Raw genomic sequence first — 55,587 nt, 5'->3', positions numbered from 1 at the left:
CGAAACCAAAGCCTCATAAGGCTGAGCCTAAAAAAATAGAGCCTCAAAATAGTTTAGAACAAGCGACATCGCCCTCTGTCTCAAAACCTATATCGCAACAGGCGACGTCACAAAGTGTGAAAAATTCAGGCGCTAGATCGCAAGCTAGTCAAAAAGCCACAACAGGCGTGGGCAATGCCGCTTCTTCGGGAGGACATAAAGGTGCGATAACCTCCTATTACAGCAAATTAGCCGCCGTATTGGCACAGCATAAGCGCTATCCACGAGCGGCGCGGCGTCGTCATGAAGAAGGTGTGGTAACGGTTTCTTTTGTTGTTCATGCTGATGGTCAGGTGACGAATACGAATATCATTAAGAGCTCAGGTTATCGTCGTTTAGACGATGCCGTGTTAGACATGCTAAAACGGGCAAGCCCTCTGCCTAAGTTTCCAACAGACATGCATAAGTCATCATTAACGATCACGCTGCCAGTATCTTATAAGTTGAGCGATTATTGATGTCTCTCTCTAACTAAGAGAGGAGTTGATGGCTCCCGCTCTTTATCTTTAAAAGAGAAGCCGATGGCTCTAATCAAAAGGCTAGCAGGCATAAAAGCGGGCAGACAAGCCATCTATCAAAGATGGTCTTGTCTCATTTTGACGTTTTATTCTCCGAAAACATCTCGTTGTTTGAGCCATTGTGCCAGATACTCAGGAAGATCGGTTTGAATGGCGCCCACGCCTGCATTAATGAGCGTTCCCCATACTTTTTCAGGATTAATGAGCGCGTTTGAATCCATCATATCGAGAGGATGGACGGGGTCTAAGGTATTGATCCAAATACGACAGTCCATGCTTTCCAATAAGGGCTTAGCCTGTTGTAACTCATGCAAATCATCAAAAGACAATTCAATCATAATAGGGCGTTTTGGGGCGAGTGTTTGTAAATCATCGAGGAAATGTCCCCGTCGGGCATGCATCATGGGCATGTGTTTGACGGTATCCGTCAGTGTTGTCCATTCGGTCTCCTCGGGATTATACGTTGATTTAACGACGGCGATGTCTTGCATATTAAGACGTTCAACTTCGGTAATAATATCCGGTAAGTCTTCTGGGTGCTTGGCATCAATGTTGACCAGAATTTTGCCTTTTGCGTAGGCCAGTAAGTCAGACAATAGTGGCAGGGGCTGAGTCGTTACTTCACTGCCTTCACCGCCAGCGCCTTGGCGAAGGTGCAGTGTTTGTAACTGCTCAAGTGTGGTTTCAGACACGAGCCCTTTACCATTTGTGGTCCTGTCCAAGGTGTCATCATGAATGACCACAAATTCACCTGTTAAACACTTTTGCGTGTCAATCTCGACCATATCAGCGCCTGCCATGATGGCGTGTTCTACGGCTAGTAACGAGTTTTCAGGGGCGTTTTTCCAAGCGCCCCGATGGGCGATGGTCATGATTTTGGGGTTGGTACGTGAAATAGCAAACAGCTCAGAATGGGTTGTCATAATGGTTCCTATTAAGAGTAATAAATGTTGCTCATGGACGATCATGAGCAACATAAAAATAAATTAATGAGACTTTTGCACGGCTACTGCGCTTGCCAATACTTTGTTAAAAACAGACTCAAAATGCTCATTTATCGCTATAAACTCCGCTTTCTCGTCTGTTTTTGCCGCGTCTTGGCGTCGCTCGTGACATCGTTCAAAGGTCTCTAATGGAAAATAACCTGGTTGATAAACGCTTTATTTATAGCATCCGATAATGGCTTATCAGGCCAGAGGCTGCTGTTTTTACGTTCTGCCTTATTGACTAAGGCATAGTGGCTGTTGGACTCGGTGTTTTGTGGTACAGAGCCGAAGTCTTTATTGAAGGTTACTTGTGTTTTCGCGCTGGTTAACCAGTGAATAAATAGCAAGGCGGCCGCTGGGTGTGGCGCATTCTTTGGAATCATCACAACATTACCGCCTCCTGGCATGGTCATTTTAGGGATGTAGAATTTTATGGCTTTTGAAATATCCCCCTCTTTTTGTAAAGAGGCGGTGAGGTCTTCCCAGCTTGCTACCATGGCGAACTCGCCGCCATTTAAACGTGTCATACTGTCTGAGTTAGAGGCGGTGATAATGTATTGACCTCTGCGCTGGTTAAACCATTTCCAAGCAGGTGTCAGTTTTGCCATGGTATTGGCTGTGGGTTGTGCCGTTTGATAATCAATATCAGGCACCACATTGCGGACAATAGATTGGAAAAAAGCGGGGCCTGAACCGCCTTTTTCATAGTTGAAGCCAAACATGCCAGGATGTTTGGCAAAATAAGCAGAAAAGTCAGACAGGGTTTGAGGCAGGTCTTTTTGGCTTATTAGGCTTGGGTTATAGGCGATGCCGGTTTGGTTTCCCCAATAGGCGACAGCATAACCTTTTGAGTCAACACCTTCCATTTTATATTTTAGTGTATTGTTTTGTGGCAGTAGGTTAGATAAGGGGCCAATGAGCATTTTCTCTGGCTTGAACTTGGCAAGATCACTGCCTCCTAGAGAGAGCACGTCTATGTCGCCTGTTGGACGGGATGATTGGGCGAGAAACTTGTTCATATTGGCATCGTGACTGCCGTCAGGAATGATAACCTTGATGCCGTAGTGGTTTTCAAAGCTTTTTACTTCTCCTCGAAAACGGTCTTGATAAAACCAGTTATACCAAACGACGGTTCCTTCTTTTTTGGCTTGGGCAACAACCTGTGGCCACGTCATGTTAGATAAATCATCGCTGGCCTGTGCTGTGGTAGCAAAGGTTAATGTCGCGACAGTCAAAGACAAAAGTAACGATTTCATAATAAAGCCCTCTTGAGTGAGTGAATAAAGTAACGGATACAACATCATCCCTTGCCAGTGATGACCGCTGTGTTTCTTGCTTTTAGGAAACGCTCCATTAACAACATCAAAAAGATATTGGGTACCACGAGGATTAGTGAGACGACCGCAGCGTTTGAGCGAATAAAGTTATAACCCAGGTAGGAATACAAAATGGTCGGTACGGTGACAAAATCGGGTGATCCCACCACAAACGCAATGGCAAACTCTTCAATGCTGAGAATAAAAATCATGATGATGCTGGCTAATAAACCGGGTTTGAGAACAGGTAAATAGGCGGTTTTGAAAACCGTGATAGGGCCACCCCCTAGATCTCTGGTGGCATCAATAATCTCCTGACGAATCAATGAAAACGACACGCTGAGGATACGAATCGCATAGGGAATAAATAAGACGGTTTGACCTATTAATATGCCCAGAAAGCGAGAGTAAATACCTAAGACGTTTAACAGAGAAGAGAAGAATAGTGCCACAACAAAACTGGGCACAATCAGTGGTAACAGGGAGATTAATTGAGCGGCCTGTTTGCCGGGAAATTCTAAACGTCCAAAAGCATAAGCGGTGGGAAGCGCCAGTAATACCGAGCATAAAGCGACACAAGGCGCTAGTAGGTAACTGTGTAGCAAGGCTTGAGGCAATGACGTTGTGGTCCAAATGTCTACCCAACGCTGCAAGGATAGAATAGGCGGTAAGATATGTGGATAAGACCAAGGATGACCTGGGTCTACCAAGGACCAGAGCATGGCTAGAGAAAAAGGAAGCACGAGGCTGATGCAACAAAAGCCTATCACTAAGAGGATGATAAGGCGGTTCGTACAAGGCTTATTCATCGTTTCGCTCCCCACTTGATGACTTGTTGGGTGATGAGTGCCAGTAAGGCTGAGCCAATTAATGCCGTTAGCATAAGGAGAATGGCGACCGTGGCAGAGAGGTTCCAGCCGTTTGCATCGTTAGCTTGTATTCTCAGCATGAGCTGGGCAAGTGAACTGACGCTGATAGGGCCTGCGACAACCTGAAAGGAGTAATCGCCTGCTGCCCCGATAAAAATGATAATGAGGGCCGCCTGTAACGCTTTCAGAGTGAGCGGTAAAATGATTTTGACAAAACGAGTCCAAGCGCCAGCCCCTAGATCTTTTGCCGCATCGGTTATGTCATGGCCGATGGATTGCACGGCCCCGGTTAACAGTAATAGAGCGAAGGGCATTTGTTTCCAGACTTGTAGAATAATAACCCCTATACCATAGGAATCGTTTTGCATCCGTATGGGGCGGGAGACCAAGCCTAGGTGTACGAATATTTGATTTAAGAAACCATTGAAAGAAATGAAGTTCACGTACAGAAAGGCTGCTACAAGCCCATGTACCAGTAACGGGGCTTTGAGTAAGCTGCTGACGAATTGCGCCCCCTGAAAAGGATCGCGAAGCCATAGGGCCAATGGATAAGCAAGACTGACGGATAGGATGGCGCTGATGGTGGCGATTTTTAAGGAATAGAAAAAAGCCCGTGAGAGCTGATGATCTGCCAGTATTTGTTGCCAGAACTGCCAGGTAAAGGTACTGCTACCAGAAAAATTAAAATAACCAACAGATTGTGCCAGAGCCATCGAAATAATGACAAAGATAAAAACGATGATGAGCCCAAGCCCTGGCAGTAGCAGACAATAAGCCAGTAAGGTTTGCTTATTCATGTTTAAAATGCCTCCGCCAGAAATCGAATGTTCGACGAAGGAACTCTGATAAGAACTTGCGCACCTTCCTCGGCACGTTGAAAACCCAGGTTTTGAATTCTAATACTGGGTTTTTTATCACAGGTTAGGGCGGTGTTGGCATCATCGTGAGAGTGGGGAAGCGGGTCAAGGAGGCACTCGGTAATATTGCCGAGAAACGTTTTGGCAATAATGCGTGACTCAAAGATATTGTCTTGCCCATTAGGACTGGCGTTTGCACTGTCAAAGCACATATCCTCTGGTCGCCAGAAGATATACGTTTGTTTGGCAATAGGGGCTTGATCTGATTGAACCTGTAACTGGCCAAGTGCTGTTTGTACCTGGTAAAGGTTGCCATGTTGTTCTAGTACTTGGGCTGGGAGAATGTTCGCGGCACCTACAAAGTCGGCCACAAAGCGATTAATCGGACGATGATAAATGTCGTTTGGTGAGCCTATTTGCTCAATGGCACCCTTGTTCATGACGACAACAATGTCCGACATGGCCAACGCTTCGGCTTGGTCATGGGTGACATAGATCGCAGTAAAACCTTGTTGTTTTTGTAATTGGCGGATCTCAAAACGCACCGAATCTCGTAACTTTGCATCAAGGTTTGATAACGGTTCGTCGAATAGCATGATGCCAGGCTGAATGGCGAGCGCCCGCCCTAAGGCAACCCGCTGCTGCTGGCCTCCAGATAATTCCGGAGGGAACTTATCCAGTTGAGAGGTGAGCGAGACCTGTGAGGCGATGTCTTGTAGTCGGGTGGCTTGCTCTTGTTTTGAGAGTTTTTTCTGTTTGGGTCCAAAGAGTAGGTTATTGGCGACAGAGAGGTGGGGGAAGAGGGCGTAAGATTGAAAACACATGGCTGTGTCTCTTTTCTCCGGTGGCAGGTTATGGGTTTCTTTGCCTCCGATGAGCATTTTTCCTGAAGACAACGGGGTAAAGCCTGCAATGGTTTTGAGCAAGGTGGTTTTGCCACAGCCTGATGGGCCAAGCAAGGTGACAAATGTACCGCTATCGATACTTAAAGAAATGTTGTGAAGGGCTTCAAAGTCACCAAACCTGACGTTCACTGAGTCAATTAGTACGCTAGTCATGACATTCTCGTATTGTTTCTTGTTGGTTTAGCTCAGGTTGATTTTCAACCAAGCCTTATTAATACACTTATAGAGTACTAATATAACAATATTATTACAAACTAAGTTTAATATTTGTTTTCTCGATACTAAGTCGGTAAATTATGAAAAGGACAATGACTAAGGGAAAAACGCTATTAGATGAATGAAATAGAAAAAGAGCAGACAGTATCAGCCAACGAACGCATGATTTTAGACATAGTGCGTCGCTCGAAAGGCCTTGCACGCTCAGCCATAGCAGGACAAACCAACCTCACGCAACAGTCGGTTCACCGCATCATTGATCATTTAGTTAAGCTTGAATTTTTACAGCTTGGTGAGCCTATTATTCAGGGACGGGGCCAGCCAAGCCCACATGTGAGCCTTAACCCTGAGGCATTTTTTAGTATCGGTGTGTCGCTCAACACCGATGATATGTCGGTGAGTTTGGTGAATTTCTGTGGAGAAACTTTGCTGGAGGAAAACATTCCTTTTGCTCCAGTTAAGCGTCTTGAGACACAAGCATGGTTAAAAGCCTTGCTTGAGCGGTGGTGTCAACAGAACCCTTCTATTGAGAGTCGTATTGTTGGGGTTGGTTTTGCCATGACGGGGTATTTTATCAAAGAAAAAGGGCACATTCGTCCACCTGATCCACTATTTGATTGGTCTGGGGTCGACCTTCAAACGGAGCTGGAAGCACTATTGGGGTGGCCCGTTATTTTGATCAATAATGCGACGACTGGTGCGATTGGAGAGGCATTTCACGGTGCGGGGTTGACCTATCAGACCTTTGGCTATTTATCGTTTAACTTTGGTTTTGGTGGCGGTATTGTGATTGATGGAGAGCCGTTCTTTGGTGCCTATGGTAATGCTGGGGAGATTGGCCGTATTTTTACGACGGAAGAGGCCCCGCAGCGCCCAGCATTGTCTATGTTGATAAAAGCGCTGGCTCGGCAAGGTATTGATGTGCCGTCAGTGGCGAAATTGAAGACGCTGTTTGACCCCACATGGCCTGGCGTTGCTGAGTGGGTCGAGCAAACCACGCCGTATTTTTTACGTGCTATCAATGCGTTACGTGGTGTGATTGACCCTGATGCAATTGTATTGGGTGGAGAAATTCCCAAGTCGCTTGCCTATATGTTATTGGACTCTTTGGAGCGGTGTGGGATGACCTCATCACAAGATATTTCTGTTTGGCCGCAGATGATCGTCAGTGAATTAAAAGGCGATTCCGCAACATTAGGGGCTGCCCTTCAACCGTTGAGGCAAACCTTTTTTCGCAAATAAGGGGGAGGAATAAGGGGCCTATGATATAGCCCCTTTTGCGCACTATTTTTTCACTACTGGCGTAGCTTGATGGGATGTATTGTTGTGCGGCGTATTGCTGTTGGTGGTGACCTGGCTTGTCACTGGCGTGTTTGTCGCGGGTATATCAGGTGGGGCGATAGGCGATTCTGTCGCTGCTTTTTCGATTATTTCTTTTTCTCTTGGCAGTAACAGCCATATTTTGCCAAAGTGCTTGAGCTGTCCCGCGTGCACTTGGGCTTCTTTGCCGATGCCTTGATACCAGTCGATATGACCTGGGCCCTTGATGGCTCCACCTTTGTCTTGCGCTAACAGTAAATGATACTCGTGGCCGATAAGGTTGCCCTTCTGATCCAATTTAGGCAGCTCTCCCAATAGAATCGAGCCCAGTGGAATCACAGCAGGGTCAACGGCAACAGAATAAAGTGGTGTTAACGGAACATTGGCGGCACCAATTGGATCAGGTTGTCCTTCAGAAAAAAACAAGTAGCTTTCATTGGTAGAGAGCAGTTCGCGGACCTGATCTGGGTGAGCTTTTAGCCACTGGCGAATGCTTTGTGCGGAGATTTTGGCTTTATCAATTTCTCCACGCTCGATTAACTCCTTGCCAAGGCTTCGATAGGCGCGTCCATTGACGCCACCCCAAGAGAGCAGTTCTCGTTTGCCATTTTTAAATTCCACTACACCAGATCCTTGAACTTGCAGGAAAAAGTTATCCACTAAACTTTTGCTGTAGGCAATTTCTAGACCTTGACCTTTTAAAGCCCCTTCAAAATCAATTTGCTCGCGAGTGGGTAATTGGCCATTGGCATCAGTCTTGGGAGGTTTACGATATAAGGGATAACGGTACTGGCTGTCTGGATGACGGCGTACCTCAATAATGGGCACATAATAGCCTGTTATCTGAACATTGCCTCGCTGATCCTGCCCTGCCAGTTGTAAGGCTTCTAATTTGGGAAAGTATTTCGGGTTAGTGAGCCAATGTTGGATTTCTTGGGTGACGGTCTTTAGCTGATCCACACTCACCGTGGTGTTATCTAAGTGATAGGTGGTCTTCTCTGGCAGCCTAGCTAAGTAGGTTTCTTGTTGTTTGAGCCCCGTTTCAAAAATAGCGTCGGGATAAGGTAAGCCAGGTGGTAAGCTTTCTTTTAAATAGAGCGTATCGCGTTTTAAACCATTTTTATCGCGGCCATTATTATCAAAGGCATTGGATTGATCGATTTCAAATTGACTACAACCCACCAGAGTGATGACGGAAAATACGCCGAGTGTTTTGCAGGCCGTTCTTAAAACGTGTGAGTAAAACGAAAAATAGGATGGAAAAATTGACAGCATAACCAATATCTTATGATTTTTGAGTAAAACGTAGCTTCCTTATGATCGCTACCAGTAAGGGTTCATCTTGATGCTTGTTAGTCATCTAAACAATAGGGTTTACACTTTTCTCGCACACACTTTGAATGCTAGAGAGGATTGACGCTACTTTGTCAGTACATAAGACACTCATAGGCCTGCCTTAACGAAATAAACTGTTCCGTATCACCGCCTCGGTCAGGGTGGGCTTGATGGGCGAGCTTGCGATATTGTTTTTTAATTTCTTCTTTTGTTGGGTTTTTAGAGTCAATATGCAGTATTTCTAACGCCGCCGTTTTGTTGTCTAAATTATTGATGCCTTTATAAAAACTATCCAATAGTCGTATAACATCGTCTTCACTGGTTTTTTCGTACTCACTCCAATCAAGGTAATAAGCAGCAAGCTTGGCATCGACACTATCACTCACGTCTTGGCTTGAGGAAGTGACCATATCCTGATTCGGTATAAGACGAATGTGCATGGCGTTGATCGAGAGCGTCAGGGACTCTTCTTGCCATAGGTTGCTTTGTAACTGATACAAAGCGTTCATGATCAAAAAATGTTGACGAAACAATTGTAGATTGGGGTCGTCAGCTAAGTGATGTAATTCCGGCACCTGCTCTCTAAGGTTCTTCAGAATATAAAACTCGCCAACCCCTTGAGGATGATCTCGCAATATACTGAGTATTGGGCCTATTAAGGGATTTCTCATGCTAAATCACTTTCATGCAAATACTAGCAGTGTAGGTGATGACTAAGCGGTGGGTCAAAGCCGACCATGCAACAATATGTGTCGCTTGGTTAATAATCGTAGCAAAGGCTTTTCAAGTCGACATTTTAGCGTTACAAAACGAAATGAAGCATCAGCAGCGAACGAATAATCGGTTTTTGAAATACCTTAAATTCAGACAATAAGTCCAGTGAGCAAATTGCTCAGTTATCGACGGAGCTGACTGATTTGGTAATGCGTTTTAAACTGAAGCCTTGATGGCTGGGCGTTGCTCTGGTTGACTGTTTAATGGATCCCACATTTCTATAGAAACTTTCTGTATAGAAAATCGATCTCCCTTTTTCCTTGAATGAATACAAAGAAAAAGGGAGATGAATACCATTAGATGTAAATCCAACTAGATGGTAAATCGAGCGATTTGCTCTTCTAATCTGTTCGCTAATTTTGCTAACGATTCAGCGCCTTTCGCGCTTTCTTGTGACTCAACGGCCAAATTATTAGCTATTTCTTTAATCGAGTGGCTGTTGTTCGAGATATCCGTTGTCACGATGTTCTGCTCTTCCGCAGCACTGGCAATTTGCAACGACATGTCACTAATGCGTTGCACGGACTCTTGGATCGCTACCAAACTTTCGGCGGCAGATACCGCTTCTTGCACAGAATCATTAGCAATCGATTGACCAGACTGCATAATGTCAACGGCTTTGCGCGTTGTGCTATTCAATCCATCAATCATTTCTTTGATTTCTTCTGTCGAGTTGTGGGTTCTTTGGGACAAAACGCGAACTTCATCCGCTACCACGGCAAATCCCCGACCTTGATCACCTGCACGTGCCGCCTCAATGGCTGCGTTTAGAGCAAGTAAGTTGGTTTGCTCCGCAATATTTTGAATGGTTACCAAAATACCACTAATACTCTGCACTTGATCGTCTAAATTACCAATAATGCCAGACGCCTCATTGACCTGCTCAGCAAGGCGACTGATCGACTGCTTGCTTTTAAGAACCTGATCGTTACCCGCTTGGCTATTTTGGAAAGCTTCTTTCGATACATTTGCTGTATTTTCTGCGTTGCTGGCAATATCGTTTGTTGCTGTCGACATTTGGCTAACGGCGGTGGCAACTGATGTGACTTCATCCAATTGAACCTTCAAATCACGGGAGGATTGGGTCGCTAGACGATGTGAGTCCTGAGCCAATGAATTTAAGTTGGTCGAAAGAGATTTAATCTCGGAAATAATGCCCGCTAGGGTTTGCATAAATCCGTTGAAGTGGCGTGCCAAATCGCCAATTTCGTCATTGCTGGTTTCAGGAATACGGGTTCTAAGGTCTCCCTGACCATTATTCATTTCCGCTAGAACCGCATTAACCTGACTAACGCCTTTAAGCAGTTTGCGGCTCAATAAGTTCATGAGAAAGCTCACCAATAGCGCGGCAATCACCATGGCAATGACAAGCGCTATCAATAGGTGTGTTAAAGGTGCCATTGCTGTCGTTTTATCCAATTGAAAGCAGATTACCCAGTTGGTATTTGGAATAGCAACGCCTGTTACTAACACATCTCCTTGGGTAGATTGTGTCTCCATTAAGGTTCCTTGAGACTGCAAATCGACATTCACACCATAGCCCAAAACGTCTTTCATTTGTTTGTTAACAAACTGGGGATTTGGGTGGGCGATAATCAAACCTTTATTAGTGGCTAAAAAGACTCGGCTATTGGCCATCATTTTAATGTCTAGAATACCCTTGGCAATGCTCTTCAAATTAATGTCTGCCCCGACAACCCCCTTCACACTTGTGCCATCGGTTACTTTTTGTGCGGCACTAATGATCATTTTTTGAGTCGATGCGTCCACATAAGGGTCTGTGTATTCTACTTGATCAGAGCTCAATGCGTCTTTATACCAAGGGCGTTGACGAGGATCATAACCGGCAGGCAAGGGAGCATCCCAACTTTGAATCATTTTCCCATCACTGGTTCACATATAAGCCAAATCGAAATCACCCGACTTCTGAGCTTGCAACAGTGCGTCGGTGGTTACGTCATGTGTTCTAAGATAATTCGTTAATGCTTCGACTGAGGACGATTTCGCGTGAACCCATTCTGCAATCGTCCGGGATTCTCCTTGTGCGATAGACGAAACTTGTGTGTTTAGTCCTTCGGTAAGGGTCTTTTTAAGTTGAAAATAGCCGAAACCGCCAACAATTAAGGCAACGATAATGGCCGACGCAAAGACTACTAGCGAAAACTTGCGCTGCAATGTCATGAAGACGATCTCCAAAATATATTAAAGGAAATGTGTACAAAGTATTGATTATGTCTTTTTAGTATAAAGAACACGCAGTATTTTCACTATTAATAATTTGTGATCAGTTCATGATGGCAAGTAACGACCTAGCAACGGTTACATTAGAATTGATTAATCCGCTATGCAGTCCATCATCTGTAGCGTATTTTGTGTTGATAACACCTGATAAGTCGTTCTAGTGCTTCTTCTTTGTGTTGAGATGGCTCGTTTTATAGGGTGTTGATGCTAGTGAGAACCTAGACGTTATAAAGAGAGCAAATGGGAACTAAGGGAAGAGGCTTCCCTTAGTTAATGTTGAAGTAGGATGGGTGATATCCAAGTAGACTTAGCGCTGTTTGCTTTCAAACTCTGGATGAATCCAAACGGGCGCATCCAAACTGGGTAAGGCCTCTTTGCCCAGAATCATATCCGCGGCTTTTTCCGCGACCATAATCGTTGGAGCGTTTAGGTTGCCGTTGGTGATGGTTGGGAAAATAGAGGAATCCACCACACGCAGGTTCTCTAAGCCACGCACTCGACAAGCTTCGTCCAGTACGGCCATAGGGTCATCTGCGGTGCCCATTTTACAGGTACAAGAAGGATGGTAGGCGCTTTCCACGTTCTCCTTCACCCATTGATCGATGTCTGCATCGCTCTGAATATGCATGCCTGGCTGAATTTCATCGCCACGGTATTCATCCAAGGCAGATTGTTGCAGAATTTCACGGGTTAGACGGATTGTATCGCGCCAATCTTGTTTGTCCTGCTCGGTAGTGATGTAGTTGAATAAAATACGTGGCTTGGCCGTTGGGTCAGCGGACTCTATCCACAATTTTCCACGGCTTTCCGGTTTATTAGGACCAACATGAACCTGGAAGCCATGACCTTCTACTGCTGCTTGGCCGTCGTAACGCATGGCCGCCGGTAGAAAATGGTATTGGATGTTGGGCCATTTCAAGCCTTCGCGAGAGCGAATAAAGCCACAGGATTCAAAGTGGTTGGTTGCACCAAGGCCTGTTTTAAACAGCATCCAGCGTGTACCAATTAAACCTTTGCTGATCAAGCCCAGCTTACTGTTTAGCGTGACCGGTTTTTTGCAGTAGTACTGGAAGTAAACCTCTAGGTGATCTTGCAGGTTTTCACCGACGCCGGGCAGCTCATGAACCAATGGTACGCCCGCTTTTTCAAGCACGTCTTTTGGGCCCACCCCAGACAGCTGCAACAATTGCGGAGAACCAACGGAACCCGCTGACAAGATGACTTCTTTATTGGCGTGAACCTGTTGGGTGTTGCCGTTTTGACTGAACTCGATGCCAACCGCTCGTTTGCCTTCAAAGATCACTTTATGGCTCAACACGCCCGTTTTTAGCGTGAGGTTAGGGCGTTGCAGAGCGCGACGCAGATACACATTTGAGGTGGAGGCACGTACACCGTTTTTGACGGTCATGTGCATGGGGCCGAACCCTTCCTGACGATAACCATTATAGTCACCGGTTTTGCCATAACCTGCTTCTACACCAGCGTCAATAAAGGCCTGATAAAGCGGGTTGTAGGTCATGTTGTTACCATTGTTGGTCGCTAATGGGCCGTTTCCACCTCGGTACAAATCTTCCCCACCTGACCAGGACTCGGCTTTTTTAAAATAGGGCAGACAGGCTTGGTAATTCCAACCGGTTGCACCATTTTCTTCCCATTGATCAAAGTCACAGGCGTGGCCTCGTACGTAGACCATGCCGTTGATGGATGATGAGCCGCCTAAGACTTTACCGCGAGGACAATGCATCTCACGGTTGTCCAAGCCAGGCTCTTTGTCAGTATGAAATTGCCAAGCGTATTTTTCGGTATTCATCGGGTACGATAAGGCGGTTGGCATTTGGATGAAAACGCTCTTATCAGAGCCGCCCATTTCCAATAGCAACACCTTGTTACCGCCACTTTCGGTTAAACGATCCGCCAGTACACAGCCTGCGGAGCCTGCGCCGACGATGATGTAGTCATACATTTCGTTTGCCATTTTTCCTCCAGGTTAGTATGGGTTGGGAATGTCGTTCAAATCCACAAAGACACTCTTGGTTTGGGTGTAGTGGTATAGGGTTTGAATACCATTTTCACGTCCTACCCCTGAGCTTTTGTAGCCGCCAACCGGCATTTCAGCAGGAGAGGCACCCCATGAGTTAATCCAGCAGATACCGGCTTGTATTTGTGCAATAACACGATGGGCACGAGCAATGTCTTTGGTGAAAACGCCTGCTGCTAAGCCATATTCGGTGTCATTGGCACGGGCGATGACCTCATCTTCATCGGTGAAGCTCAGCACGGACATCACAGGGCCAAAAATTTCGTCACGCACTTGTGGCATGTCGTCGGTACAATGAATGAAGACCGTTGGTGCAACAAATGCCCCGTTTTCTAAGCCATTTTCGGTAACTTGGTAGCCGCCGCACAGTAAGGTGGCTCCGGCTTCTTTTGCCGCATCAATATAGCCAAGGACTTTCTTCATGTGATCTTTAGAGATCAACGCGCCCACTTGGGTTTCCATGTCCATTGGGTTGCCAATGACCATGGCTTCAGTACGGGCTTTCAGCTCCTGGGTGAACGCGTCTAATATGTCGGCATGGACAAACACTCGAGTGCCGTTAGTGCAGACTTCGCCTTGTGTATAAAAATTCGCTAACATGGCAGCTGAAACGGCTTGGTCGATCGGCATGTCTGGGAAGATGATCATCGGCGATTTGCCGCCCAATTCCATGGTAACGTCTTTTAGAGATTGGGCTGACGCTGCCATGACTTTTTTACCCGTGCCGACTTCCCCTGTAAAAGACACTTTGTCGATCTCAGGATGATTGGTGATCAGCTGACCGGTACGAGCATCCCCTTGGATAACATTGAATACGCCATCGGGCAAACCCGCTTTCGTATAGATTTCGGCCAGTTTTAGGGCGGTTAATGGGGTTTCTTCTGATGGTTTGAAAATCATCGCATTACCCGCTGCCAAGGCAGGGCCAGATTTCCAACAGGCAATTTGAATAGGGTAGTTCCATGCGCCAATCCCTGCACAGATGCCTAATGGTTCTTTACGTGTGTAGTAGAAGCTACCGTTTCCTAGATCTTGATATTCACCTTGGATTTTATCGGTTAGTCCGGCGTAATATTCGATGACATCCGCTCCGGTTTCGATATCAACACAAATAGCTTCTTGCAGTGGTTTACCCGTGTCTAGCACTTCTAAACGAGCCAGTTCTTCATTGTGCTCACGTAGTAGCTCTGCCGCTCTTTTCAAAATACGGCCGCGTTCAACTGGGCTCATTGCAGCCCATACTTTCTGGCCTTCTTTTGCTGATGCAATGGCAGCATCAAGCTCTGCTTGACCTGCATGCTCTATGGTGGCGATCACTTCACCCGTTGCAGGGTTCAGGGTGTCAAAGTGTTCTCCACTGGTGGATGCATAGTAGCGGCCGTGAATGTATTGCTGCTGATGTGCCATGGTAAACCTCTCTTTTCGTTTGGTTTATCGGAGAGACGAATGTCTACGGATGTGTTGGCTACGCCGAGAAAGGTCTTAAAAATTAAGCGTATTTTCTCGTATTTGTGGCTGAACACGTCGCTCTCTTTTCATATTAAGTTCTTTGTTTTTTACGCAAATAACCGCACGTCATGTTTTTATTAAACGCGCGTTTAATAAAAACAATTGTACACATTTTAGCTATAAATTGCAGCCCGTCTTTGTGAGAGACCGTCAATTAAGAGAGGGGGATAAGAAGGTAAAAGGCACAAAAATAGCCACAAAAGATGAAGAAACATCTTTTTAAACAGTAGGATAGTATTTTACGCCTTTCTTATTTTCGGAAATAGGAAAGGCATAAAAAATATTTATTTTGTCGGCCTACAGGCTGAGCACGCAATTGCTCTCTAGACTGACAGGGCTAGGCACATAATCGTCAGCCATGTCATCGTTAAGCCATTTCTCATCGTCGATGACATAGCGAAACTGATAGGCATTATTGACTTGTAAGTTCAGGGTAGAGGCAAATAGGCCTGATTTTTGTTTGCGCATCGGGTTCGCTTTGCTATCCCAATTATTGAAGTCACCGACTACTGAGACGGACTTCGCCTCACCTACTTTGTCTGCGGGAAGCGCAAATTTTACTTTACATTCTGGTTTTGTTTTTAAATAGGTTTTCTCAATCATTTCCAGCTCCTGTGTCCATTTTTGAAGTGACAGCTAAGGTATCGAACAGAATCTAGCAAGACCTGCGCCAGATAGTGTTTACTGCCAAGTTAAGAAATCAAGAAGTGAGAGTCATGCCTTGAGCCTCACCATTATGCGTCACATCCCTAAGAGACCCTTGCTCAGCTGCTATGCGTGCGATCTCCTGCAAAGGTTCCCTATAGTTTATAAACAAATAACGCTTTTGCCATGACTTAGTGCATGGTAGTTTAAAAAATAAACAATTTAGGGCATTTTTTCGACTACACTTACTATTGAAAAGTAAAAAACAAAAAGTATAAGAGGAGTCATATCATGAGCCCTGAAGCCGTTGTCCTCATTGTATTGGTCTTAATGTTGTTGGTCAAAATCACCTATAAGCTTGTGGTCAAACGTCATCATGAAGATGATAAACACGGTCATGGTCGACACCACCACCCTCATGGTCATCATCATTGATGTCTAGGGGTTAAGCAATTGTGTCTTAATCGCCTAAGTAGCGGTTACGCTTGGTTTCTTTGACTAGAGTAAGATCGACTAACACCAAACCATCAATGCAATAACCGAAGTCGGCATCTACGCCAAAGTCTAAGAAGCGAACGCCACCGGGTTCACACAGTTCCGAATATTGCTTGAACAAAGTTGGAACGCTGGCACCCAAATGACCCAATTGCTCTTTTAGTGTGCGAAAATCTTCTTCATAACGCTCGCCTTTTAATAGGCCTGAGATGATGTCTTGGTGCTCTTGGGAAACTTGATAGGGGTTAAAAGAGCGGGCCAAGTATTCTGTGTCAGGAAAATACTTTTTGTAAAAACTGACAATCAAATCTTTCGCGATTTGCGGATAGCTGTTGCTTAAGCTTACTGGGCCAAACATATAACGAATTTCTGGATGACGCTTTAAGTAGGCCCCAATGCCATACCATAAGTAATCTAGGCTGCGCATGCCCCAGTATTTAGGTTGCACAAAGCTTCTGCCCAGTTCAATTCCCTGTTCAAAATAGGGCTCCATATCACAGGAGTAAGAGAAGAGTTCAGCACTGTAAATACGGTTTTGATTGTCTTCTTTCATGTAGCGAGCCACTTCGCCAATACGATAGGCCCCAACAATTTCGAGTGCTTCCTCATCCCATAAAACAAGGTGGCGGTAGTATTGATCATACTTATCCAAATCTGAACGTTCACCGGTGCCTTCTCCGACCTTGCGAAACGCGATTTCACGTAAGCGGCCGATTTCTTTCATGGTGACGGACATCGGGTCGTAATCCACTAAGAAGATTTGTTTATTATCCTTGGTTGAACCCAAATGTTCCGCTTTTTTCAATTCGGTTTTGATTAACTGGCGATTTTGTGGATGTTCAACCGTCTTTTCTGTTTTTAATAGGGGCTTTTTGCCTTTGGCAATACGGTACAAATGGCGTTTGACCAGTTTATTCTTCTCTTTATCACTCAGTGGCAGCTTGGATAACTCTTGAATAGGGATTGCCTGACCCACTTGCATTGGAATCTTACGATTACGTTGACGAAACATTTCATTTGGTAATTGAATCGTAGACAGGGGACGATACAAAATAGAGCTGGTGTAAAACATCATGGAATTACGACCACCAATGTGCACGGGTAAAATTGGACTGTTGGTCTTTTTCGCGAGTTTTAAGTAGTTCTCATTCCAGCGCTGGTCTTTTACGCCACTGGGGGAGATACGAGAGACTTCACCTGCTGGAAAAATAATCACGGCTTCATCGTTATGTAGACTGTTCATGATGGCTTTTAGTTGCTGACGTCCTGTTTTACCGCCCATATTATCCACCGGTAACACTAAACTTTTTAAACCGTCTAGACTCATCAATAAATCATTGGCGACGATTTTCACATCAGGGCGAATTTCCCCAATCAAACGTAATAAAGCCAGACCATCCAAGGCGCCAAGAGGGTGATTGGCGATGATCATGACGCGTCCAATAGCGGGAATATTACGACGATCCACCTGGCTGACTTGATAGCTAAAATTGAAGTGATCCAAGACGCGATCAATAAATTCGAAACCAACAGAGTCTTTATTTTTTTCTAAAAACTGATTCACTTCATTTTCATGGAATAAGCGTTTTAAAAAGCTCAAAGTAGGACGAGTGATTAGTGGGCTTTTATCAAAAAATTGTGGCGATTTATTGGCAATCAATTGCTCGACTTCTATCACAGTGTTGCTCCGTTCAAACAGGATTTTTGGAGGATACTATTGAGCATAGATTAGTCAGGTGACAGTAATATGACAACACAATCGATAGGCCGCTATCGACAGATCGTTAACGAGTATTGAGTTGTTCTTTTAAGGTATCAGTCTAGAAAGGGGAAGCCTGTGGCTGAACCAAAGGGTGTCGTGAGGCTAAAAAAGGTGATGGAAGAAGAGCTATTAGCCCGTTAACGAAGGGTTACTCTGGCGTTGTATCCGGCTTGAAACGGTAGAAATAGTTCCATAGACAGTAGCCAGTAAAGCCTAATGCGATCACACCCCAAAATGAGTTACCACTAGACCATTCCATATATGTCCAGCCCAGAGCGACTAGGGTTGCTGCGATACGGCGCCATAGTGGGCGCATAAAATTGTATTCAGATGTGTTCACTATCGAGACTCCTTTATCTATCGACACAGAAAGGCGTTTATTTCAACGGACTGTAGATGAAAGGACAGTCGTGCCTAGCAACGAATAGTAGCCGATTCTAGGGAGAAACAACATGGGAAGATAATCTTGAAAAAACGCTGGTAAAACAAAGAAAAACGAAAAGCTTATTGGCTTTTCGCTTTGCTGTTACCAAGGGAGATATGGCGAGGGCCCGTTAGTTGAGATTGACCACTGACACCAGAGTCAATTTTGTTTATTTGTCCACCACGAGCAAGAAATTCTTGCATTTGCTTTTCAATGGATTCCGAGGTTTCCGATGCAGCGGGTTGCTTCTTTTTCGTCGCCATAGTGCTAATCCTTATATGAGTTGAGCAAAGAGTATACCATATTTTAAAAACGAAATCTTGCTATGGTCTAACGTCGGAAAACGTGTCGTCATTTTATGGCTTCGGGTCTTGCCTACTTCAGTCAGTGGTTTGAATGAGGATGATAGCGCCGCATAATCGGATTGAATAAGCGTGTCAGCCAGCCAGTAAACTCAATGGGAGAATCCAATACCGTGAGACAAATGCATTCGGCATCTTTAGTGACCATGGGTTTGTGTTTGTGACTGGCATCTCGGGTAATAAAGTCCCCCCGACGATAGATGCCACTTTTATCAGAAAAGGCGCCTTCCAATACCAGCGTGATTTCATCACCAGTGTGAGTATGAGTTGGAATGCTAGCGCCAGCTTTGATTCGAGTTAACGCGACCTGTGCGCCACCTTCTTCTTGGCATAAGGTAGCGATTTTGACCGAAGGGGATAACGACATCCACTTGAGTTTGTCATAGCCAAAGGGAACAAACTGGCGAAGGCTTTTCGGGACTTGGTAGTCTTGTTCCCATGACGGGAGGGTCTCTTCGCTTGCCATTGGGCCTGTTGACTGATCTCGATGTCCTTGCTCTTTTACTGGCGAGCTTATGCCCTCAGAGCGGTCTAGTTCGCGCAGTTTGTCAAAAAATGATGCTTTCAGATCGACGATATTGGCGTCTTCTGTGGCCGTTTGAGTAAATAGTTGCGCGCCAAGCGTGGTCAGCTTGCGTATTTGTTGTTGGCACTCTTGGCATTGCTCGATATGCGTTGCAATAGACATAGAGTGTGTCAGGCTCAACGAGCCAGCGGCATAATCCGTCAGCATTTCAATGCTTGGGTGGTAGTGAATCGTCATAACTACCTCTTAATATAAATCGTCAGTTTGTGAAGCGCTAAGCGTACACGAGATTTAATGGTGCCTAGAGGCAGGGAAAGTTCTTCCGCCGCTTCTTTGTGCGTTTTACCTTCTAAATACACTTTAGCGAGTACCTGTTGTTGATCCTGTGGCAATTTTGCTAGTCCAACCTGGATGCGTTCTTGATCGCGTTTTTGCTGGGCGTCTTTGAATGGGTCTGCATTCTCATCGACTACATCGCGCCACAGATATTCCGGGTCAATATCCGATTGGTGACGGCTGTTTTTACGTAAATAGTCAATACGGGCATTACGTGCCAAAGTGAAAACCCATGTATTGAGTGATGCCGTTTCTGACTTATAAGTATGTGCTTTTCGCCAAATCCGAATCATCACTTCCTGTGCTATGTCATCAGCCATCAGATTGGCACCGGGTTGAGCGGCTAAACAAAATGCCCTGATTTTGGGAACATAATGATCGAACAGTCGATTCAGCGCGTCTTGATCGCGACTTTGCGCAATAGCGAGCATGTCTTGAACCAAGTGGTCATCAGAGTCAATCTGCTTGACAGTGTTCATTTATTACTCCCACTCTATTGAAATTCCAGTTGATGCCGATGGCAGACCATGCATCGCACCTCTTATTATCATTGTACGCACTCCTTTTAAAAAGGGATCACATTGTTAAGACTTTTTCTCTGTGTTGTCCCATCTAAATAAAGTGATCCAGCCTTTTATCCGCTACGTTTATAGAGAACACCGTAATGATACGGCTAACTGTACAGACCGATTAACAAACAAGGGCGGATGCTCCAATGGAATCTCAACAGGCGTTAATGAATCGATTTAAGGCATTTTATGTGGATATTAAACAGGTTCCTTTGGCGGATATCGGCGAGTTGTACGCCAATGATGTGATTTTTAAAGATCCGGTACAAGAGGTTCGTGGTATCGAGAAGTTGTATGCCTACATGTCTGATTTATGCTTGAGTGTTCAAAGTGGTCGTTTTGAGTATCTAGATCAACAAGTTAGTGAAAATAAGGCCTACATAAAATGGAATATGCACTTTAAGCATCCTAAACTTGGGAATCAGACGCTCACGGTACGAGGTATGAGTCAGATCGAGTTCAATGACCGTATTTATTACCATGAAGACGTTTATGACCTAGGCTCTATGTTGTACGAGCACATTCCCTTATTAGGGCGTGCGGTAAAAGGACTTAAAAAACGCTTAGCGATGCCATCCTAAACGTTAACTCGGATAATAAGGAGGATAGGATGAGTAGCAAAGGTGTGGTTTGGATTACCGGGGCGAGTTCCGGTATTGGTTTATCCTTGGCAAAGCGCTATCTCTATAATGGCTTTCGAGTGATTGTTAGCGCTCGCCATCAAGGCGAGCTTGCACCCTTAATTGAACAAAATGATGCGTTAATTTTTGTTCCGTTTGATGTGTCTGATAACACACAGATCGAGTCTGTTCGTGAAACACTGTTGTCTCATGCTGATCACCTAGATTGTGCCATTCTTAACGCAGGCACCTGCGAATATTTTGAAATTGATTCGCCAGACTGGGACATGATGCAGCGCATTATGTCAGTGAACTATCTGGGTTTGGTGCATTGTGTTGAAGCCTGTTTACCATTATTACGCAAGGCAGCAAAGCCTCATCTTGTGGGAGTCAGTTCCCAAGCGGTACAAGCGGCGTTTACCAAAACTCAGGCCTATGGTGCCAGCAAAGCGGCTATTCGCTATTTTTTATCGTCGTTGCGTATCGATTTGAAAAAAGAAAATATCGACGTAACTTGCATTTTACCCGGCTTCGTCGATACCCCATTAACGCAAAAAAACACCTTTCCAATGCCGTTTTTGATGCCAGCAGAGCAAGCGGCCGCTCGCATTGAACGTGCCATAGAACGACGTCCATACGAATATGCGTTTCCTAAACGTTTAAGTGTCATGCTTTGGCTTGGACGACACTTCCCAAAACTTTGGTCGGCGTTAACGGCCCCTAAAGAATAATGATTGATTGCACTTTCACTGATTGGAAAGTGTATGAGGAGAGAATGAGTGAAAATTGCCATAATTGGTTCGGGGATCTCTGGTTTAACCAGTGCTTACTTACTGCAGCAAGAGCACGATGTGACCGTATTTGAGTCGGCAGAACGTATTGGTGGCCATACCGCAACGGTTCAGGTGAAAGAGGGCAATACAACACGGCATATTGACACGGGTTTTATTGTCTTTAATGACTGGACCTATCCAAATTTTATTCGACTGATGGATGAGTTAGGGGTTGAGTCCATTCCCACCGAAATGAGCTTTAGCGTGAGCTGCCAAAGAACCGGATTGGAATACGGCGGAAATAACCTCAATACTCTGTTTGCTCAGCGTCGTAATATTTTTAATCTGCCTTATTTGGGGATGCTAAAAGACATCATGCGCTTTAATAAGGAAGCCATTGCCGATCTGGAAAGTCATCGCTTAGCAGAAAGTGTGACGTTAGGGGAGTATCTGAAGGAAAAGGGTTATGGCGAGATGTTTGCCAGTCATTATTTGATTCCCATGGGGAGTGCGATTTGGTCGTCTACCTTAGAGGAAATGATGGACTTTCCGTTGTTATTCTTTGTTCGTTTTTTCAAAAATCATGGATTATTGAGTGTCAATCATCGCCCTCAGTGGCGGGTGATCAAGGGGGGCTCTTCGGCTTATCTAACCCCCTTAGTGGCAGCCTTTAACGATAAGATTGTTCTCAATGCTGGGGTTCGCCAAGTTGAACGCTTTGCAGACAGAGTGGTTGTGCACTTTGAACAGGGCGAGGCGCAAACCTTTGATCAAGTGATTTTCGCTTGTCACAGTGATGAGGCCTTGGCTTTATTGGTGGACCCAAGCCAAGATGAAGCGACCATCTTATCGGCCATCCCATATCGAAATAATGAAGTGATATTGCACTCTGATACGACGTTATTGCCTAAGAAAAAGCTGGCATGGTCCAGTTGGAATTACTACCTAGGTCACGAACAAGGCAAACCTGCAACATTGAGCTACAACATGAATATATTGCAGCGCTTTACCAGTGATACCACTTACATTGTGAGTTTAAATCAAACCGACCTGATTGATGCCAGTAAAATTCTAGGGCGTTTTCATTACGCGCATCCCACTTTCACCTTAGAAGGTATTAAGGCTCAAAACCGCTGGCAAGAAATCAATGGTGTCAATCGTACTTGGTTTTGTGGTGCCTATTGGCGCAACGGTTTCCACGAAGATGGATGTTGGAGTGGGGTTCGCGTTGCGCAAGGCTTGGGGGTCGAATGGACGTAACCTCACTTATTCAACACAGTGGCATTTATCAAGGGATGGTGCGCCATCGTCGCTTCGCTCCCCGCCATCATGAATTTCGTTACCAAGTGTTCATGATGTACCTAGATCTGGATGAGTTAGACAGTGTGCTGTCATTAAGCCCTTGGTGGTCTGCGAAACCTTGGCATTTGGCGCGTTTTAACCGAGCCGATTATTTTGGTGATGCGCAACGACCACTGAAAACCTGTGTGTTAGAGAAAGTGAATGAGACGCTAGGGACGAGTTTACAGGGCGCGGTGCGCATGCTCACCAACTGCCGCTATTTCGGGTTCATTATTAACCCCATCACTATCTACTACTGCTTTGATGAATATGAGCAATTAAATGCCATGTTGGTAGAAGTGACGAATACGCCTTGGGGAGAACGTATCGCGTATGTCTTATCTTGTGATCCGAGTTGCAATACGCAACGTATCCAATTTAACAAGCAGATGCATGTGTCGCCATTTCATCCGATGAATCATTTCTATGATTGGCGTAGCTCGACCCCCGATAAAAAATTGGCGATCCACATGCAAAATAAAGAACAAAACGAAAATCAGCGCTGTGTGTTTGATGCGACTTTATCGTTAAAACGCATCCCTGTGACAAGCTCATCATTGGCTCGAGTGTTGTTTCACTACCCCATGATGACGATGAAAGTTGCGGCGGGCATTTATTGGCAAGCCGCTAAACTATGGTGGAAACGGGTGCCTTTTTACTCCCATCCAGACGCTCCGTCGGAGAAGGCTCCGAAATAGAAACGCCCAGCAAAGAAATGGCATTTAACAAGAGGCATGGTGAATGAGTACAGTGAGTATGAGTAACCAAAAAGTAAAGCGTCGTCCTACTTGGTTTGACGGTATTGCAAAACGCATGGTGTTTGCCATGTTAAATAAATTGGAGGTCGGCCATTTAACGCTTGAGGATGAAGGCGAGGTGTATGAATTTGGACAAACAAAGGACAACGCCGATTACATTGCCCATATAAAAGTACATGATAACGGTGCATATCGTGATATTTGCTTAAACAGTAGCATTGGCTCAGGTGAAGCCTATATGAAAGGCTGGTGGAGCAGCCCTGATATTGTGAGCGTGATTCGCTTGATGGTCGCGAACTTAAGCTTGATCAATAAAATGGACGCTAAGAAACCTATTTGGAGCCGACTTGCCGCTAAAATCGCCCATAAACTTAATGCCAATACCCGACGTGGCTCGAAGAAAAATATTTCTGCCCATTATGACCTTGGCAATGATTTTTTCTCCTTATTTTTAGATCCTACCATGATGTATTCGGCTGCTGTTTATCCAGATCGCAACGCCTCGTTGGAGGACGCTGCCACGCACAAGCTGGATCGGATTTGTCAGAAACTGCACTTGAGTGAGCAAGACCATCTGTTAGAAATTGGTACTGGTTGGGGAGGCATGGCGATTCATGCCGCCAAATATTATGGCTGTAACGTGACCACCACAACCATTTCCCAAGAACAGTATGATTTTGCTAAAGCACGAGTCGAAGCGGAAGGTTTAAGCGGTCAGATTACCTTATTGCTAAAAGACTACCGTGAACTCACTGGTCAATACGATAAGCTGGTTTCCATTGAAATGATTGAAGCCGTTGGTCACGAATATTACGACAGCTATTTCACCAAGTGCAGTGATTTATTAAAGCCGAACGGTGTGATGGTGATTCAGGCAATTACTATTGCTGATCAGCGCTATGACTACGCGCGCCGTTCTGTGGATTTCATTCAGCGGTATATTTTCCCCGGTGGTTGTTTGCCTTCTAATCAAGTTATTGCTCATAAAATTGCGCAAAAGACCGATATGCAAATTATCGCTCTAGAGGACATTACAGAGCATTACGCGAAGACGTTGGCCGATTGGCGTGAGCGCTTCCACGCCGCTCGAAGAGAGGTAATGGACATGGGGTTTGATGACGTTTTTTTCCGTATGTGGGACTTTTACTTTGCCTATTGTGAAGGCGGGTTTAAAGAAAGGGCCATTAGTACGGGGCAGTTTGTTTTTGCCAAACCAAACTACCGTTTTGCGTTGGCAAATACCGGCCAATAGAGGGCATGATGAAAACCCTATTGCAAGCCATTTTGTTTCAAGCGACTTGGTTCGCTTGTGTGCTTGGTGGCAGTGTTTATGGGGGATTAGCGACTTTATTGTATTTATTTTTACATGATCATTACTTTTTAAAGAAACGTAAAGAATGGCAATTGATGCTATTGTTTTTCACCCTGGGTGTCATTGTCGACGGCTTGTTTTTCCACTTCCATGTCTTTTTATCCGCTCATAAAGAGACCGAGTTAGCGGTGCTTCCACCGCTATGGCTATTATGTTTGTGGATTTGTGTGGCGACCTTGTTTGCTCATAGCTTGTCTTTTTTACAGGGGCGATATTGGTTGAGCGCTGGCTTGGGCTTTGTTGGGCCGGTATTGAGCTACCTAACAGGATCGAATATGTCTGATATTGAATTAGCAAAGCCTTTGTGGATAACGCTGGTCAGCATAGGTGCTGTGTGGTCGCTTATTTTGCCGTTGGGTGTCTTTTTGTGTGATCAATGGGGATTATATTCTAATGAAGGTCGTATTCATGATTAGGTTATACGCTGGTCGTTTTCGGTTTGTTATTGCCCTTTTGTTAGGGTTGGCAGGTAGTCAGTGGGTCTTGGCGGATGCATCTGTGGATCGAGTGGTAGGTAAAGCCTATGACCTCAAAACAGGAGCACTGTTGTATCGTGAAACCCATACCCTGAACAATGAAATTCAGAATGTGGAATATTCCGAGCCGGATGGTCAAGTATTCGGCCATAAAAAGATTGACTATAGTCAGTCGAAAACGGCGCCTAGTTATACTCAAGTGAATGAGCGTAATGGCGAGGTTGTAAAAGTGGTCTCTACTCCACAAACGATCACCATTTCATATAAAAAGAACCGTGAGTCACAACCTGAAGTGGCTACCTTACAATTTGAGCAGGGTGTGCTAGTCGACGCTGGCTTTAATAATTTCATCAAAGAATACTGGCAGGCACTAAATAACGGCACCAAGATGGATGTGAAATTCGTTGTGCCAAGCCGGCAGACGGAAATTGGCTTCGTCATTGCTCGCAGCCAGTGTAAACCTGGGACGCAAAAAGGCGCCGAGTGCTTTTCTATGACGCCTCGGGCTTGGTGGGTAAAACTGTTAGTCGACCCCATTGTCGTTGCCTATGATCCAAGCGATAAACGTTTATTGCGTTACACAGGGCGTGGCAACGTGGCGAACAGAAATGGTGACTACCCAGATGTGGATATCCAATATCAGTACCTAAAAACCCCTGTTAAAGACAGTGATCAAAACGTCACCTATTAGGTAGGAGTCGAAGTAGGAGTCGAAGGTGAACATTCAACTTACCCAGCAAGGAGAGAGACATGGTGCAAGTTATTGCCAGAACGTTAATAAACAAAAAATGGCGAGTTTGCTTTTGGCTATTGGCTTTAGGGATGTTGAATGCTTGCTCAAGCCCAAATGTAGCGCTTTATGCGAAAAATAAACCAGAATTCAAATTACAACAGTTCTTTAATGGGCCCTTAACGGCCCATGGCATTGTAAAAAATCGCAGTGGTGAGGTGATCCGTTACTTTAATGCGGATCTTGTTGGCTCATGGAACAATGGCGTGGGGACGTTAAAGGAGCATTTCCTTTTTAATGATGGGGAAAAACAGCAACGCACTTGGACGCTCACTCCCACAAAAAATGGTCAATATGAATCGTCGGCCGGTGATGTTGTTGGGAAAGGGTCGTTAAACATGGCTGGCAATGCGCTCTTTATGAAATACGTTCTGCAAGTGCCCTATGATGGTGATGTGATCAATGTCAATGTGGATGATCGCATGTATATGGTGAATCCAAACGTGGTGATCAACGAATCCGTGTTGAGTAAGTTTGGCTTTGATGTTGGTTATCTTACCCTAGTGATTGAGAAAAGAGCGTCACCGGAATCCTAGAGTGAATAACTGATTTATTAAAAATTTACTATTGGTTTTATAATATTAATCTATTTTTTCTTTTATTGTGCGGGCGCTATAGTTAACTTAGCACTCAAGGAAGAGTGTAAGTGATTACCAACAATTATCACTGGCGGTTTGATGATAGCTAATTTTGCATTCAGCTTCATTCGCACAATCTAAGAAAATGGATGTCGTCAAAACAAAGTGGCACGATGGTTTGTTTTGACGTTAGTTATTGGAAAGCCTTGCAATGTATAATAAAAGGCCACCTCTAGGGTTATAATGCTCTCTTAAAGAAAGTATTACTCCCTTTAGGTGGCTTTTTATTGGCACGCTACTGCTTAAAATTGTATTTGCCTCCGCCTTCTCTTATCCTTGCTGCGTTGTATCTTATATTTCTCTTTTTTCTGATGAAAGGCGTGTAATGGCCACTCTTGTGTTTCGACTTAAATTTGTGCCTGAAGAGGAGGCGGATGATATCCGTCAACTGCTAGCAGAGCACGACATTTCATTTTATGAAACCTCGGCAGGACGCTGGCAGATCTCTTTAGCGGGGATTTGGGTGAGAGATAAGGAACAAGCACAGAAAGCCTTGGTGCTGATACGAGAAGATCAGATCAAGCGCATGAGTAATCGACCACCACCGACTATGTGGGATTGGATTCTGGGTTATTGTCAGCATGCTCGACAAAACCCTGCGGAAAGTATCTTTACCTTTATTAGTGTGATTTTGGTGCTTGCGTTGACGATCTTACCTTTTTGGGCGTTACTCAAATAATCGTTTAAGAGCCTTTATCGCCCTTTCATGTGTTGTGAGTGTGCGACTTATCTGAGCCATTTAGACAGGCACACATTTTTCCTGGCTGTGAATCAGCGCTTTAGTGACTTGTCGACGAGTTATGATGCCAATTAAGCGATTGTCTTCTATTACTGGGTAAATTTTGGGTTTGGCTTCAACCATCAATTTTGCCACTTGTAATACATGATCGTTCGGGTTGACCGTCAGTACCTCACTTTGCATGACATCGCCCACTCGCCTTGGTTCGTCGCAATAGTAGGCGCTTTGCACTAGGGAAGGAAGCATGTCCTGCTCCGAGACGAAACCGATCAATTGTCCATGGTTATCGGCCACTGGAGCCCCAGATAACTTATGTTGAGCCAACCCTAATACACACTGAGTGATGCTGGTTTCTGGATGCACAAAAAACGCACCTCGCGACATCACATCTTTGACTAGCAGCGTTTTCTCCTTCATACGATTCTCCTTGCGACTCAGCACAAAACGATTTTGTTGCTCCTTTCAGTCTAGTGGTGAATGCTTTATCCCGCTCTGTTCATCGTGATAAAAATTGTTGTTTTTCTTTAACATTTTGTTGTCTTTGTTAACTGGTGACGAGTGTGCGTTTGCGTCGTGCCATGGACACGCTTAAAAACTGTACACTGATGGCGCTGGCCACGACCATGAACATCCCAAATAAGCTCAGTGCATCTGCATGGGATGAGGTGATAAGAGAAGGCCACCAGCCGAATAACACACACAATTCGGTTAATACAAACGCCGTAACAGGGGTGAGGGCGATGGCGGCGCTTACCTGTACCGTTTGCCAGTAGCGTAATGCCTGGGCGAATGCGCCATAGGCAATCAAGGTGTTGAGACAGCAAAATCCTGTTACCAGCCAATCGCTTAGCGAAATGCCAGAGAACTGGCTTGGGGAAGTAAAGGGCAACATCACAATGGCAGCATAGACATAGACCCCCAATAGAATATTGGAAGGCGATAAGCGGTTAAATAACGATTTTTGGAGTAAGGCGTAGATGGACCAAGCCATGGCGGAGACCTGTATGATGGCAAAGCCTATCCAAATGGTATCGGCCTGCTGTGTACCAAAAACAGGATGGAAAAAGGTCAGCATTCCGATGCCCAAGGTAAGAAAACACAACCACTGTAACCCACTGACTTTTTCTTTGAGAAAGAAAAGACCGCCCAGTGCGAGAAACAAGGGAGCAAACTGAAAACTCAATTGTGCCGAACCTGGCAGTAAATACCGTAAGCTCCAAGCAAAGCTGGTGTAATTGACAATCAAAAAACTGCCAGTGGCGATGAGTCTGCCGTAATCGCGGCGTGTTAAGTGGCGAAACTCAGACAGTTTACCTCGTTGCCATTGCCACAAGCCAAGAACAACGCCCGCCACGCAAAAACGTAGCCAAGTCAAGGTAATGGGATCAGCAAATCCCGAGGTGAGCTTAAGTGCAATCGCCAGCATGCCCCAAAATAGAACGGTAATAACGCTGAAAAAAAGTCCATATAAAAAAAGCTGTTTTGGCGTTTGCATTGGGGATTCCTGGTTGGCGAAGTGTCAGCAATGTTCTTTTATCGCCATCATGGCTTTGTTTATCGATGAAATCCAATGCATAATTGGGCTAACTATTATGCATAAATCGGTTTTTACTCAATGCTCTCGAACGCCTTACAACAACTGGACTTAAAAACACTGACAGGGCTGTTGTATTTGTTGGAGGAGCGGCATGTTGGTCGAGCCGCCACACGACTTAATTTGAGTCAATCGGCGATGAGTCGCTTATTGAACCGTTTACGGGAGGCGTTTGATGATCCTTTGTTTATTCGTACTGCTCAAGCCATGGTGCCCACCGCTAAAGCGATGACCTTAGAAGCGCCGATCAGGCAAATGCTACAAAAAATAGCCAGCTTAGACGAAAGCGGTGCGTTTTCCCCCCATACCAGTGAACGAGTGTTTCGTCTGCAAACCACCCATTATCAAGCGCAAGCTTATGTTCCCGCGATTGCTGAGCGCTTTTATCAAGCTGCGCCTCATGCCATATTAGAAACCAGCACTCTCACAGAGGCGAGTTTATTAAGCCAAGCACAAACTCGCGTGGACGTGGTGTTGTGCAGTGAATATGTGCAAGTGCCGACGTATTTTGAAACCAAGCTACTGGGTTATGAAACGTTTCGTTGTTTGATGGCGAAAGATCATCCATTGGCGATACAGGACTGCATTAGCATGGACGATTATTTGGCCTATTCACACGTACTGGTCACCATGGGCGGCTCTGGATGGGTAATCAGTGACAGTGTGTTAGGGGAGCGCGCTCAAGAACGACGTTTTGCTTTGCGCACGCCTTATTTTCTTGCCGCATTAGAAGCCGTTGGTAGAACGCAGCTTCTGATGAGTACCAGTGGTCTGTTGCCCGAGCGTTTTCGAGAACAGTTTGGCTTGGTTATGAAGCCTTTGCCCGTTGCGTTTCCCGATATTCGCTATTTTATTGGTTGGTCAAAATTTGTCTCTCAAGATCCTGCGGCCACTTGGTTTCGCCAGCTGGTGGGGGAAGTGGCAACCAGCTTGATTCCTTACCCTGAATTGTAAGAGGTGAGAGCAATTTAAGGCCACTTTTCCCTGTACGGGGCAATTTCGGGTATACTGATTCTTTGTTCCAGTATTGACGGTATTATGGCGTTTTCGAAAAACAAATCTTTATCGGGTAAACGTTCGAATAAGTTAGAGCTGCACCCTCGTAACCCCCATCAGGCGCGTTATAACTTTGCGTTACTGGCTGACTCGTGCCCTGAGTTAGCTCCCTTTGTTCGACTGAATCAATACGGCAATGAGTCCATCGATTTTGCCAATCCCGAAGCAGTAAAAATGCTTAATCGCGCCTTGTTGAATCACTTTTATGGAGTGTCGTTCTGGGATATTCCACCAGGGTATCTTTGTCCGCCAATTCCCGGGCGGGCGGATTATATTCATTATCTGGCGGATTTACTGGCTGCAAGCAATAACGGTGTGGTACCACGGGGCAAAGGCGTTAAGGTATTGGATGTGGGGGTGGGCGCCAATTGTGTGTACCCCATTATTGGTCACCAAGAATACGGCTGGCAATTTGTCGGCTCCGATGTGAACCCCGTAGCCGTGGCCACCTCGGAAACCATCGTAAAATCCAACTCTTGCCTAAAAGGCGTGGTCAGCATCCGTCAGCAATCCCAGCCAAGTAAATTATTTGATGGTATTTGGCACGACGAAGAGCGCTTTGATCTTGTGCTTTGTAATCCGCCATTTCATACCAGCGAGTCGGCCATGACCGGGGAAACCAAACGCAAATGGCGTGGTGTGAAAGGTGAAGCACCCAAAACAGAAAAGCCTGTGTTGAATTTTGGTGGCACGGCGGCTGAATTATGGTGTGAAGGCGGTGAGGCGGGGTTTGTCTCGCGCATGGTCAAAGAAAGTGTGCAATACGCTGAGCGCTGTTTTTGGTTTACCTCCTTGGTAGCACGGCAGAGTCATCTAGAGTCAATTTATCGGGTATTAAAAGACGTTGGTGCGACTCAAGTGCGCACCATCAAAATGGCGCAGGGGCAAAAAATCAGTCGGTTTGTCGCTTGGAGCTTTTTGGACGGGAGTCAAATGGCGTATTGGCAAGACAACTACTGGAAAAGCTAGTTGTCTTGCCAAGTCAATAAATGGGCGTGTTTAGTGATAAGCGCAAAGGTGTTTGGCAATCTGAGTGGCCAGTTGCGCGTTATTAAACACAAGGCGAATATTACTCGCTAAACTGTTGCCGCCGGTTAACTCCGCCACCCGCGCTAATAAAAAAGGTGTGGACTCCTTGCCAGAAATCCCTTGTTCGTCGAGCTCGCTCAGAGCCTGATTAACGGCCTTGTCGATGGTCGTTTTGTCCATGGCGAATTCTTCTGGAATCGGGTTGGCAATCACCGCCCCACCATGTAGATTCATGCTCCATTTTGCCTGCAGGAATTCCCCAATGCTTTCCGGTGTAGGCATCGTAAAGTCGACTGTTTGGTCACTTTCACGTGTGTAAAACGCAGGTAAGGACTTGGTTTGATAGCCTAATACGGGCACCCCGTGAGTTTCCAAATATTCCCGAGTTAACGCCAGATCCAAAATGGATTTGGCGCCCGCGCATACTACTGCCACATTGGTTTGTGCCAGTTCTTGCAAATCGGCGGAAATATCGAAAGTTTGCTGAGCGCCACGGTGCACTCCACCAATGCCACCCGTTGCAAACACCTTAATGCCCGCCATGGCGGCGATAATCATGGTAGCAGCGACTGTCGTGGCGCCGTGTTGTTTCGTGGCGACTACATAAGGCAGATCGCGGCGCGAGCATTTGGTAACCGATAACCCCGCTTGTCCTAACACATCAATTTCTGCTTCACTTAACCCCGCCTTTAAACGGCCATCAATAATCGCAATGGTGGCGGGAACGGCGCCGTTGTCGCGAATGATTTGCTCCACTTGTTTCGCCGTTTGGGCGTTCTCAGGCCATGGCATGCCATGGGAGATAATAGTGCTTTCTAAGGCCACGACGGGCAGATTATTGGCGAGTGCATGAGCCACTTCAGGGCTAATATCTAAATACGTATTCATCGCGTTTTGATCCATTCTTGTATGTTATGGGGAGTAAAGTTGGGGTGGTTGGCGTGTTGGGATTCCAGTGTCATGCCCGCACAGGCAAGGCTGAATTCCAGCTGCTGTTGGCGTGGCCAGCTTTGGCTTTGGGCGTACATAAAACCCGCCAGTAAGGCATCACCGGCGCCTGTATCACTGATCGGTGACGTGCTGTAGCAAGGTACCAAAAGACTTTGCTCGGCATCTTGATAGAGCAGTCCCTGACTACCTAAGCTCAGTAACACGGCACTGACTCCTTTGGCTTGCAGCGCTTGCGCAAGTCGTTGAGGATTGTCTGCTGTGCTGCCCAAAAGGGCACGGGCTTCGTCTTGATTGACCTTGAGCAAGTCGAGTTTTGGTAGCACAGATCGGAGCCGTGGCGCTTTGGTAGCGGATACCGCATCGGCAATCCAAAAGGCCTGAAAGTCTTGTTTACTGAACCAGTCTATGGCATTACAGCTTAAATTAGCTTCGATCAGAATGTATTGGGAAGCGTGAAAAAGCGGGGATTTGCTGCTGAGTAACGGTTCGTCGAGGGCATCGATAATATGCATATCGGCGATGGCGGCAACCAATTGTCCTTGGTGATCATTCACGGCCAAATAGGTGCTGGTGGGATAATCGGGGTGACGAATCACATGTTGAGTATTGACGCCAGCAAGCCGTGTTTGCTCCAGCATCCAATCTCCAGAGGCATCTAAGCCAGCGATGGACACGAGGGAGGCATTGAGTCCAAGCCTTGCCAAGTTTTCTGCAATATTGCGACCCACGCCACCAGGACTTTGCGCCACATTTCCTGGGTTGGAGTCGTGTGGTAGGAGTGTTGCCGAGCTTTTGCCATGAATGTCCAAATTACTGCCGCCGACAACCACGATGTTGTCTTGCTCAGGCACTATGTAGCCTTTCCCCAAAATGAGTCCTTGTCGAGTCAGACGCATAATGTGGCCAGCAATGGACTCTCGGCTCATGCCAAGCATGTCGGCGAGCTGTTGCTGGGACGCCATGGGGTGGCGCTTTACGGCATCAAAAACACGAGATTCTATTTCGGTCATAGGGGTACCAATAACTTATGTTATACAAACAAACATAAGTTAAGTATTCTCTTTAGGTCAAGCAAAAAGAATAAAAAAATAACCCGTTTTATGATGGCGGAAGGGGTTTTGTTGTGGCTGAAAGGTGTTCATAGCAGATAGAAACCTGCCCTAGTTATCCATTGACTTGGGTTGCTTTCAAACGCTTACAGGATAAAATCAGGTGCATTATTATTTTAGGGTAAGGTAAACGTTATTATGTTGTTTCTAATACGGATATTTTTATTATGCTGGCTAATTATTGGGGTGACGCTGGGCGGTATTATTATGTGCCTGTGTACCTTAACGTCAAAAGATAGGGTGTACCGTTTAGGTAAGGTATTCTCTAAAGTGGCGGCCTTGTTTGGCTTATCCGTAGAAGGGCGAGTGGCTCCAGAAGCTGAAGTGGTTCCACAAGCTGTGTATATCGCTAACCACCAGAATAACTTCGACCTGTTTACTGCCGCAGTAGTTTTTCCTAGAGGAACGGTAACGGTAGGGAAAACTAGCCTGCGTTGGATTCCTTTCTTTGGAGCCTTGTATTGGGCGAGTGGCAATATTCTTATCAACCGTAATAACAGCAAAAAAGCCATCAAAACAATCGATCAAGTGGTGGCCAGTATGAAATCGACTGGACTGTCTATCTGGATGTTTCCAGAAGGTTCCCGTAGCCGAGGCCGAGGCTGGTTGCCTTTTAAACGCGGCGCTTTTCATGCGGCGGTTCAAGCGGGGGTTCCTATTATTCCCGTGGTGTGCAGTAATACCCATGAGCAAGTGAAACTAAACCGCTGGCATAATGGGAAAGTGATTGTTGAGATGCTGCCACCTATCAGCACGGCGGGGTTAAAGGAAACCGACGTGGTGAAACTCATGAAGCAATGTGAGTCACAAATGCATGAAACCAAAGCGCGATTGGACGAGGAGCTCGCCAAGCGTTAGTGGTTTTTTGCTATCTCTAGAAGCTGTTCCGTCATGGCGGCTTTGAGAGCGTGATTCGCTGGTAAGCTTTGTGTCGCCCATTCTGGATGTTGACGCGCTTTTTTCCACAGCGGTTTTATTGTGTTAATAATGGTTTTGTTGGTGTCGTTATCGTCTTGTTTATTGAGCGTAAAGGCATGTTGTGAGGCATGGCCCCGTTGGTCTAAATGAGCAATCAAGGCTAGGCCGCGTAAACACAAGAGACTCAATGTGGCACTGTCCGCACACAAATAATGGCGCTTGGTAAACTTGCTTTTCAGTGTGTCTTTATAGTGTCGTCCCGTTTGCCATGAGGCACCAAGGATCGCCCCTAAGGAAGTGGCGGCACCAAGAGATAAGCCGCCAGTCATCACATCCACCCCTGCGCCAATGGCGGCGCCTGTCATGGCGCTAGCCCCCGTGCTCACGCCCCATGCTTTGAGTGTATCGAGCGCAAAGATATCCTGCTGCCACTGCCCACTTTGTACAGAAAATGCTGCTGGCATGACATCCTCTTCACGAAACTCATAGAGAGTTAATAATGAATGGATAAATTGACTTTCTAGTTGGCGAATCTGTTGTTCAAAGGCCGCTGCATCGTCTGGCGCGGGCGGGTATCGGTCGCATATTCTGCGGCTACTGGCGGCCTGAATCAGTAAGTCGGCAAGATTATCGATGGCGAAGGTTTTGCGTGAACGTGCGGCCTCTTCTCGGCTGATGAGCAGTGTTTCTATGTCATCATAGTGGTCTGGCATCAAGCTTTGTAAGCTTTGATAAAGGCGTTTTTCATCTTCAAAATAAAAGGCGACAGAATCGTAACGCACGACCGCATGGAGATGGCGCTCCGCTAATATTTGTCGCCATGACGCTAAGTGCACACTGTCGGCGGCGCTAAAGTTTAAAATGGGCACAATGGGTTTACTGGCGCTGGCGAGTAGGGTGAGTTCGTCAAGATATTTCCCCAGCGGTGCTTGGCGAATGTCGATCACGTAGAGGATGATATCGCATTGGTTGAGCCGTTTAAGAATCTTAGCTTCTTGTTCGAAGTGGTCTTCTGCTAAATGACTTTGGCAGAAGGGGGCGATCCAACGGTTCCCTGGGTATTGATCAAAGGGAGGGTGTTGGCGTGCGTCCCATAAGCCAATCGAGTCTTCAAAGCCGGGCGTATCAATTAAGGTTAATAAGGTTTTGTTATTCACCTTGATAGCGACGCTTTCCACATGGCGTGTGGTGCCAGCTTGATTACTTATTTCGCCAAAGTTCTGTTGGCGTAGCAAGGTTCGAATCAGCGAGGTTTTGCCCGTATTCGCGTGACCAACGACTAACAGTGAAATCGACATGGCTATTCCTCCTCAGCGAAACGAAAGATAGAATCAGGGTGAATGCCTGCTTCTAATCCAGTGCGTAACCAAGCGTCGACAAACAGTGACGTACTTTTCCCTTCGTCCCCTTCATCTGCGTGTTCGCGAATCACCAGAGACACGTTAGGGTGTGCGCTGACGGCTTGAGAAAGAAAGCGTCGTGAGCCTCGGTCTGGGCTGTGTGTACCATCAACCAAAAGATAAAGCGGCTTGTGGTAAGTGGCCTGTAAAAAGGCCTGTTGCTGCGTGGCATCGTTCAATACCATCTGTTCTTCCGCCCCATAGAGGCTTTCTGGGATGGCTTGGCTCCATTCAAATAGGCCCCAAATTTGCCCAAGGGCATGGGCGTCTAATGGCTGAATGACAGGGTTTTCAGAGTGGGTTGCCTTGTTTACTGAAGCAGGAGATGGAACCGCTCTCTCTTTATCGACCACCCGTGCTTCGCTTTGTTCTTTATAACGTCGTTCAATGGCTTGTTCTTGGGTGTTCTTAGGGAGAGTTAAGCGTTTTATTCGATACATAACAACACTTAAAATACTCAATAAAAGGCGAGGTAGAACACCATAAAGCATGATACTGGCAAGCAACAATGTCGCCCAATGCTGACGAGTGCTGGCGGTTTGCGACACCATGTCCACGCGACTGGCCAGTATGTCCAGTTGGTTGGGAACGCTAATGCCAAGCCAATGAGGTAGTGCACTCAGTTGCTGGGTGATCCAGAGAAATTGCTGGTCGCCTAATAGGGTCGTCTCCCAAACAAAATTGACTTGGTTAGTGAGCAGGAGCAGCAAGGTCATTAAAAAACCAGCCAGTAAATAGCTGAACCAAGCGGTGTGTGAAATGGCACTCAATAGCCATTTGTTAGAATGGGTAGGGCACTGCCAATGCCAAAAAGCCGAACTGGCATCTGTGTTGATATTGGAGTGCTTGCTGATCTTATTATTAATGAAGATTAAGCTGGTCAGTAACACGCCTTTTGACTGTCTGGTGTTGTTACCCAGTGCTAACATACCAATCAACCAAATGATTAGGTTAAGACCATGAAACCCCAGCATCACGATCAATAACCAAAAGATATTCACCTTGCCAGAGGATGACACAGCGAAGGCTGGGGGAACGGCCAATAGGCCCAAAAGAAACGTCACAGCGAACAGAAAATAAAGGCCCAGTTTAAAATAGCGTTGTAGTTGTTCGCATTGTGCTAAGTAGCTTTTGGTCGGTTTGGTCTCTGCTTGTGCGTTCTTGCCAAAGGGACGAGCGCTTTTCGTTTGCGGATCATCCAGTTTGCTTAAGGCACCCTCAAGATTGGCTGCACGACTGGGTAAGCGAAAGTCGGTGTGACTTTCTAACCAAGCCGCGATAGACAGTTTTCCACGTGTAGACAAAGCCATTTACAAAGATACTCGTTGGATCACAGTCGACGGTTGTCGTTGCATCAAAATCTTACCGTGACGCATATTGAATAATACCTCTCCTTGATTACGTAGGACACTGTAATCGTCTTCCCCACTGAGTAAAATGCCGTTGGCAGGGTGACCTTCTTTCACACCATAATTTTTCAACTGCATCAGTTTAGCACTGTTGTCGGTAATAAAATCTAATGCATGAACGAAATCGTCATAGCCCATCATTTGACAGATATGCAGTCCAAAATCCAAGGAGCGTAATAGCTTGCCGTTACCTAGGGAATACCAAGGGTCGAAGATGGAATCCTGTGCGAAGCCCACATTCATGCCAGCGACGGTAAGTTCTTTGACACGGGTTAAACCACGGCGTTTAGGGTAGGAATCAAAGCGGCCTTGCAAGTGGATGCTTTCCGTTGGACAGGAAACAAAGTGAATACCAGAATGCTTTAACAAGCGGAACAGTTTGGAGCAGTAGGCATTATCATAAGAATGCATGGCGGTAGTGTGGCTGGCCGTCACGCGGTCGCCTATGCCTGCTTGCATGGCTTCATGGGCTAAAAATTCTAGGAAACGCGAGTTTGGATCATCGATTTCATCGCAATGCACATCCACTAAGCGGTCGTATTTGAGCGCGAGTTGAATCAGGGTTTTTACGGATTTTTCGCCCAGCTCGCGGGTGTATTCAAAATGCGGAATGCCACCAACCACATCCGCACCGATTTCCATGGCTTCTGTCATCAAGGCTTCACCATTGGGGTAGGAGTGAATGCCTTCCTGCGGAAACGCGACGACCTGAATATCGAGCACGTCTTTTAGCTCGTCACGCAGTTCGCATAGGGTACGCATGGCAACCAAAGAGGGATCCGTGGTGTCGATATGAGTGCGAATATGCTGCACGCCATTGTCAATCAGCATGGCTAAGGTGTCTTTCACGCGGCGACGGATGTCGTCGGGGCTTAGCATGGGTTTACGTTGCGACCAACGTTCGATGCCCTCGAACAAGGTACCGCTGCGGTTCCACTCTGGTTCCCCTGCCGTTAAGGCCGCATCGAGATGGATATGGGGCTCAACAAAAGGCGCACAAAACAGCTTACCTTGGGCGTCAATATCATCGCCAGCAGTGGAGGCGTCTAAAACGACGGGCTGGTCTTGTTGTTGAATCGAAGCAAACAAACCGTTTTCAACTGTGATGGTATAAAGTGCTGTTTGCTGTCTTAAGCGTGCATTGATGATCTTCACTTTCCACTCTCCTCTGCGTTGTTCTGTTAGTAACCCTAGTCGCCTAGGCTTTTGTTTTACCTGATGCTTTTGCTAAAGGCAAAGGGGCAGCCGTTTTTACTGAGCGAATGGCAAAATGACTTTGAATGTCTTTTACATGGGGTAACGATTGCAATGCTTTTAAAATGCGCTCGTAATCTTGTAAATCCACTGCCACCACTTCCAAACGGTAATCAGCAATGCCTGATACTAAATGTGCGCTGATAATGTCGTCCATTGCTAATATCGCGTTTTCAAAGGCAATGTGTTTGTCGTCCGCATGGCTTTTTAAGCGCACTTCGACAAATACCGTCATGGAAAAGCCCGCTTTCTGCCGATCAATGCGAGCATGGTAACCTTCGATGACCCCCGAGTCCTCTAGTTGCTTTACACGACGTAAACAAGGGGAGGGGGAAAGATGTATTTCCTCTGCCAACGCTACGTTGGTTAGCCGTCCATCGGATTGCAGATGAGAGAGTATTTCTAAGTCAGTTTTATCCATTTTGGCACACTTAGTATTTTATCTATTGAATATAGACATCTTATGCTAAAAATCTTACTTTTTGGAGTGTGAATAGCAAGGACATGCTCCCCCATCTACCTTGATAATAGGCTAAATATTGTTTAGCGAGGTGGATATGTCTCAGGTCGTCACACACAGCACGTCATCAAATGTGGCTCAAGAGCCACCCAAATACAAACAATACGCCACAGGCTGGGGTTTTCGCTTTGGGTTGGTCGCCGCCTTGGTGAGCATCTTGATTTGGGCATCGTGGCTTGTCAGTATGCGCGCAGGCATGACCAATTCATTAACAGTATTTGATTTGGGGATTCTGCGTTTCTCGCCGCCTGCATTATTATTGTTCCCTTTTCTCTGGCGCGCTCGGGCACAAGTCAAAGCAGTACCGCCTATTTTGCTTTTGGGCATTATTTGTGGTGCGGGTCTGCCATTTTTCTACTTAAGTGCAACGGGTCTGCGCTATGCCCCCGCCTCCCATGCGGGCCTGTTAATATTGGGGGCTTATCCCTTTTTTGTGACCTTGTTGGCGGTGCTGCTTTATCAAGAAACCGTGAGCCGAGCCCGTAAAATCGGCTTGAGTTTTGTGTGTACGGGGGTGGTTCTTTTGCTCGTTTTGTCGTTATTAACCGCCCCTGCGGGCACGTGGAAAGGGGATTTACTTCTATTGGGCGCCAGTGTTTTTTGGTCCATTTATACCGTTAGTCTGCGTATTGCTGGCTTGCCACCGCTGGTGTCTACGGCTCTGATGGGGCTATCTTCAACCGTTATTCTGCTCTTTATGTGGGGAACCGGGTTGGTTTCCTGCCATTTGGCGGATGCATCGTGGGATATGTTGGCTGGTCAACTGGTTGTGCAAAGTCTATTGGTGGGGTTATTAACTGGCTTCACCTATGGTTACGCCATCCATAAATTGGGGGCGGAAAACATGGCGGCCATCGGCGCTTTTACCCCTGTCCTCGCGGCACTGATAGCCATCCCTGTGCTGGGCGAGCACCTAGAAGGCTACTCCGTCGTTGGTCTGGTGCTGGTCAGTATTGGTGTCATTATTGCCAGTGGCATCGTTAAACGCTCTCGCTGATCAACTTCGGTGTAACGGTTCCCTTAGATGGCCATATGCCATTTATATCAAGTAGTTAACCAAGCGTTTTTATGTCCCAAAAGATCGATAAAGCGTGATTCATAGCGTGCTTTAGTGAGTAAATGTTGTCGTGCTAGGTAGATATGTGTCTTATTGTTTCGGGTGATTGAAGTGTCGACTCTCATCGATCAGTATGTAGGAATAATCTTACAAGAGATAAGGTAAAATTCATCTATTCACTGAGTCGTTTTTAGAGGGGCTTATGATGCGGTTCAATTCCATTAGAGTGAAAAGTTCGCTGCCTGTTTTGGTTACCACGGTTACGTTTATCATCGCTTTATCTTCCTTGCTGTATGTGCTTGATAAGAATGAAGCGGCCTTAACGGTGCAAACGGAACGTTATTTTAAAGCATCCTCAGTAGTGCTTAATGCTGACCGGGATCTCTACCAAGCTGAACTAGCTCAGCAACGCTTAATTGATGGTGTGGGGAATGACGGTGATAAAAAAGATCGCACTGACAATATTCAGCAAGTGAAAGATCGCTTTGCAGCTTTCCTCAAATACGTTGCCAATGAACCTGCTATAGCGTCGCAGTTTAGTGACTTTGATAACGCCATGGCGACATGGTTAGCTTCCTCCGAAGCGGCATTAAAGGCATCTGGAACCGACGCAAATTTTGCAGTGCTTGCCAAGCAAGAGGGGGCTAATTTCTCCGCTTTGCGCTCCATTTTGAATAAAGCGGGAGAAGTGGTTGAGCAGCGTTCAGAGGAGGCTCGCGCCGAACTGTTAGCGGAAAATGCGCGTTTTGAAAAGATTGCCCTTTCCATTGTGATTTTAGGTCTACTTGTTGCTATGTGGTTTAGCTACCGTATGCCTAAAGTATTGACTGGGCAGGTACGCTACATTGGAACACGTATCCGTGAGATTTCCGAAGGCGATGGTGATTTAACACAGCGTATTGCGTTTTCAACAAACGATGAGTTAGGCGATTTAGCGCATGAATTTAATGGTTTTGTAGAGAAACTAAGAGGCATCATTAGTAGTATCCATAATCAGTCGAGTGCACTGGGGAAAATGACCGAGAACCTGAATGGCGTGGCGAATGAAACAGGTTGTATCACCTCAGCCCTTGCTAGTGCCTCAGAATCCATTGTCAGCGCGGGTCACCAAATGGATATGTCGAATCAACAGATGGCAAGCGTCGCAAGCAGTACATCCGCCGAATCGCAAAACTCCAATGCGCTTGCGCAAAATGGTTTATCTGCGGTTCAGCGTTCGCAAAATGCCGTCTCCGAATTGGTATCGGATATTGAAAATGCCTTAGGCCGCTCGGCGGAATTGCAAAAAAGCTCAGAGGACATTGCGTCGGTGCTGGAAGTGATTCGCAATATCGCAGAGCAAACCAACTTATTGGCATTGAACGCCGCCATTGAGGCGGCGCGTGCAGGGGAACAAGGTCGTGGCTTTGCCGTGGTGGCAGACGAAGTGCGTACCCTTGCCACGCGAACTCAAGACAGTACAGATGAAATTGAAACCATGATTGAAAAGCTTAAAAACAACGTGGCCGAATCGTCCAAAGCCATCCAAAATAGCCGTGATAATGCGGGTACCACGGCCAATAACTTTGGCGAGGTAACGGAAATTTTTTACTCCTTACAAGAGTCTTTCGGTAAGGTGCAAGATATGGCCGCTCAAACAGCGCAAGCGACCCAAGAACAAACCGACGTAGCGAACGAGATCAACCGCAATATGTCATCGCTTAAAGACCAGACACAATCGGTTCAATCTGTGTCTGATATGATCCAAAAACAAGCACACCAGATTTCTGAACTCTATGAAGAGCTAGATCGCCAAGTGGGTAGCTTTAAAGTGTAGCGTTCTCTATCGACTAATACATAGCAAAGCCGCTGCCGAAAGGTATGCGGCTTTGCCGTGTCTGCTGATTGCCAAAATTGATAAAGTCGTCGCAGCAAACCCAAAATACAAATCGCGTTCTGGCTTCTTAGCTGAAGCATCTAAGAAAGTGCTACAGTTAACCTAATCTTTTTTGCCAAACGAAGGAGACGTAGTCATGAGTGACATTTTAAAGACAGTAGATAAAGCAGCGAAAGGACTACAACAAGCGGGTGCGATTGATAAAACCACCATGCGTAAGTTTGATTCCTTATGTTTAACTGCAATCTATGACTTTACTCCCTAACAAGTGAAGCAACTGAGATTGGCGAACAATCTTTCCCAGCCCGTGTTTATCTAATATCTTAACGTCAGTGATAAGCTGGTGAAAAAATGGGAGCAAGGCGAAGCTAAGCCTAGAGGCGCAGCGCTAAAAATGTTGTCTTTGGTTGAGCGGAAAGGTATAGAAGTGATTGCTTAACTGCAGTGAAATATTGGAAATACATAATGTGATTTTTTGGAATCAATAAAATAAGGAAGTACTTTGCTGACTAGAAAAGAATTTGAAAGACTTATAGCTGAAATTGATCGAGAGCTTGGTGATAAAGCCTTACTCTTTCATCAAAGGCCATTACATGCTTTTTCTATCTTAGCAGAAAAACTTGATCCAAATGGTGTGTTTCCTATTACTTCTGAAGATTTTAATGATTCAGATGACTTTTCAAATGAGGCTATTTTCACTCAAGTCCACAATTGGTATGAAGAAACTTATGGTGGTCGAGAAAAAATACATATGGGGCCTGGTAGCTATATCCTCATTATTAAAGGTGAGCCTTGGAAGGTCGAGCTTCCTTTAGTGTATGGCAGGAACAACTTTACAATCGACTCTGATCTTGAAAAGGTTGAAAGGTATGTTGTTGCAAATGACGGAAAAAAAGTCCCATCGACTAATATTCTTTGGCATGTGGAAAACATAACTAGAAAAGTAGCCTTATCTCTTTCTGATGAAGAGCGAGAAATTATTCTTCAAGACTATATGTTTGCTTTGAACTCAGTGCAATTTTTACGAGATTTAAAAGGTGTTCCATATATGGAGCAGGGAATGAATGATTACGAAATGGCGATTCACAATATTTTCTATAAATACCCTGATTACAACAATGCAAAATGGTCTGCACTTCAGTTTGCAGAAAAAACCATTAAATCAAAGCTGAAGCAACATAATAATAAGTTCTTTAAACGAATTCATAGTCTCTCAGACCTTTCTGAAGATCTTGAGAAAATAGGAATAGATGTCTCAAAGGAACTGCTGAGTAATATACAGTGTTCTGCTGGGGTTCGATATGGTGAGCAAGCTGTAACTCGACATGAGGCCGTTCTTGCAATTAGAAGTTCACTTTCCTTATTCTCAGATGTCTTTCAAGCATCTTCATTTGAGATTAATACAAAGTAATCAGGCACAAAAAACCGCTTACCTTTCGATAAGCGGTTTTTTCATTTCTGTACCAACAAATTCTATTAAATAGAATTACGCATCAATACGTTTATATTTAATACGAGTAGGAGTGGCGTCTTTACCGGTACGAGATTTGTAGTCGGCCTCGTATTCTTGGTAGTTCCCTTCAAAGAAGACGGCTTTCGAGTCGCCTTCGTAGGCCAAGATGTGGGTTGCCACACGGTCTAGGAACCAACGGTCGTGGGAAATCACAATGGCAGAGCCTGGGAAGGCGAGAAGTGCGTCTTCCAGTGCACGTAAGGTTTCAACATCAAGGTCGTTGGTCGGTTCGTCCAATAGCAAGACGTTGCCGCCTTCTTTCAAAAGTTTGGCAAGGTGCAAACGGTTACGCTCACCACCGGATAGGTGTTTGACCAGTTTTTGTTGGTCAGAACCTTTGAAGTTGAAGCGGCCAATGTAAGCGCGGGAAGGTACTTTCCAGCCGTTTACTGTGATCATGTCTTGGCCATCGGCAATTTCTTCGAAAACCGTTTTTTCGCCGTCCAGTTCACGCATTTGATCAACGTAAGCTAATTGAACGGTTTCCCCAATGGTCACGGTACCTGAATCGGGTTGTTCAAGACCAGCAATCATTTTGAACAGTGTGGATTTACCCGCACCGTTGCCACCGATTACACCGACGATCGCGCCTGGTGGTACGACCATATTAAAGTCTTCCACTAAAACGCGGCCATCGAATCCTTTAGAAACGTTCTCGATTTCGATGACTTTGTTACCTAGGCGTGGGCCAGGTGGAATGTACAATTCGTTGGTTTCGTTGCGTTCTTGGAATTCTTTCGAGTTCATTTCTTCGAAACGGGCCAGACGGGCTTTGGATTTGGACTGACGACCTTTGGCGTTTTGTCGAACCCACTCAAGCTCAGATTTGATGGCTTTTTGGTGAGACGCTTGTTGTTTTGCTTCGGTTTGTAGTCGAGCGTCTTTTTGTTCCAACCAAGAAGAATAGTTGCCTTCGTATGGAATACCGTGGCCACGGTCAAGCTCAAGAATCCAGCCTGCTGCGTTATCAAGGAAGTAGCGGTCGTGGGTGATGGCGACCACGGTGCCTGGGTAATCTTTCAAGAAACGCTCTAGCCAAGCAACGGACTCGGCGTCCAAGTGGTTGGTTGGCTCGTCGAGCAGGATCATGTCAGGTTTGTCTAGAAGCAGACGACATAGGGCGACACGGCGACGCTCACCCCCTGATAGATGCTCAACGTTGGCATCCCAAGGTGGCAGACGCAGGGCATCGGCGGCGACTTCTAACGCACGGTCTAGGTTGTGACCATCTTTTGCTGTGATCAGGTTTTCAAGTTCGGCTTGTTCAGCGGCCAGCGCGTCAAAGTCCGCATCCGGATCTGCATACGCTGCGTACACTTCATCGAGACGAACAAGGGCATTTTTTACGTCGGCAACGGATTCTTCCACAATGCCACGCACGTCTTTTGATGGATCCAGTTCAGGTTCTTGTGGCAAGTAACCCACTTTTAATCCTGGCATGGGACGAGCTTCGCCATTGTATTCCTGATCAACCCCCGCCATGATGCGCAGAAGCGTCGATTTACCCGAGCCGTTAAGACCCAAGACGCCGATTTTTGCGCCGGGGAAGAAAGAGAGGGAAATGTCTTTGAGAATTTCGCGTTTAGGGGGAACAACTTTCCCTACGCGGTTCATGCTGTAAACAAACTGAGCCATAAGCGAGTAGTTTCCTGATAAATGGTTTGATAGCTAGTGTAATAAACTGACTGTCTGAATAAAATGCCCACAGAGCGATTTTGTTACGCTCGATTTGTAAGGAGTCTTAATGTAATAAAGTGTGCTAAGAATAGCACATTCCCTGTTAATTCAGAATAACACTCCCCGTCTGCCTTATTGGCCGCTGAGCACAATTAAAGCAGCACCAATCACAACCAAAATCGCCCCTATCCAAGCGCCGAACGCTGGGCGTTGTTTGGTGGTGATCCAAAGCCCAGGCAAAATCAACACGGGGACAATGGCGGATAATGTCGTGACGATGCCAACATTGGCGTGACCAACCCCCCATACTAAGACGCTCATACCGATAACCATACCGATGGTTGCCAAGGCGGTAATGCCCATAAAATCTGAGCGAGTTAATTCGGAAAAAGGTAGGCTACTGGCAGGTCTTCTATGACGATAATAAAGCCCATAAGCCAGCAGTAAAGCGATGGCGCCAGCACTGACTCGTACCGTCGATACGGCGATGGGGTCGGCACCATCCAGCAAGGCGGGCTTACTTAATAGAGCCCCACAGGCTTGGCCTAGTGCGCCACCTAGAGCGAAGAGGACGCCAGTACTGAGTTTGCCTTTGGTTTGCTCCCATTCGTGCAGTTGTTCACGCCTTTTGCCGAATAGAATCGCGATAATGACGCCGCTGAATACCAGGCCACAGGCCAACAGTTGGGTCAGTGAGAGGGCTTCGTTGAGAAAAAGCCAACTGAGGAAAATCGACATAGGGGCGTTGGTGGCAAATAAGACACCTGTTCGACGCGGCCCCAGACGGTGAACGGCCGTAAATAGCATGGTATCCCCGAGGAAAATACCTAGCAGCCCAGACAGAATCACTAACGGCGCGTGTTGCCATAAAGACGTATCAAAACGCTGGCCGAGTAGGCTAATCAGGATCAGAAGGCTACTGGCAATGGTAATGCGTGTTGTGTTGAAACGCATGGTTCCGAAGCGATGTATGAGTCTTGGTGCCATTAAACTTGAAACTGTCCAGCACAGCGCTGCAACAAAACCTGATAATTCTGCAAAAGGCATGGTACTTCCTTATGAGTGACTGGATGCTCGTTCGAACAAAAGCCGATCTTTGTTAATGGCTTACAATAAAACCGACTTCCTGTTAATAAGGCTGACATCATGGCGAACGTTGTCACGGCCTATGCCATGATATAAATCACCGTCTGGTACGATGGCCAAGTGTTGATTGGTAGCTATATTAAGGTGAGATTGGTATGATTCCGAGTATAAAATAGAGCCGTTTAATTGGTTTGTAAACTTCATTTTTTACTCATTTTGGAACCGTCATGCGATGCCCATTTTGTGGAATGCAAGATACCAAAGTTCTTGACTCCCGCCTAGTATCTGAAGGAGCGCAAGTGCGCCGTCGTCGCACCTGTAGTCATTGTCAGGAGCGTTTCACCACATTTGAAGTGGCAGAGCTCCAAATGCCTAAACTGATTAAAAGTGATGGTAGCCGTGAGCCTTTTGATGAGGATAAGCTGCGTAGTGGCATTCTTAAAGCGATAGAGAAGCGCCCTGTGAGCAGTGAATCGATTGAAACGGCGATCGCACGGATTAAAGAAAAAATGCAAGCAACGGGTGAGCGCGAATTGCCGTCCCGTTGGACGGGGGAGGCTGTTATGGAAGAGCTGCAGCGTCTGGATCAAGTGGCGTATGTGCGGTTTGCTTCTGTCTATCGAAGTTTTAAAGACATTAGTGAGTTTCGTGACGCCATTGATCATCTTGAAAACCGTCGAGACAGTGTGTCATTAGCGGATGTCAAACAAGAAGGGAAATAAGTTATGACTCAGAATCATGAGTACTGGATGGCGAAAGCCATTAAACTGGCTCAAAAAGGTCTCTATTCTACCCATCCCAATCCTCGTGTTGGCTGTGTCATCGTAAAAGATGGAGAACTACTCGGTCAGGGTTATCATGTTCGCGCGGGGGAAGGTCATGCTGAGGTGAATGCCTTAGCCGATGCGAAGAGCCGAGGGAATTACGATTTCACGGGGGCCACAGCCTATGTGACGCTTGAGCCTTGTAGTCACCACGGAAAAACGCCACCTTGTGCCGACGCATTAATTAAAGTGGGCATCGCTTGTCTGGTTTATGGGATGCAGGATCCTAACCCAGAAGTCGCTGGAAATGGTTTGAAGCGTATTGCCAAAGCCGATATTGAGGTGGTGGGCCCGGTCTTAAAAGCGCAATGTGAAGCGCTAAATCCTGGTTTTATCAAGCGTATGCGTGAAGGGCTGCCCTTTATTCGGGTGAAGCTTGCCATCAGTGTGGATGGGCGTACAGCAATGGAGTCCGGCGAAAGCCAATGGATTACGGGGCCAGATGCGCGCCAAGATGTACAACGCTTAAGGGCTCAAAGCGATGCGATTGTGACGGGGATCGGCTCAGTCTTGGCGGATAATCCAAGTATGACCGTGCGCATTGATAATAATGACCAACCCGTCGACGCTACAACAGTGCGTCAACCCTTACGCGTGGTGATGGATACGGCGTTATCTATTTTACCGGATGCGAAGGTTCTTTTTCCCACCCAGCAATCCTGTGTGTTTTGCGTGGAAGAAGAAATAGAATCCGAGCACTTGGATCTCTTACAAGAGCGGGGTGTGACGGTGCGCTTTGCGAATCGTGGCGAGGATGGTCGATTGGATTTATTGACCACTATGGAACAATTGGCCGATGATGGCATTAACGAGGTATTGGTAGAAACTGGAGCAGAGCTTGCAGGGGGCTTTTTACAAGCTGGCTTGGTCGATGAAATTGTCGTGTATATGGCGCCTAAACTACTTGGCTCAACGGCACGACCGATGTTCCAATTGCCTTTAGACACCATGGAAGAAGCCGTGGATCTGGAACTTAAATCGGTACATCAAATTGGTCAGGATTTACGTTTGGTCTATGTACCTCTATACCTTGAGTACGATGAAGACTTGTTGGACGTTGATGAATGGGGCGTGGCACAAGACGCTTAGTTGACGAATCAACGATAGCTTGTCCTAACAATAAAAAGTGAGATTACGATGGCGTTAAACAGTGTAGAAGAAATTTTAGCCGATATCCGTCAAGGTAAAATGGTTATCTTGATGGATGACGAGGATCGAGAAAACGAAGGGGACATAATCGTCGCTGCCGAGTGCATCACGCCAGAGATTATCAACTTTATGGCTGTGCATGCTCGTGGCTTGATTTGCCTAACGTTAACGCCTGAGCGTTGTAAGCAACTCAATCTCCCTTTAATGGTTAATGACAATGGCACGGTGTATTCCACCAACTTCACTCTATCTATCGAAGCCGCTGAAGGGGTGACCACTGGTATTTCGGCGGCTGATCGTGCTTTGACCGTGAAACGTGCGGTGATGGCGAATGCCAAACCTTCTGATATCGTGCAGCCAGGTCATGTTTTCCCTTTGATGGCCCGTGCTGGTGGGGTATTAAGTCGAGCCGGTCATACTGAAGCTGGGTGTGATTTAGCGCGTATGGCGGGTTACGAAGGGGCCTCTGTGATTGTGGAAGTCATTAATGACGATGGCACCATGGCAAGAAGACCAGATTTAGAAAAGTTTGCCGAGAAACATGGCTTAAAAATTGGTACAATCGCCGACCTGATTCATTATCGCACGTTAAATGAGACCACCGTAGAACGTGAAAGCGAGAGCGTGGTACAAACCGAAGCGGGCGAGTTCAACTTAATTACTTATCGCGATACGGTTCAGGGGCTTTCTCACCTTGCATTTGTGAAGGGGGATATTGCTGCGGATGAGCCGACGTTGGTGCGTGTGCATGTGGCGGATCCGGCACGCGATTTTGCTGGCATTATCGGTGAATCGGAAGAGCCGCGTTGGTCCATGAGTAAAGCGTTGGATTATATCGGACAAGCAGGTAAAGGCGTGGTTGTCTTAGTGGACACCCATGATAAACCGATGGATTTAGCGAGCAGCTTTGCCACGTCGATTCATCCACCAGCAGGTAAAGGACCAGATCAGAGTGGCTCCGGTACGTATTTGACGGTAGGGACTGGATCACAAATTTTGCGCGACCTTGGCATTCGTAAAATGCGCTTACTAAGCTCGCCTAAAAAGTTCTCCGTGACAGGGTTTGACCTTGAAGCAGTAGAGTTTATTCCTTATGCGGGGGCGCCTGACGCAACCGTTAAGCAAGATTAGAAGAGAGGTTGTCATGAAGGATATTACGACTTACGAAGGACATTTTTCTGCACCTGGTGCGAAATTTGCGCTCGTGGTTGGCCGTTTTAACAGCTATGTTGTTGAAAGTTTGTTAGATGGCGCGGTTGATACCTTGATTCGTCATGGTATTCGCAAAGAAGATTTGACGATTGTACGTGCTCCTGGTGCCTTTGAAATTCCGGTGATCGTTAAGAAAGTGGCAGATCAAGGTAAGTACGATGGCATCATTGCATTGGGTGCGGTCATTCGAGGTGGCACGCCACATTTTGAATATGTGGCAGGTGAATGTGTGAGTGGCCTGAGTCACGTTGCATTACAATATGGTATTCCGGTGTCGTTTGGTGTGTTAACCGTCGACACCATTGAGCAGGCGATTGAGCGTGCGGGCACGAAAGCGGGCAACAAAGGAGCAGAAGCGGCAATCTCTGCCCTTGAGACCGTGGCTGTCCTACGTAGTCTGGATAACTGAGGCAAAAAATGAGCGAAGTGGAAACAACCAACGACCAAAACCCGGCACCGAAACGTAAGGATAAAAAACCTTCACGTTCTCAGATGCGCAGCGCGTCTCGTGGTTTGGCATTACAAGCGGTCTATCAATGGCAGATGAATCAATCTTCTGTTAGTGAGATCGAAACGCAATTCACCTTAGATCAAGACATGAGTGCTTGTGACAAGTTGTATTTTCGTGAATTATTGCAGGGCGTCACCAGCCGTGCAAAAAAACTGGATGGTTTGTTCGAAGAGTTACTGGATCGTCCTTTGAGCGAACTTGATCCCATTGAATTGGCCGTATTGCGCCTTGGTGCGTTTGAATTGTCTGAGCGTTTGGATGTTCCCTACCGCGTTGCGATCAACGAAGGCGTGGAATTGGCGAAAAGCTTTGGTGCCACGGAAAGCCATAAATACGTTAATGGTATTTTGGATAAGCTGGCTCAGCGTCTCCGTCGTGAAGAAATTGCCGCTCGCCGACAGGCCAATAAGTAATCAATAAACGGTGAGCCAATGCTCACCGAAAGTATGATTAACTGATAGTTTAAAACCCCATTATTCGTTAGTGAATAATGGGGTTTTTTATGTCAGCTGTTCGTCCTTTCTCTAACCCTTTCAAGTTAAACAAAATATTACGTATCAACACCAAAACCCCATAAGCATTCCGCCAGCTTTTGACTAACCTGAAAAGAGAGTAGGCGATCAAAGTGAGAAAGCGTATGAGAGGAAGCGTTTTTACTAACTTCCAAGAAATGGTGGAAGAGCAATTTGGGATGGCATGCTGGGAAACCTTGCTGGCAAATTGTGATTTACCCAGTGGTGGTATTTATACCGCATCTGAAAACTATGATGACCAAGAAATTATATCTCTGGTGGTTGCTTTGTCGGATGAGACCAATATCCCGGTGAATCAATTAGTCGAAGCGTTTGGCCGTTATTTGTATAAAGGTTTAATACACAGTTTACCACCCTCTATGAGGGATTATCCTGATCTTTGGACGCTATTAGAGGCGGTGGATTCTGTGATTCATGTGGAAGTGCATAAGCTCTATCCCGATGCGGTGACGCCTAAGTTGGTGGTCCAGGAAAAGTTTGATTCAGGGGTGAAGTTGTATTATCAATCGCCTCGTAAGATGTGTTTATTAGCCATCGGCCTAGTGCATCAGGCGGCGGAAAGTTTTGGTATGTCGGTTTCCATAACACATGAATGTTGTATGCACGAAGGGGCAGATCACTGTCTATTACTGGTTGAGAAAGAACAGGTCAAGCAAGACTGAGCTGTCAGGGGGCGATCATGGATTATGAAGCAGCTTTTTTACGTGAACGCACTGCTCGAAAAAGAGCCGAGAGCATTCTCGAGGAGAAAAGTCGAGAGCTGCACTTACTGAATCAAACGCTGAATGACAATGTGGAATCCTTGGAGTTGGCTCTGCGGGAAAATAAGTTTCTTATGCACATTGGCCGTTATGGGCTCGAAAAACCCCGATTACGGGACTTTTTACCAACCATAGTGAAGGATATGCTGCGCTTGAGTGACGTGCCGTTTGCTGTGTATTTCCATTTCCCCTTTGATTCCAGTCAAGCGGATTATCGTTCCGATTTACTGCGTAACGAAAAAAACTTAAACACGGGGACGGCCTCTATTGCTCGTTCCGACTTAGATTTATTGGCCTGTGAGATTGAGGAGAAGGTTAGAGAAACAAGAAGAACCCATTTCCAAACGGTAGCTGTGACGATTGATAACGTCACCATAGATACAGTGGTGGCTCTGCCCATTATCAGCTTGGACTATCTTGGCGGCATCATTATTTTGTTTAGCCAAGGGTTAACATCAAGGCAGCAAAAAGAAATCGACATGTTTCGAGCGGGTATGAAACAGCTGGCGATTATGATGGAACACCGTTATCAAGAAGATAAATTATTGGCGAGTTATAAAGACATTAAAGTCGCTAATGAAGCGCTAAAAGAGACTCAGAAAAAGTTAGTTCAATCGGAAAAAATGGCCACTGTGGGTCAGTTATCAGCGGGCATTGCACACGAAATTAATAATCCGATGGGATTTATTAAAAGCAATATGGGGACCTTAAGTGGGTATGTTGATGATTTTGTCGAGTATGTGATGGCGTCAAAATCATTGGTGGATCAGGCCTTATTACGAGATGACTCGCTAAGTGAATCGGCCAAGGCGCTAGAGACCTTATGGCAAAATGTGGATATGGCGTTTTTATTAGAGGACAGTAAGAGTTTGCTCGACGAATCGCAACACGGTGTCAAAAGGATTCTGGATATTGTGGGCGGGTTAAAGCGTTTTTCGCGTCAATCAGACCATCAAAAAGAGCAGTGCAATATTGTTAGTATCATTGATGAAGCCTTAAACATGGCTCATAACGAACTCAAATATAAGGGAAAAGTCATCAAACAAATAGAAACCGTACAACCTGTGATGGGCAAAAGTGGCGAATTGTTACAAGTGTTTTTAAACTTGTTTGTGAACGCTTCCCATGCGATGAATGAGCAGGGGAAGTTGACGGTGAGTGTTGAGGATAAAGAGAACGGCGTACAAATTAACGTCGCCGATAATGGCAGTGGTATTGATCCCAAACATCTAGATTCTATTTTTAACCCTTTCTTTACAACGAAAGAAGTGGGGGTAGGGACAGGATTGGGCTTGTCCATTTCTTATGGAATCGTTGAAGAACACAATGGCACGATTGACGTGACGAGTGAATTAGGTGTGGGCACGGTGTTTAGCATTTGGTTGCCTTACCCTGATAGCAGTACAGCGACTTCTGAATAAGGAGAGTGATGATGACAAAGGTAGTGATTGATCAGACTCATGTGGTAGAGACTCCCAGCATATTGCTTGTCGATGATGAGGCGAATGTGCTGTCATCCCTGCGTCGGCTCTTCCGTAAACTAAATTGCACCATTTATATTGCCAATAGCGGTCAAGAAGGACTGGACACCCTCAAAGAGCACGCCATTGATGTGATCATTAGTGACGCGCGCATGCCCGAGATGACAGGTCCTGAGTTTCTGGCGATTGCCGCTGAAACCTACCCGGATACAACCCGTATTCTCCTCACAGGTTATGCCGATATGAGTGCGATTGTGGACGCAGTGAATCGAGGAAAAGTCTCCCATTACGTTGAAAAGCCTTGGGATGACGAGCGTTTAATTGCTTTAGTGGAAAGTGCGCTGACAAATACTCAATTAAAGAAACAAAATGCGCAATTACAACGTGTGGTACAAGAGCAAAACACGAAGCTTAAAGCGCTGAATGACTCCTTAGAAGCCACCGTGAAAGAGCGCTCCTCTAAAATTATTCAAATCAATGAAAACCTGAAAGAAAACTACCGTAATGTCATTGATTTGTTCGCTGGGTTGCTGGACATGCGTCAGCCTAAATCTGAGATACATGTGCCTGATATTGTGTCATTGGTAAGAGACATGGGCACTTGTTTGCAGATGACTGAGAAAGACGTGGATGTCCTGCAAGGTGCCGCCAAAATGCGCTATATCGGTCAGGTGTGTTTGTCCGATGATATTCTGAAAATTCCATATGAAACGTTAACACCGGAGCAAAAGGAGGAGTACGAACAATATCCCATGATGGGCAGTACCTTATTAACCTGTGTTCGACAATTATGGCCGATGGCAGAAGTTATCCTGCAGCACAAAGAATATTTAAATGGCAAAGGCTTCCCTAATGGCGACTGGGAAAAGTTTATCTCAAGGAAGGCGCAAGTATTAGCGGTGGCGAATGACTACATCGAACTGATGAATGGTCGGATGCTAGCAGAGCCTTTAACACATGTAGAAGCATTGCGTTATTTAAGTGCCCGAATGGGGGACTATTACGCGGCAGATATTGTCGAAACCCTGAAGTCAGTGTTATCGACTTATCAATTAGAAGAACCCATCAATGATCAGCGAATTTGGTCAAAACAGCTGGTTCCTGGCATGGTGTTATCGAGAAACTTGGAAAACCATAAAGGCGCTTTTTTGCTCTCTAAGGGTCATGTACTCACTGCACACATCATCGAAAAACTGGTCGAGCTGGAGCAACAATCTAAGGCTGAGTTTAAGTTTTTTGTAATTGTTCCAGAGGGAGTGATCATTCCGGACGTAGGTAATCGTGAGATAAAATCAAAGTAATCAATGTATTAAAAACAATTATTTTTTAATACATTGATTACCTTTGAGCATTGATAAAAGTGGCACCTTGAGGGCTGTATTTCCAAAAAGACAGCATTCTCTGGGAGTGTGCTTTGGTGATAAGTTTCTTCAATAAACGTTAACGTCACAAAACAGGACAGATAAGCCATTGAGCCATCTGCTCTGTTTTGTCTCTGACATCCATCCCACAATCTAGTATCCTTCTGCTTTCAAATTACACTTGCCAAACGTCAGGATGATGATCTTACTTGCAGTGATTTAAAAGATTGTGATGGAATATTGCCTCATTAGTTAAACGCTGTTTGACTGACATAACCATTAGCAGAAGGATTTTATGGTATGGAGAAAAACAAAAAAGCAATTTTTCTTAAAAAAGAGAAAGTGGCAAATTTTGATGCCAAAGACTCAGAGACGCTTCAAATAGAGACGATTAGGCGCTCTGCGGCCAAGACTGAACGATCAATGATGAGCAATGCTAAAAAAAGAAATACAGTAACTTTTATTGAAATGGAGTGATAGAAATGTACAAGGATGTAAAAGTTTTTGTAAGTTCAGAGTTTCAAGAAAGCCTTGATAAAAATAAACTTGATACACTTGTTAGCCAGTTTAGAGAATATAAGAGAACGGGAATCCCTCATGAGTCATTTGGTCGAGATACAACATATGATTTCCCCAGTGATGTGAAACAGGCTGAGATGTCTCATATTCACATAAAAGATGCTACATCAAAAGCATGGCACTTAAAGAAAATATCATATAATAAGACAAGTAATACTGCACTGATTTACTGCGAAGGCTTTTTTAAAAAAGATCATTTTTTACTCTTAGGCTTTCTGGAGAATGCTCATCAGGTATATAAGTTAAAACCGCTTTATTTATCACAATTAGCTGATGTAGCTGAAAGTTTTCGTGCGAAGTTTTAAGGAGTTTGTATGAGTATTAAACTAAATTGGAAAAAGGGTTTACCTTCCCTAGTGGGATTGTATTTTGTCGCTGTGAAAATGGGGCCAGCTGCAGGAGTTTATGACTTTGTGCATTGGAATGGAACGGATTGGGATCTTCAAATTCATGGTGATATTATTGGCTATGTTGATATACAAGATTTTAAAAATGCTTTAGATATTAAATGGCCTGAAGAGGAGACGATAAAGCGTGATCGTCGTCGTTTATCCGAAGATGATGGAGACCTTTGGACTGAGGCATAGTGCTACTGATTGTTTTTAAAACAATACTTACTATTTCAGTATTGATAAAATAGGTACTTTTCAAACTGTATTTCCAAAAAGACAGCATTCTCTGGGAGTGTGCTTTGGTGATAAGTTTCTTCAATAAACGTTAACGTCACAAAACAGGGACAATCCGTTATCACGTGATTGGCCCTGTTTTGTCTCTGACATCCATCCCACAATCTAGTATCCTTCTGCTTTCAAATCACACTTGCCAAACGTCAGGATGATGATCTGGTCGGTTATGTCAGTAGTAAGGATAGGTTTTTGAAAGAATTCGAGTTGATCAAAAATATCTTCCAAGCCTCGATGATGGCGAATACGCGCGGTCGTGAGGATATTCTGTTGGGAATTGGCGATGATTGTGCTCAGGTACAGGTGCCTGTTGGGCAGAGTTTGGTGCTTTCTATGGATACTTTGGTCGAGGGGCGGCATTTTCCCTTTGATGCGGATCCTGTGGATATTGGTTATCGAGCGGTGGCAACCTGTGTGAGCGATTTGGCAGCTATGGGGGCGAAGCCCGCTTTTTTTACCTTGGGGCTGACAATTCCGCAATCGGATCCCCAGTGG

At 45.7% G+C, this 55,587-nt stretch carries 59 protein-coding genes (2 of these 59 cut by a window edge); 31 read left to right on the top strand and 28 right to left on the bottom strand.

Translation table 11 applies throughout. The features are described 5' to 3' along the window. Positions 1 to 497, top strand: the 3' portion of a protein-coding gene (locus tag AC0VYI_RS22980) for an energy transducer TonB (RefSeq protein ID WP_475445846.1). It extends 496 nt beyond the left edge of the window; only the last 497 of its 993 coding nucleotides appear in the window; its start codon lies off the left edge, out of view; the stop codon is at positions 495 to 497. Positions 498 to 643: 146 nt separating this feature from the next. Here the strand turns inward: AC0VYI_RS22980 and AC0VYI_RS22975 are convergent, their stop codons facing one another. The 5 genes from AC0VYI_RS22975 to AC0VYI_RS22955 all read right to left on the bottom strand — a co-directional run bounded on the left by AC0VYI_RS22975 (position 644) and on the right by AC0VYI_RS22955 (position 5,643). Continuing rightward, the gene (locus AC0VYI_RS22975; protein WP_475445844.1) at positions 644 to 1,480 is read right to left on the bottom strand and encodes a glycerophosphodiester phosphodiesterase family protein; all 837 of its coding nucleotides are present in this window, start codon (positions 1,478 to 1,480) and stop codon (positions 644 to 646) included. Positions 1,481 to 1,686: 206 nt separating this feature from the next. Next, positions 1,687 to 2,799, bottom strand: a complete 1,113-nt coding sequence (locus tag AC0VYI_RS22970) for an extracellular solute-binding protein (RefSeq protein ID WP_475445843.1) — start codon at positions 2,797 to 2,799, stop codon at positions 1,687 to 1,689. A gap of 44 nt (positions 2,800 to 2,843) precedes the next feature. Then, positions 2,844 to 3,668, bottom strand: a complete 825-nt coding sequence (locus AC0VYI_RS22965; RefSeq protein ID WP_475445841.1) for an ABC transporter permease — start codon at positions 3,666 to 3,668, stop codon at positions 2,844 to 2,846. Beyond that, on the bottom strand, positions 3,665 to 4,525 hold the full coding sequence (locus AC0VYI_RS22960; protein ID WP_475445839.1) for an ABC transporter permease: 861 nt from the start codon (positions 4,523 to 4,525) through the stop codon (positions 3,665 to 3,667). Before AC0VYI_RS22960 ends, AC0VYI_RS22965 begins: the two co-directional genes overlap by 4 nt. 2 nt (positions 4,526 to 4,527) lie before the next feature. Next, entirely contained in the window at positions 4,528 to 5,643 is a 1,116-nt protein-coding gene (locus AC0VYI_RS22955; protein WP_475445837.1) for an ABC transporter ATP-binding protein, read from the bottom strand. Between the two features lie 180 nt (positions 5,644 to 5,823). Here AC0VYI_RS22955 and AC0VYI_RS22950 point away from each other — a divergent pair, with 180 nt between their 5' ends. After that, entirely contained in the window at positions 5,824 to 6,948 is a 1,125-nt protein-coding gene (locus AC0VYI_RS22950) for an ROK family transcriptional regulator (RefSeq protein ID WP_475445835.1), read from the top strand. Between the two features lie 42 nt (positions 6,949 to 6,990). Here the strand turns inward: AC0VYI_RS22950 and mltA are convergent, their stop codons facing one another. From mltA to AC0VYI_RS22915, 7 genes are all read right to left on the bottom strand, one after another. Continuing rightward, the gene (mltA, locus tag AC0VYI_RS22945; protein ID WP_475445833.1) at positions 6,991 to 8,301 is read right to left on the bottom strand and encodes a murein transglycosylase A; all 1,311 of its coding nucleotides are present in this window, start codon (positions 8,299 to 8,301) and stop codon (positions 6,991 to 6,993) included. Between the two features lie 152 nt (positions 8,302 to 8,453). After that, complete coding sequence (locus AC0VYI_RS22940; RefSeq protein ID WP_475445832.1) at positions 8,454 to 9,032, bottom strand: DNA-J related domain-containing protein; 579 nt, start codon at positions 9,030 to 9,032, stop codon at positions 8,454 to 8,456. Positions 9,033 to 9,447: 415 nt separating this feature from the next. Next, a complete protein-coding gene (locus tag AC0VYI_RS22935) occupies positions 9,448 to 11,013 on the bottom strand; it encodes a methyl-accepting chemotaxis protein (RefSeq protein WP_475445830.1) in 1,566 nt (521 codons plus the stop codon). A gap of 15 nt (positions 11,014 to 11,028) precedes the next feature. Continuing rightward, on the bottom strand, positions 11,029 to 11,316 hold the full coding sequence (locus AC0VYI_RS22930) for a hypothetical protein (RefSeq protein WP_475445828.1): 288 nt from the start codon (positions 11,314 to 11,316) through the stop codon (positions 11,029 to 11,031). A gap of 367 nt (positions 11,317 to 11,683) precedes the next feature. Then, positions 11,684 to 13,351 (bottom strand): choline dehydrogenase, encoded by a 1,668-nt coding sequence (gene betA, locus AC0VYI_RS22925; RefSeq protein WP_475445826.1) that lies wholly within the window; start codon positions 13,349 to 13,351, stop codon positions 11,684 to 11,686. A gap of 12 nt (positions 13,352 to 13,363) precedes the next feature. After that, on the bottom strand, positions 13,364 to 14,821 hold the full coding sequence (gene betB / locus AC0VYI_RS22920) for a betaine-aldehyde dehydrogenase (RefSeq protein WP_475445824.1): 1,458 nt from the start codon (positions 14,819 to 14,821) through the stop codon (positions 13,364 to 13,366). A 399-nt stretch (positions 14,822 to 15,220) separates the two neighbouring features. Then, complete coding sequence (locus AC0VYI_RS22915; RefSeq protein ID WP_199476297.1) at positions 15,221 to 15,526, bottom strand: isoamylase early set domain-containing protein; 306 nt, start codon at positions 15,524 to 15,526, stop codon at positions 15,221 to 15,223. 333 nt (positions 15,527 to 15,859) lie between these two features. Between AC0VYI_RS22915 and AC0VYI_RS22910 the strand changes: the two genes are divergently transcribed. Further along, a complete protein-coding gene (locus tag AC0VYI_RS22910; protein ID WP_199476298.1) occupies positions 15,860 to 16,003 on the top strand; it encodes a hypothetical protein in 144 nt (47 codons plus the stop codon). 25 nt (positions 16,004 to 16,028) lie between these two features. Here AC0VYI_RS22910 and olsF read toward each other — a convergent pair whose 3' ends face one another. The 5 genes from olsF to AC0VYI_RS22885 all read right to left on the bottom strand — a co-directional run bounded on the left by olsF (position 16,029) and on the right by AC0VYI_RS22885 (position 19,952). After that, complete coding sequence (gene olsF / locus AC0VYI_RS22905) at positions 16,029 to 17,741, bottom strand: bifunctional ornithine lipid synthase OlsF (RefSeq protein WP_199476299.1); 1,713 nt, start codon at positions 17,739 to 17,741, stop codon at positions 16,029 to 16,031. Between the two features lie 232 nt (positions 17,742 to 17,973). Further along, entirely contained in the window at positions 17,974 to 18,165 is a 192-nt protein-coding gene (locus AC0VYI_RS22900; RefSeq protein ID WP_199476300.1) for a hypothetical protein, read from the bottom strand. Between the two features lie 164 nt (positions 18,166 to 18,329). Then, the gene (locus tag AC0VYI_RS22895) at positions 18,330 to 18,512 is read right to left on the bottom strand and encodes a hypothetical protein (protein ID WP_067018828.1); all 183 of its coding nucleotides are present in this window, start codon (positions 18,510 to 18,512) and stop codon (positions 18,330 to 18,332) included. A gap of 121 nt (positions 18,513 to 18,633) precedes the next feature. Then, positions 18,634 to 19,374: a ChrR family anti-sigma-E factor gene (locus AC0VYI_RS22890; protein ID WP_475445821.1), complete on the bottom strand. Its 741-nt coding sequence runs from the start codon at positions 19,372 to 19,374 to the stop codon at positions 18,634 to 18,636. 2 nt (positions 19,375 to 19,376) lie between these two features. Then, positions 19,377 to 19,952 carry a sigma-70 family RNA polymerase sigma factor gene (locus tag AC0VYI_RS22885; RefSeq protein WP_199476302.1) on the bottom strand — a complete coding sequence of 192 codons (576 nt, stop codon included), beginning with the start codon at positions 19,950 to 19,952 and terminating at the stop codon, positions 19,377 to 19,379. Between the two features lie 236 nt (positions 19,953 to 20,188). Between AC0VYI_RS22885 and AC0VYI_RS22880 the strand changes: the two genes are divergently transcribed. From AC0VYI_RS22880 to AC0VYI_RS22840, 9 genes are all read left to right on the top strand, one after another. After that, positions 20,189 to 20,623, top strand: coding sequence for a nuclear transport factor 2 family protein (locus AC0VYI_RS22880; RefSeq protein WP_475445819.1), 435 nt, complete (start codon positions 20,189 to 20,191; stop codon positions 20,621 to 20,623). A 29-nt stretch (positions 20,624 to 20,652) separates the two neighbouring features. Next, positions 20,653 to 21,393 (top strand): SDR family NAD(P)-dependent oxidoreductase, encoded by a 741-nt coding sequence (locus AC0VYI_RS22875; RefSeq protein WP_475445817.1) that lies wholly within the window; start codon positions 20,653 to 20,655, stop codon positions 21,391 to 21,393. A gap of 48 nt (positions 21,394 to 21,441) precedes the next feature. Continuing rightward, positions 21,442 to 22,695, top strand: a complete 1,254-nt coding sequence (locus tag AC0VYI_RS22870) for an NAD(P)/FAD-dependent oxidoreductase (protein WP_475445815.1) — start codon at positions 21,442 to 21,444, stop codon at positions 22,693 to 22,695. Next, positions 22,686 to 23,474 (top strand): DUF1365 domain-containing protein, encoded by a 789-nt coding sequence (locus tag AC0VYI_RS22865; protein WP_475445813.1) that lies wholly within the window; start codon positions 22,686 to 22,688, stop codon positions 23,472 to 23,474. Before AC0VYI_RS22870 ends, AC0VYI_RS22865 begins: the two co-directional genes overlap by 10 nt. A gap of 43 nt (positions 23,475 to 23,517) precedes the next feature. Beyond that, positions 23,518 to 24,786 carry a class I SAM-dependent methyltransferase gene (locus AC0VYI_RS22860; protein WP_475445811.1) on the top strand — a complete coding sequence of 423 codons (1,269 nt, stop codon included), beginning with the start codon at positions 23,518 to 23,520 and terminating at the stop codon, positions 24,784 to 24,786. Positions 24,787 to 24,791: 5 nt separating this feature from the next. After that, entirely contained in the window at positions 24,792 to 25,322 is a 531-nt protein-coding gene (locus AC0VYI_RS22855; protein WP_233407739.1) for a DUF2878 domain-containing protein, read from the top strand. Beyond that, positions 25,315 to 26,073, top strand: a complete 759-nt coding sequence (locus tag AC0VYI_RS22850) for a hypothetical protein (RefSeq protein ID WP_199476308.1) — start codon at positions 25,315 to 25,317, stop codon at positions 26,071 to 26,073. Before AC0VYI_RS22855 ends, AC0VYI_RS22850 begins: the two co-directional genes overlap by 8 nt. Positions 26,074 to 26,132: 59 nt before the next feature. Then, a complete protein-coding gene (locus tag AC0VYI_RS22845) occupies positions 26,133 to 26,708 on the top strand; it encodes a DUF3833 domain-containing protein (RefSeq protein WP_475445808.1) in 576 nt (191 codons plus the stop codon). Positions 26,709 to 27,135: 427 nt separating this feature from the next. Further along, positions 27,136 to 27,489 carry a DUF6164 family protein gene (locus AC0VYI_RS22840; protein WP_475445806.1) on the top strand — a complete coding sequence of 118 codons (354 nt, stop codon included), beginning with the start codon at positions 27,136 to 27,138 and terminating at the stop codon, positions 27,487 to 27,489. Between the two features lie 60 nt (positions 27,490 to 27,549). Here the strand turns inward: AC0VYI_RS22840 and AC0VYI_RS22835 are convergent, their stop codons facing one another. Together AC0VYI_RS22835 and AC0VYI_RS22830 are read right to left on the bottom strand one after the other, a co-directional pair. After that, positions 27,550 to 27,966 (bottom strand): CBS domain-containing protein, encoded by a 417-nt coding sequence (locus AC0VYI_RS22835; protein WP_475429931.1) that lies wholly within the window; start codon positions 27,964 to 27,966, stop codon positions 27,550 to 27,552. Positions 27,967 to 28,093: 127 nt separating this feature from the next. Beyond that, positions 28,094 to 29,044: a DMT family transporter gene (locus tag AC0VYI_RS22830; RefSeq protein ID WP_475445804.1), complete on the bottom strand. Its 951-nt coding sequence runs from the start codon at positions 29,042 to 29,044 to the stop codon at positions 28,094 to 28,096. A gap of 120 nt (positions 29,045 to 29,164) precedes the next feature. Between AC0VYI_RS22830 and AC0VYI_RS22825 the strand changes: the two genes are divergently transcribed. Both AC0VYI_RS22825 and rlmF read left to right on the top strand, forming a co-directional pair. Next, the gene (locus AC0VYI_RS22825; RefSeq protein ID WP_475445802.1) at positions 29,165 to 30,097 is read left to right on the top strand and encodes a LysR family transcriptional regulator; all 933 of its coding nucleotides are present in this window, start codon (positions 29,165 to 29,167) and stop codon (positions 30,095 to 30,097) included. 84 nt (positions 30,098 to 30,181) lie between these two features. Next, on the top strand, positions 30,182 to 31,168 hold the full coding sequence (gene rlmF / locus AC0VYI_RS22820; RefSeq protein ID WP_475445800.1) for a 23S rRNA (adenine(1618)-N(6))-methyltransferase RlmF: 987 nt from the start codon (positions 30,182 to 30,184) through the stop codon (positions 31,166 to 31,168). Positions 31,169 to 31,198: 30 nt separating this feature from the next. On the opposite strand, the gene AC0VYI_RS22815 is transcribed toward rlmF, so the two are convergent. Then, complete coding sequence (locus tag AC0VYI_RS22815; RefSeq protein ID WP_475445798.1) at positions 31,199 to 32,116, bottom strand: pseudouridine-5'-phosphate glycosidase; 918 nt, start codon at positions 32,114 to 32,116, stop codon at positions 31,199 to 31,201. Next, the gene (locus AC0VYI_RS22810; RefSeq protein WP_475445796.1) at positions 32,113 to 33,189 is read right to left on the bottom strand and encodes a PfkB family carbohydrate kinase; all 1,077 of its coding nucleotides are present in this window, start codon (positions 33,187 to 33,189) and stop codon (positions 32,113 to 32,115) included. The genes AC0VYI_RS22815 and AC0VYI_RS22810 overlap by 4 nt, the downstream gene beginning before the upstream one ends. Positions 33,190 to 33,426: 237 nt before the next feature. On the opposite strand from AC0VYI_RS22810, the gene AC0VYI_RS22805 reads away from it, so the two are divergent. Next, the gene (locus AC0VYI_RS22805) at positions 33,427 to 34,146 is read left to right on the top strand and encodes a 1-acylglycerol-3-phosphate O-acyltransferase (RefSeq protein WP_475445795.1); all 720 of its coding nucleotides are present in this window, start codon (positions 33,427 to 33,429) and stop codon (positions 34,144 to 34,146) included. Here AC0VYI_RS22805 and AC0VYI_RS22800 read toward each other — a convergent pair. From AC0VYI_RS22800 to AC0VYI_RS22785, 4 genes are read right to left on the bottom strand one after another with little or no spacing between them, the layout of a single operon-like run. Further along, positions 34,143 to 35,504 (bottom strand): DUF3482 domain-containing protein, encoded by a 1,362-nt coding sequence (locus AC0VYI_RS22800; protein ID WP_475445793.1) that lies wholly within the window; start codon positions 35,502 to 35,504, stop codon positions 34,143 to 34,145. The two genes, AC0VYI_RS22805 and AC0VYI_RS22800, sit on opposite strands and share 4 nt — an antisense overlap. Before the next feature lie 2 nt (positions 35,505 to 35,506). Next, positions 35,507 to 36,916 carry a DUF2868 domain-containing protein gene (locus AC0VYI_RS22795; protein ID WP_475445791.1) on the bottom strand — a complete coding sequence of 470 codons (1,410 nt, stop codon included), beginning with the start codon at positions 36,914 to 36,916 and terminating at the stop codon, positions 35,507 to 35,509. After that, a complete protein-coding gene (gene codA, locus AC0VYI_RS22790; RefSeq protein WP_475445790.1) occupies positions 36,917 to 38,170 on the bottom strand; it encodes a cytosine deaminase in 1,254 nt (417 codons plus the stop codon). It abuts the gene before it with no gap. A gap of 43 nt (positions 38,171 to 38,213) precedes the next feature. After that, positions 38,214 to 38,690, bottom strand: coding sequence for an Lrp/AsnC family transcriptional regulator (locus AC0VYI_RS22785; RefSeq protein WP_475445788.1), 477 nt, complete (start codon positions 38,688 to 38,690; stop codon positions 38,214 to 38,216). 136 nt (positions 38,691 to 38,826) lie between these two features. Between AC0VYI_RS22785 and AC0VYI_RS22780 the strand changes: the two genes are divergently transcribed. The 4 genes from AC0VYI_RS22780 (at position 38,827) to AC0VYI_RS22765 (ending at position 43,133) form a co-directional block, all read left to right on the top strand. Next, positions 38,827 to 39,786: a DMT family transporter gene (locus tag AC0VYI_RS22780; protein ID WP_475445786.1), complete on the top strand. Its 960-nt coding sequence runs from the start codon at positions 38,827 to 38,829 to the stop codon at positions 39,784 to 39,786. A gap of 262 nt (positions 39,787 to 40,048) precedes the next feature. Further along, the gene (locus AC0VYI_RS22775) at positions 40,049 to 41,662 is read left to right on the top strand and encodes a methyl-accepting chemotaxis protein (protein ID WP_475445785.1); all 1,614 of its coding nucleotides are present in this window, start codon (positions 40,049 to 40,051) and stop codon (positions 41,660 to 41,662) included. A gap of 196 nt (positions 41,663 to 41,858) precedes the next feature. Then, a complete protein-coding gene (locus AC0VYI_RS22770) occupies positions 41,859 to 41,987 on the top strand; it encodes a hypothetical protein (protein ID WP_475445784.1) in 129 nt (42 codons plus the stop codon). Positions 41,988 to 42,224: 237 nt separating this feature from the next. Then, positions 42,225 to 43,133 carry a hypothetical protein gene (locus AC0VYI_RS22765; protein WP_475445782.1) on the top strand — a complete coding sequence of 303 codons (909 nt, stop codon included), beginning with the start codon at positions 42,225 to 42,227 and terminating at the stop codon, positions 43,131 to 43,133. Between the two features lie 75 nt (positions 43,134 to 43,208). Here AC0VYI_RS22765 and ettA read toward each other — a convergent pair whose 3' ends face one another. The 3 genes from ettA to AC0VYI_RS22750 all read right to left on the bottom strand — a co-directional run bounded on the left by ettA (position 43,209) and on the right by AC0VYI_RS22750 (position 46,202). Continuing rightward, the gene (gene ettA / locus AC0VYI_RS22760; protein ID WP_199476322.1) at positions 43,209 to 44,870 is read right to left on the bottom strand and encodes an energy-dependent translational throttle protein EttA; all 1,662 of its coding nucleotides are present in this window, start codon (positions 44,868 to 44,870) and stop codon (positions 43,209 to 43,211) included. A 174-nt stretch (positions 44,871 to 45,044) separates the two neighbouring features. Next, on the bottom strand, positions 45,045 to 45,959 hold the full coding sequence (locus tag AC0VYI_RS22755; RefSeq protein ID WP_475445781.1) for a DMT family transporter: 915 nt from the start codon (positions 45,957 to 45,959) through the stop codon (positions 45,045 to 45,047). A 60-nt stretch (positions 45,960 to 46,019) separates the two neighbouring features. Then, entirely contained in the window at positions 46,020 to 46,202 is a 183-nt protein-coding gene (locus AC0VYI_RS22750; protein ID WP_199476324.1) for a hypothetical protein, read from the bottom strand. A 23-nt stretch (positions 46,203 to 46,225) separates the two neighbouring features. On the opposite strand from AC0VYI_RS22750, the gene nrdR reads away from it, so the two are divergent. The 12 genes from nrdR to thiL form a co-directional block, all read left to right on the top strand. Beyond that, positions 46,226 to 46,720, top strand: coding sequence for a transcriptional regulator NrdR (nrdR, locus tag AC0VYI_RS22745; RefSeq protein ID WP_199476325.1), 495 nt, complete (start codon positions 46,226 to 46,228; stop codon positions 46,718 to 46,720). A 3-nt stretch (positions 46,721 to 46,723) separates the two neighbouring features. Then, positions 46,724 to 47,911: a bifunctional diaminohydroxyphosphoribosylaminopyrimidine deaminase/5-amino-6-(5-phosphoribosylamino)uracil reductase RibD gene (gene ribD / locus AC0VYI_RS22740; RefSeq protein ID WP_199476326.1), complete on the top strand. Its 1,188-nt coding sequence runs from the start codon at positions 46,724 to 46,726 to the stop codon at positions 47,909 to 47,911. A gap of 48 nt (positions 47,912 to 47,959) precedes the next feature. Then, on the top strand, positions 47,960 to 49,102 hold the full coding sequence (ribBA, locus tag AC0VYI_RS22735) for a bifunctional 3,4-dihydroxy-2-butanone-4-phosphate synthase/GTP cyclohydrolase II (protein ID WP_199476327.1): 1,143 nt from the start codon (positions 47,960 to 47,962) through the stop codon (positions 49,100 to 49,102). 13 nt (positions 49,103 to 49,115) lie between these two features. After that, on the top strand, positions 49,116 to 49,592 hold the full coding sequence (ribH, locus tag AC0VYI_RS22730; RefSeq protein ID WP_067020242.1) for a 6,7-dimethyl-8-ribityllumazine synthase: 477 nt from the start codon (positions 49,116 to 49,118) through the stop codon (positions 49,590 to 49,592). An 8-nt stretch (positions 49,593 to 49,600) separates the two neighbouring features. Next, positions 49,601 to 50,107: a transcription antitermination factor NusB gene (gene nusB / locus AC0VYI_RS22725; RefSeq protein WP_199476328.1), complete on the top strand. Its 507-nt coding sequence runs from the start codon at positions 49,601 to 49,603 to the stop codon at positions 50,105 to 50,107. 224 nt (positions 50,108 to 50,331) lie between these two features. Continuing rightward, positions 50,332 to 50,889, top strand: coding sequence for a heme NO-binding domain-containing protein (locus tag AC0VYI_RS22720; protein WP_475445778.1), 558 nt, complete (start codon positions 50,332 to 50,334; stop codon positions 50,887 to 50,889). Positions 50,890 to 50,906: 17 nt separating this feature from the next. Beyond that, positions 50,907 to 52,409 (top strand): sensor histidine kinase, encoded by a 1,503-nt coding sequence (locus tag AC0VYI_RS22715; protein ID WP_199476330.1) that lies wholly within the window; start codon positions 50,907 to 50,909, stop codon positions 52,407 to 52,409. An 8-nt stretch (positions 52,410 to 52,417) separates the two neighbouring features. Then, positions 52,418 to 53,770 carry a response regulator c-di-GMP phosphodiesterase, NosR family gene (gene nosR / locus AC0VYI_RS22710; protein WP_475445776.1) on the top strand — a complete coding sequence of 451 codons (1,353 nt, stop codon included), beginning with the start codon at positions 52,418 to 52,420 and terminating at the stop codon, positions 53,768 to 53,770. A gap of 360 nt (positions 53,771 to 54,130) precedes the next feature. Then, positions 54,131 to 54,307: a hypothetical protein gene (locus tag AC0VYI_RS22705; protein WP_475445774.1), complete on the top strand. Its 177-nt coding sequence runs from the start codon at positions 54,131 to 54,133 to the stop codon at positions 54,305 to 54,307. 5 nt (positions 54,308 to 54,312) lie between these two features. Next, on the top strand, positions 54,313 to 54,714 hold the full coding sequence (locus AC0VYI_RS22700) for a type II toxin-antitoxin system YafO family toxin (RefSeq protein WP_475445772.1): 402 nt from the start codon (positions 54,313 to 54,315) through the stop codon (positions 54,712 to 54,714). Positions 54,715 to 54,723: 9 nt separating this feature from the next. Then, a complete protein-coding gene (locus AC0VYI_RS22695; protein WP_475445770.1) occupies positions 54,724 to 54,996 on the top strand; it encodes a hypothetical protein in 273 nt (90 codons plus the stop codon). Positions 54,997 to 55,284: 288 nt separating this feature from the next. Next, positions 55,285 to 55,587, top strand: the 5' end (the start) of a protein-coding gene (gene thiL / locus AC0VYI_RS22690) for a thiamine-phosphate kinase (RefSeq protein WP_475445768.1). The gene runs 648 nt beyond the window's last position; 303 of the gene's 951 nt are visible here — the first part of the coding sequence; its start codon is at positions 55,285 to 55,287; the stop codon falls past the right edge of the window.

Source organism: Marinomonas sp. 63XJN7_9_ISO-PGPR-S23-217 (assembly GCF_056173515.1).
This window is presented reverse-complemented; position numbering and strand designations above follow the sequence as displayed.

Excerpts from the sequence above, each read along its gene's own strand:
- AC0VYI_RS22865 (WP_475445813.1), top strand. The coding sequence starts at position 22,686 with ATGGACGTAACCTCACTTATTCAACACAGTGGCATTTATCAAGGGATG.
- AC0VYI_RS22910 (WP_199476298.1), top strand. The coding sequence starts at position 15,860 with ATGAGCCCTGAAGCCGTTGTCCTCATTGTATTGGTCTTAATGTTGTTG.
- AC0VYI_RS22955 (WP_475445837.1), bottom strand. The coding sequence starts at position 5,643 with ATGACTAGCGTACTAATTGACTCAGTGAACGTCAGGTTTGGTGACTTT.
- AC0VYI_RS22810 (WP_475445796.1), bottom strand. The coding sequence starts at position 33,189 with ATGACCGAAATAGAATCTCGTGTTTTTGATGCCGTAAAGCGCCACCCC.
- AC0VYI_RS22795 (WP_475445791.1), bottom strand. The coding sequence starts at position 36,916 with ATGGCTTTGTCTACACGTGGAAAACTGTCTATCGCGGCTTGGTTAGAA.
- AC0VYI_RS22695 (WP_475445770.1), top strand. The coding sequence starts at position 54,724 with ATGAGTATTAAACTAAATTGGAAAAAGGGTTTACCTTCCCTAGTGGGA.
- betB (WP_475445824.1), bottom strand. The coding sequence starts at position 14,821 with ATGGCACATCAGCAGCAATACATTCACGGCCGCTACTATGCATCCACC.
- AC0VYI_RS22855 (WP_233407739.1), top strand. The coding sequence starts at position 24,792 with ATGATGAAAACCCTATTGCAAGCCATTTTGTTTCAAGCGACTTGGTTC.
- AC0VYI_RS22875 (WP_475445817.1), top strand. The coding sequence starts at position 20,653 with ATGAGTAGCAAAGGTGTGGTTTGGATTACCGGGGCGAGTTCCGGTATT.
- AC0VYI_RS22850 (WP_199476308.1), top strand. The coding sequence starts at position 25,315 with ATGATTAGGTTATACGCTGGTCGTTTTCGGTTTGTTATTGCCCTTTTG.
- AC0VYI_RS22800 (WP_475445793.1), bottom strand. The coding sequence starts at position 35,504 with ATGTCGATTTCACTGTTAGTCGTTGGTCACGCGAATACGGGCAAAACC.
- AC0VYI_RS22715 (WP_199476330.1), top strand. The coding sequence starts at position 50,907 with ATGGATTATGAAGCAGCTTTTTTACGTGAACGCACTGCTCGAAAAAGA.
- AC0VYI_RS22970 (WP_475445843.1), bottom strand. The coding sequence starts at position 2,799 with ATGAAATCGTTACTTTTGTCTTTGACTGTCGCGACATTAACCTTTGCT.
- AC0VYI_RS22720 (WP_475445778.1), top strand. The coding sequence starts at position 50,332 with ATGAGAGGAAGCGTTTTTACTAACTTCCAAGAAATGGTGGAAGAGCAA.
- rlmF (WP_475445800.1), top strand. The coding sequence starts at position 30,182 with ATGGCGTTTTCGAAAAACAAATCTTTATCGGGTAAACGTTCGAATAAG.
- AC0VYI_RS22915 (WP_199476297.1), bottom strand. The coding sequence starts at position 15,526 with ATGATTGAGAAAACCTATTTAAAAACAAAACCAGAATGTAAAGTAAAA.
- AC0VYI_RS22940 (WP_475445832.1), bottom strand. The coding sequence starts at position 9,032 with ATGAGAAATCCCTTAATAGGCCCAATACTCAGTATATTGCGAGATCAT.
- AC0VYI_RS22705 (WP_475445774.1), top strand. The coding sequence starts at position 54,131 with ATGGAGAAAAACAAAAAAGCAATTTTTCTTAAAAAAGAGAAAGTGGCA.
- AC0VYI_RS22965 (WP_475445841.1), bottom strand. The coding sequence starts at position 3,668 with ATGAATAAGCCTTGTACGAACCGCCTTATCATCCTCTTAGTGATAGGC.
- AC0VYI_RS22950 (WP_475445835.1), top strand. The coding sequence starts at position 5,824 with ATGAATGAAATAGAAAAAGAGCAGACAGTATCAGCCAACGAACGCATG.
- AC0VYI_RS22780 (WP_475445786.1), top strand. The coding sequence starts at position 38,827 with ATGTCTCAGGTCGTCACACACAGCACGTCATCAAATGTGGCTCAAGAG.
- AC0VYI_RS22835 (WP_475429931.1), bottom strand. The coding sequence starts at position 27,966 with ATGAAGGAGAAAACGCTGCTAGTCAAAGATGTGATGTCGCGAGGTGCG.
- AC0VYI_RS22750 (WP_199476324.1), bottom strand. The coding sequence starts at position 46,202 with ATGAAGTTTACAAACCAATTAAACGGCTCTATTTTATACTCGGAATCA.
- ettA (WP_199476322.1), bottom strand. The coding sequence starts at position 44,870 with ATGGCTCAGTTTGTTTACAGCATGAACCGCGTAGGGAAAGTTGTTCCC.
- AC0VYI_RS22960 (WP_475445839.1), bottom strand. The coding sequence starts at position 4,525 with ATGAATAAGCAAACCTTACTGGCTTATTGTCTGCTACTGCCAGGGCTT.
- ribBA (WP_199476327.1), top strand. The coding sequence starts at position 47,960 with ATGGCGTTAAACAGTGTAGAAGAAATTTTAGCCGATATCCGTCAAGGT.
- AC0VYI_RS22825 (WP_475445802.1), top strand. The coding sequence starts at position 29,165 with ATGCTCTCGAACGCCTTACAACAACTGGACTTAAAAACACTGACAGGG.
- AC0VYI_RS22895 (WP_067018828.1), bottom strand. The coding sequence starts at position 18,512 with ATGGCGACGAAAAAGAAGCAACCCGCTGCATCGGAAACCTCGGAATCC.
- nrdR (WP_199476325.1), top strand. The coding sequence starts at position 46,226 with ATGCGATGCCCATTTTGTGGAATGCAAGATACCAAAGTTCTTGACTCC.
- AC0VYI_RS22815 (WP_475445798.1), bottom strand. The coding sequence starts at position 32,116 with ATGAATACGTATTTAGATATTAGCCCTGAAGTGGCTCATGCACTCGCC.
- nosR (WP_475445776.1), top strand. The coding sequence starts at position 52,418 with ATGATGACAAAGGTAGTGATTGATCAGACTCATGTGGTAGAGACTCCC.
- AC0VYI_RS22890 (WP_475445821.1), bottom strand. The coding sequence starts at position 19,374 with ATGACGATTCACTACCACCCAAGCATTGAAATGCTGACGGATTATGCC.
- AC0VYI_RS22775 (WP_475445785.1), top strand. The coding sequence starts at position 40,049 with ATGATGCGGTTCAATTCCATTAGAGTGAAAAGTTCGCTGCCTGTTTTG.
- mltA (WP_475445833.1), bottom strand. The coding sequence starts at position 8,301 with ATGCTGTCAATTTTTCCATCCTATTTTTCGTTTTACTCACACGTTTTA.
- ribD (WP_199476326.1), top strand. The coding sequence starts at position 46,724 with ATGACTCAGAATCATGAGTACTGGATGGCGAAAGCCATTAAACTGGCT.
- AC0VYI_RS22860 (WP_475445811.1), top strand. The coding sequence starts at position 23,518 with ATGAGTACAGTGAGTATGAGTAACCAAAAAGTAAAGCGTCGTCCTACT.
- AC0VYI_RS22845 (WP_475445808.1), top strand. The coding sequence starts at position 26,133 with ATGGTGCAAGTTATTGCCAGAACGTTAATAAACAAAAAATGGCGAGTT.
- ribH (WP_067020242.1), top strand. The coding sequence starts at position 49,116 with ATGAAGGATATTACGACTTACGAAGGACATTTTTCTGCACCTGGTGCG.
- AC0VYI_RS22770 (WP_475445784.1), top strand. The coding sequence starts at position 41,859 with ATGAGTGACATTTTAAAGACAGTAGATAAAGCAGCGAAAGGACTACAA.
- AC0VYI_RS22975 (WP_475445844.1), bottom strand. The coding sequence starts at position 1,480 with ATGACAACCCATTCTGAGCTGTTTGCTATTTCACGTACCAACCCCAAA.
- AC0VYI_RS22935 (WP_475445830.1), bottom strand. The coding sequence starts at position 11,013 with ATGATTCAAAGTTGGGATGCTCCCTTGCCTGCCGGTTATGATCCTCGT.
- AC0VYI_RS22880 (WP_475445819.1), top strand. The coding sequence starts at position 20,189 with ATGGAATCTCAACAGGCGTTAATGAATCGATTTAAGGCATTTTATGTG.
- AC0VYI_RS22930 (WP_475445828.1), bottom strand. The coding sequence starts at position 11,316 with ATGACATTGCAGCGCAAGTTTTCGCTAGTAGTCTTTGCGTCGGCCATT.
- AC0VYI_RS22830 (WP_475445804.1), bottom strand. The coding sequence starts at position 29,044 with ATGCAAACGCCAAAACAGCTTTTTTTATATGGACTTTTTTTCAGCGTT.
- AC0VYI_RS22885 (WP_199476302.1), bottom strand. The coding sequence starts at position 19,952 with ATGAACACTGTCAAGCAGATTGACTCTGATGACCACTTGGTTCAAGAC.
- betA (WP_475445826.1), bottom strand. The coding sequence starts at position 13,351 with ATGGCAAACGAAATGTATGACTACATCATCGTCGGCGCAGGCTCCGCA.
- AC0VYI_RS22700 (WP_475445772.1), top strand. The coding sequence starts at position 54,313 with ATGTACAAGGATGTAAAAGTTTTTGTAAGTTCAGAGTTTCAAGAAAGC.
- AC0VYI_RS22805 (WP_475445795.1), top strand. The coding sequence starts at position 33,427 with ATGTTGTTTCTAATACGGATATTTTTATTATGCTGGCTAATTATTGGG.
- AC0VYI_RS22755 (WP_475445781.1), bottom strand. The coding sequence starts at position 45,959 with ATGCCTTTTGCAGAATTATCAGGTTTTGTTGCAGCGCTGTGCTGGACA.
- AC0VYI_RS22840 (WP_475445806.1), top strand. The coding sequence starts at position 27,136 with ATGGCCACTCTTGTGTTTCGACTTAAATTTGTGCCTGAAGAGGAGGCG.
- nusB (WP_199476328.1), top strand. The coding sequence starts at position 49,601 with ATGAGCGAAGTGGAAACAACCAACGACCAAAACCCGGCACCGAAACGT.
- AC0VYI_RS22785 (WP_475445788.1), bottom strand. The coding sequence starts at position 38,690 with ATGGATAAAACTGACTTAGAAATACTCTCTCATCTGCAATCCGATGGA.